At 36.9% G+C, this 57,671-nt stretch carries 52 protein-coding genes and 2 other annotated features; of the genes, 10 read left to right on the top strand and 42 right to left on the bottom strand.

Annotated features, from left to right (window positions below; all coding sequences use genetic code 11):
- Positions 1–217: 217 nt before the first annotated feature.
- Positions 218–1,015 carry a phosphotransferase gene (locus PVA17_RS05430; RefSeq protein ID WP_132356979.1) on the bottom strand — a complete coding sequence of 266 codons (798 nt, stop codon included), beginning with the start codon at positions 1,013–1,015 and terminating at the stop codon, positions 218–220.
- A 70-nt stretch (positions 1,016–1,085) separates the two neighbouring features.
- Positions 1,086–2,117 (bottom strand): LysM peptidoglycan-binding domain-containing protein, encoded by a 1,032-nt coding sequence (locus PVA17_RS05425; protein ID WP_132356980.1) that lies wholly within the window; start codon positions 2,115–2,117, stop codon positions 1,086–1,088.
- A gap of 140 nt (positions 2,118–2,257) precedes the next feature.
- Between PVA17_RS05425 and PVA17_RS05420 the strand changes: the two genes are divergently transcribed.
- Positions 2,258–2,791: a transcription repressor NadR gene (locus PVA17_RS05420; RefSeq protein ID WP_274067108.1), complete on the top strand. Its 534-nt coding sequence runs from the start codon at positions 2,258–2,260 to the stop codon at positions 2,789–2,791.
- A gap of 130 nt (positions 2,792–2,921) precedes the next feature.
- Here the strand turns inward: PVA17_RS05420 and PVA17_RS05415 are convergent, their stop codons facing one another.
- The 23 genes from PVA17_RS05415 to PVA17_RS05300 form a co-directional block, all read right to left on the bottom strand.
- The gene (locus PVA17_RS05415) at positions 2,922–3,311 is read right to left on the bottom strand and encodes a thiol-disulfide oxidoreductase DCC family protein (RefSeq protein ID WP_274067107.1); all 390 of its coding nucleotides are present in this window, start codon (positions 3,309–3,311) and stop codon (positions 2,922–2,924) included.
- A gap of 24 nt (positions 3,312–3,335) precedes the next feature.
- Positions 3,336–4,211 carry a prephenate dehydratase gene (gene pheA, locus PVA17_RS05410; RefSeq protein WP_132356983.1) on the bottom strand — a complete coding sequence of 292 codons (876 nt, stop codon included), beginning with the start codon at positions 4,209–4,211 and terminating at the stop codon, positions 3,336–3,338.
- A 461-nt stretch (positions 4,212–4,672) separates the two neighbouring features.
- Positions 4,673–5,128, bottom strand: coding sequence for an ACT domain-containing protein (locus PVA17_RS05405; RefSeq protein WP_053484814.1), 456 nt, complete (start codon positions 5,126–5,128; stop codon positions 4,673–4,675).
- Between the two features lie 26 nt (positions 5,129–5,154).
- A complete protein-coding gene (obgE, locus tag PVA17_RS05400; protein ID WP_132356984.1) occupies positions 5,155–6,444 on the bottom strand; it encodes a GTPase ObgE in 1,290 nt (429 codons plus the stop codon).
- 5 nt (positions 6,445–6,449) lie between these two features.
- Positions 6,450–6,977 carry a Spo0B domain-containing protein gene (locus PVA17_RS05395; RefSeq protein ID WP_132356985.1) on the bottom strand — a complete coding sequence of 176 codons (528 nt, stop codon included), beginning with the start codon at positions 6,975–6,977 and terminating at the stop codon, positions 6,450–6,452.
- A gap of 290 nt (positions 6,978–7,267) precedes the next feature.
- Entirely contained in the window at positions 7,268–7,567 is a 300-nt protein-coding gene (rpmA, locus tag PVA17_RS05390; protein WP_132356986.1) for a 50S ribosomal protein L27, read from the bottom strand.
- Positions 7,564–7,920, bottom strand: coding sequence for a ribosomal-processing cysteine protease Prp (locus PVA17_RS05385; RefSeq protein WP_132356987.1), 357 nt, complete (start codon positions 7,918–7,920; stop codon positions 7,564–7,566). The genes rpmA and PVA17_RS05385 overlap by 4 nt, the downstream gene beginning before the upstream one ends.
- A 16-nt stretch (positions 7,921–7,936) precedes the next feature.
- Positions 7,937–8,245, bottom strand: a complete 309-nt coding sequence (gene rplU, locus PVA17_RS05380) for a 50S ribosomal protein L21 (protein ID WP_036124117.1) — start codon at positions 8,243–8,245, stop codon at positions 7,937–7,939.
- A 14-nt stretch (positions 8,246–8,259) separates the two neighbouring features.
- Positions 8,260–8,335: a sequence feature (ribosomal protein L21 leader region), on the bottom strand.
- Positions 8,336–8,380: 45 nt separating this feature from the next.
- A complete protein-coding gene (locus PVA17_RS05375; protein ID WP_132356988.1) occupies positions 8,381–8,992 on the bottom strand; it encodes a zinc metalloprotease in 612 nt (203 codons plus the stop codon).
- Positions 8,982–9,536, bottom strand: a complete 555-nt coding sequence (locus PVA17_RS05370; protein WP_274067106.1) for a M23 family metallopeptidase — start codon at positions 9,534–9,536, stop codon at positions 8,982–8,984. The genes PVA17_RS05375 and PVA17_RS05370 overlap by 11 nt, the downstream gene beginning before the upstream one ends.
- Before the next feature lie 93 nt (positions 9,537–9,629).
- A complete protein-coding gene (gene minD, locus PVA17_RS05365; protein ID WP_132356990.1) occupies positions 9,630–10,427 on the bottom strand; it encodes a septum site-determining protein MinD in 798 nt (265 codons plus the stop codon).
- 1 nt (position 10,428) lies between these two features.
- A complete protein-coding gene (gene minC, locus PVA17_RS05360; RefSeq protein ID WP_132356991.1) occupies positions 10,429–11,097 on the bottom strand; it encodes a septum site-determining protein MinC in 669 nt (222 codons plus the stop codon).
- Between the two features lie 27 nt (positions 11,098–11,124).
- Positions 11,125–11,649, bottom strand: coding sequence for a rod shape-determining protein MreD (mreD, locus tag PVA17_RS05355; protein WP_132356992.1), 525 nt, complete (start codon positions 11,647–11,649; stop codon positions 11,125–11,127).
- Positions 11,649–12,575, bottom strand: a complete 927-nt coding sequence (gene mreC, locus PVA17_RS05350; protein ID WP_274067105.1) for a rod shape-determining protein MreC — start codon at positions 12,573–12,575, stop codon at positions 11,649–11,651. The genes mreD and mreC overlap by 1 nt, the downstream gene beginning before the upstream one ends.
- A gap of 13 nt (positions 12,576–12,588) precedes the next feature.
- On the bottom strand, positions 12,589–13,608 hold the full coding sequence (locus tag PVA17_RS05345; protein ID WP_132356994.1) for a rod shape-determining protein: 1,020 nt from the start codon (positions 13,606–13,608) through the stop codon (positions 12,589–12,591).
- Positions 13,609–14,210: 602 nt separating this feature from the next.
- Positions 14,211–14,882, bottom strand: coding sequence for a RadC family protein (radC, locus tag PVA17_RS05340; protein ID WP_132357282.1), 672 nt, complete (start codon positions 14,880–14,882; stop codon positions 14,211–14,213).
- Positions 14,883–14,916: 34 nt separating this feature from the next.
- Positions 14,917–15,510: a Maf family protein gene (locus tag PVA17_RS05335; RefSeq protein WP_132356995.1), complete on the bottom strand. Its 594-nt coding sequence runs from the start codon at positions 15,508–15,510 to the stop codon at positions 14,917–14,919.
- 99 nt (positions 15,511–15,609) lie between these two features.
- Positions 15,610–16,257 (bottom strand): hypothetical protein, encoded by a 648-nt coding sequence (locus PVA17_RS05330; protein ID WP_132356996.1) that lies wholly within the window; start codon positions 16,255–16,257, stop codon positions 15,610–15,612.
- A 450-nt stretch (positions 16,258–16,707) separates the two neighbouring features.
- Positions 16,708–17,961, bottom strand: a complete 1,254-nt coding sequence (locus PVA17_RS05325; protein ID WP_274067104.1) for a bifunctional folylpolyglutamate synthase/dihydrofolate synthase — start codon at positions 17,959–17,961, stop codon at positions 16,708–16,710.
- Positions 17,958–19,253, bottom strand: coding sequence for a bifunctional folylpolyglutamate synthase/dihydrofolate synthase (locus tag PVA17_RS05320; RefSeq protein WP_483308003.1), 1,296 nt, complete (start codon positions 19,251–19,253; stop codon positions 17,958–17,960). Before PVA17_RS05320 ends, PVA17_RS05325 begins: the two co-directional genes overlap by 4 nt.
- Before the next feature lie 195 nt (positions 19,254–19,448).
- Positions 19,449–22,094: a valine--tRNA ligase gene (locus PVA17_RS05315; protein ID WP_274067102.1), complete on the bottom strand. Its 2,646-nt coding sequence runs from the start codon at positions 22,092–22,094 to the stop codon at positions 19,449–19,451.
- Positions 22,095–22,220: 126 nt separating this feature from the next.
- Positions 22,221–22,498 (bottom strand) — a binding site (T-box leader).
- Between the two features lie 268 nt (positions 22,499–22,766).
- Positions 22,767–23,618 carry a valyl-tRNA synthetase gene (locus PVA17_RS05305; RefSeq protein ID WP_274067101.1) on the bottom strand — a complete coding sequence of 284 codons (852 nt, stop codon included), beginning with the start codon at positions 23,616–23,618 and terminating at the stop codon, positions 22,767–22,769.
- 485 nt (positions 23,619–24,103) lie between these two features.
- Entirely contained in the window at positions 24,104–24,550 is a 447-nt protein-coding gene (locus PVA17_RS05300; protein WP_132357001.1) for an SRPBCC family protein, read from the bottom strand.
- A 209-nt stretch (positions 24,551–24,759) separates the two neighbouring features.
- Here PVA17_RS05300 and PVA17_RS05295 point away from each other — a divergent pair, with 209 nt between their 5' ends.
- Positions 24,760–24,987: a hypothetical protein gene (locus tag PVA17_RS05295; RefSeq protein ID WP_274067100.1), complete on the top strand. Its 228-nt coding sequence runs from the start codon at positions 24,760–24,762 to the stop codon at positions 24,985–24,987.
- Positions 24,988–25,041: 54 nt separating this feature from the next.
- On the opposite strand, the gene hemL is transcribed toward PVA17_RS05295, so the two are convergent.
- The 7 genes from hemL to PVA17_RS05260 form a co-directional block, all read right to left on the bottom strand.
- Positions 25,042–26,334, bottom strand: coding sequence for a glutamate-1-semialdehyde 2,1-aminomutase (gene hemL, locus PVA17_RS05290; protein ID WP_132357002.1), 1,293 nt, complete (start codon positions 26,332–26,334; stop codon positions 25,042–25,044).
- On the bottom strand, positions 26,335–27,315 hold the full coding sequence (hemB, locus tag PVA17_RS05285) for a porphobilinogen synthase (protein ID WP_274067099.1): 981 nt from the start codon (positions 27,313–27,315) through the stop codon (positions 26,335–26,337).
- Positions 27,312–28,073, bottom strand: a complete 762-nt coding sequence (locus PVA17_RS05280) for a uroporphyrinogen-III synthase (protein WP_274067098.1) — start codon at positions 28,071–28,073, stop codon at positions 27,312–27,314. Before PVA17_RS05280 ends, hemB begins: the two co-directional genes overlap by 4 nt.
- Positions 28,063–28,995 (bottom strand): hydroxymethylbilane synthase, encoded by a 933-nt coding sequence (hemC, locus tag PVA17_RS05275; protein ID WP_132357005.1) that lies wholly within the window; start codon positions 28,993–28,995, stop codon positions 28,063–28,065. The genes PVA17_RS05280 and hemC overlap by 11 nt, the downstream gene beginning before the upstream one ends.
- An 18-nt stretch (positions 28,996–29,013) precedes the next feature.
- Positions 29,014–29,841 carry a cytochrome c biogenesis protein CcsA gene (gene ccsA, locus PVA17_RS05270; RefSeq protein ID WP_132357006.1) on the bottom strand — a complete coding sequence of 276 codons (828 nt, stop codon included), beginning with the start codon at positions 29,839–29,841 and terminating at the stop codon, positions 29,014–29,016.
- 193 nt (positions 29,842–30,034) lie between these two features.
- Positions 30,035–31,399: a glutamyl-tRNA reductase gene (hemA, locus tag PVA17_RS05265; protein ID WP_132357007.1), complete on the bottom strand. Its 1,365-nt coding sequence runs from the start codon at positions 31,397–31,399 to the stop codon at positions 30,035–30,037.
- Positions 31,400–32,021: 622 nt separating this feature from the next.
- Positions 32,022–32,555, bottom strand: coding sequence for a hypothetical protein (locus PVA17_RS05260; protein WP_274067097.1), 534 nt, complete (start codon positions 32,553–32,555; stop codon positions 32,022–32,024).
- 187 nt (positions 32,556–32,742) lie between these two features.
- On the opposite strand from PVA17_RS05260, the gene PVA17_RS05255 reads away from it, so the two are divergent.
- Positions 32,743–33,612 (top strand): GNAT family N-acetyltransferase, encoded by an 870-nt coding sequence (locus tag PVA17_RS05255; RefSeq protein ID WP_274067096.1) that lies wholly within the window; start codon positions 32,743–32,745, stop codon positions 33,610–33,612.
- Between the two features lie 151 nt (positions 33,613–33,763).
- Here PVA17_RS05255 and PVA17_RS05250 read toward each other — a convergent pair whose 3' ends face one another.
- From PVA17_RS05250 to PVA17_RS05205, 10 genes are all read right to left on the bottom strand, one after another.
- Entirely contained in the window at positions 33,764–34,546 is a 783-nt protein-coding gene (locus tag PVA17_RS05250) for an MBL fold metallo-hydrolase (RefSeq protein ID WP_132357009.1), read from the bottom strand.
- Positions 34,547–34,847: 301 nt separating this feature from the next.
- Entirely contained in the window at positions 34,848–37,751 is a 2,904-nt protein-coding gene (locus tag PVA17_RS05245; RefSeq protein WP_132357010.1) for a vWA domain-containing protein, read from the bottom strand.
- Between the two features lie 19 nt (positions 37,752–37,770).
- Positions 37,771–39,225 (bottom strand): S-layer homology domain-containing protein, encoded by a 1,455-nt coding sequence (locus PVA17_RS05240; protein ID WP_274067095.1) that lies wholly within the window; start codon positions 39,223–39,225, stop codon positions 37,771–37,773.
- Positions 39,226–39,579: 354 nt separating this feature from the next.
- Positions 39,580–41,241, bottom strand: a complete 1,662-nt coding sequence (locus PVA17_RS05235) for a hypothetical protein (protein WP_274067094.1) — start codon at positions 41,239–41,241, stop codon at positions 39,580–39,582.
- Between the two features lie 162 nt (positions 41,242–41,403).
- Positions 41,404–41,577 carry a YjfB family protein gene (locus tag PVA17_RS05230; RefSeq protein ID WP_081011007.1) on the bottom strand — a complete coding sequence of 58 codons (174 nt, stop codon included), beginning with the start codon at positions 41,575–41,577 and terminating at the stop codon, positions 41,404–41,406.
- Between the two features lie 118 nt (positions 41,578–41,695).
- Positions 41,696–42,277 (bottom strand): ribosome biogenesis GTP-binding protein YihA/YsxC, encoded by a 582-nt coding sequence (yihA, locus tag PVA17_RS05225; protein ID WP_132357011.1) that lies wholly within the window; start codon positions 42,275–42,277, stop codon positions 41,696–41,698.
- A 4-nt stretch (positions 42,278–42,281) separates the two neighbouring features.
- The gene (gene lon, locus PVA17_RS05220) at positions 42,282–44,606 is read right to left on the bottom strand and encodes an endopeptidase La (RefSeq protein ID WP_274067093.1); all 2,325 of its coding nucleotides are present in this window, start codon (positions 44,604–44,606) and stop codon (positions 42,282–42,284) included.
- Between the two features lie 229 nt (positions 44,607–44,835).
- Positions 44,836–46,107, bottom strand: coding sequence for an ATP-dependent protease ATP-binding subunit ClpX (gene clpX / locus PVA17_RS05215; protein WP_142509037.1), 1,272 nt, complete (start codon positions 46,105–46,107; stop codon positions 44,836–44,838).
- 792 nt (positions 46,108–46,899) lie between these two features.
- Positions 46,900–48,189, bottom strand: a complete 1,290-nt coding sequence (gene tig, locus PVA17_RS05210) for a trigger factor (RefSeq protein WP_132357014.1) — start codon at positions 48,187–48,189, stop codon at positions 46,900–46,902.
- Positions 48,190–48,301: 112 nt separating this feature from the next.
- Positions 48,302–49,291 carry a CDC27 family protein gene (locus PVA17_RS05205; protein ID WP_132357015.1) on the bottom strand — a complete coding sequence of 330 codons (990 nt, stop codon included), beginning with the start codon at positions 49,289–49,291 and terminating at the stop codon, positions 48,302–48,304.
- A 315-nt stretch (positions 49,292–49,606) separates the two neighbouring features.
- On the opposite strand from PVA17_RS05205, the gene PVA17_RS05200 reads away from it, so the two are divergent.
- From PVA17_RS05200 to PVA17_RS05170, 7 genes are all read left to right on the top strand, one after another.
- Positions 49,607–50,074: a hypothetical protein gene (locus PVA17_RS05200; RefSeq protein ID WP_132357016.1), complete on the top strand. Its 468-nt coding sequence runs from the start codon at positions 49,607–49,609 to the stop codon at positions 50,072–50,074.
- A gap of 309 nt (positions 50,075–50,383) precedes the next feature.
- Positions 50,384–51,226 (top strand): DUF2785 domain-containing protein, encoded by an 843-nt coding sequence (locus PVA17_RS05195; RefSeq protein ID WP_132357017.1) that lies wholly within the window; start codon positions 50,384–50,386, stop codon positions 51,224–51,226.
- An 834-nt stretch (positions 51,227–52,060) separates the two neighbouring features.
- Entirely contained in the window at positions 52,061–52,984 is a 924-nt protein-coding gene (gene qoxA / locus PVA17_RS05190; RefSeq protein WP_132357018.1) for a cytochrome aa3 quinol oxidase subunit II, read from the top strand.
- Positions 52,985–53,011: 27 nt separating this feature from the next.
- On the top strand, positions 53,012–54,955 hold the full coding sequence (qoxB, locus tag PVA17_RS05185) for a cytochrome aa3 quinol oxidase subunit I (RefSeq protein WP_132357019.1): 1,944 nt from the start codon (positions 53,012–53,014) through the stop codon (positions 54,953–54,955).
- A 1-nt stretch (position 54,956) separates the two neighbouring features.
- The gene (gene qoxC, locus PVA17_RS05180) at positions 54,957–55,556 is read left to right on the top strand and encodes a cytochrome aa3 quinol oxidase subunit III (protein ID WP_132357020.1); all 600 of its coding nucleotides are present in this window, start codon (positions 54,957–54,959) and stop codon (positions 55,554–55,556) included.
- A complete protein-coding gene (gene qoxD / locus PVA17_RS05175; protein ID WP_132357021.1) occupies positions 55,556–55,840 on the top strand; it encodes a cytochrome aa3 quinol oxidase subunit IV in 285 nt (94 codons plus the stop codon). Before qoxC ends, qoxD begins: the two co-directional genes overlap by 1 nt.
- A 542-nt stretch (positions 55,841–56,382) precedes the next feature.
- Positions 56,383–57,243 (top strand): DUF6612 family protein, encoded by an 861-nt coding sequence (locus tag PVA17_RS05170; RefSeq protein WP_132357022.1) that lies wholly within the window; start codon positions 56,383–56,385, stop codon positions 57,241–57,243.
- Positions 57,244–57,671: the final 428 nt, after the last annotated feature.

Here is a 57,671-nt window from a genome sequence, read left to right as displayed (position 1 = left end):
GCTTGTTTACATCTGACAAGCGCTGGAGAGCCCGAAGCAAAAGTAAGCGATCCACCACTTTTGCCCGAGGGATCGAAGCGACCTCGAGGATGTAGCGCTTTAGCCTAGACGAAAACTATGCTCTAGGTTATCCACGATTAAAAACCTATAATTTCCTTAATATTTAGAAACAACACATGTAGTCGTTCACATAACAAAAATGACCGCCAAAAGACGGTCATTTCTTTATCATTTTATCAATATCGTACCACAGTTTTGGCCAATATGTGAGCGCCCGTTTTGTAAATGGCACTAAATAATCTAAAAATAACAGTTGTTGGTTCAATGGTAAATCCACTGCAAAAAGCCATTCACGTAATAGCTCATTTGGATATTTTAAACGATGTAGCTTTTTTTTATCTAATCGTTTCAACTCTGGTAGCTCAGCAAATATTTTACCAAGGTCATAATCTACGGCAGGCAATACACGATGTAACCATAAAATGTATTCATCATCTGCTTCCCCTAGGTGAGCCAAATCAAAATCAATTAAACGTAATTCCCCATCTGAGCACCATAAAAAATTATGATGGACGACATCTCCATGTAAAAGCGTTATTTCTTTTTCAGGTACATCTTCCTGAGCGATTAGCTGTAACGATTTCTCACTATAATGTAAAATTTGATTGATTTCTTCTTTTGTTAAAAATGCACGAAATTCATTCCGTCTGCTTTTAAAACGCATATGACGCATTTGCCATTTTAAAAGCTGTGAATAGGTGTGCAAACCTGGCACCCGCTGCCAAGCAATTTTTTTATGTGTATCATGTAATGTATTTAAGAGCTTTAGTGATTCCTTCCGATCCTTTAGATGTGCAAAATTAGCACTATGACTTCCTTCTTGCCAATCTTGCACGATTAAATACTCATCTTCACTTTTCATTAAAGGTAAGATTAGCGATGGCTCCAAATGTCCAAGTCGTCGATGTATAGCCCTTACCTTTTCCGCTATCTCTATCTGCTTTGCTCGTTTCACAAAATAATTTTTGGATTGATATTTATACTTCCAAATATTAGGTTTTACTTCTTCAATGATATACGCTTTTTCACCATCGATAAGGCGTCATCCCGCCTGGAGAAAAATGCGGTGACATCCATGGTCCTACCGAAGAATGTGGCATATGGCAATGTGATGGACATGGCATTGGGCATGGTGGTGGACATGGCGGTGGACAGTAACATTGGTCCATTTGCCACGTCGGCATCATGGCTGGTTGTGCGTGACAACCACATGGCTGTTCCATTTCCGGCATTTGCTGATATTCAGGGCTCATAGGGAAGAATGGAGATGTACTAGATTCTAAGAAATCTCCCGCCCCAGCAACTTTTTCGCATCCCGTTTCACATGATGGTTGCTCTGGCATTGTATACGCCTCAACTTGCGGTTCCATAGGCATTGGCATTGGCATCGGCATCGGCCAATACATATGATGATGCACTGGCTGATGGCAGCTTGCACAATGTGGTACTGCAGGCATTTGTGGCATGATAAAAATCGGTTGCGGCATTGGTGCTGGTGGTGGCGCCTCCGGTTGGGCTACGGGCTGTGGTTGTATTTGAATTGGAGAAACATTTTGCTCTACACTTGGCATGACAACGTTTTGATTCCAGCTAAGCTCAACAGGCGCTGGCTGAGGCATCGGCATTGGCATTGGATAAGGAATTGGAATCATCTGTGGTTCTGGCATTGGTGGCGGTGGTACAATAATTGGTGGTGGCGTTGGTCTTTGCACCTCTTTTTCTTTAACGTGCCTTGTAGGTGACTCCTTGTGCATATGCTCTTTGTGCATGTGCTCCTTATGCCCCTCCCTATGGGATTCTCTCTGGCCTTCTCTATGTCCACCCTCTCTATGTCCTTCCCTATGTCCTTCCCTATGCATTCCCCAATCTGTTTCTCGATGATGTTCTCTATGTGGTTCTTTGTGTATTTTTTCAGGTAGGATAATTTCCATGCCCGGTACAATATAATCTGGATTAGCAAGATGGGCATTCAGCCGCTTTAAATCTTCAAACGAAACTCCGTACTCTTTCGCAATCTTCCACAACGTGTCTCCCTTTTGGACAATATGAATACGCAATTTTTTCCTCCCTTCCTCTCTTCGTATCATATGTTCAATGTTTCATTTGGATACAAAAATTTCACGCAGTTGGAAATGCTTCATGGTACACTAGTTTTAAGGAAAACTGCTTCCTTTATTACAAGCAGAGGTGATCTCTTATGAAAAAAATGTTAGGCGAAGAACGCCGACTGCAACTCCTAGCACAACTAAAAAAAAGTGCAGCACCTATAACAGGGACGGACCTAGCTAAATTCGCTAATGTTTCTAGACAAGTCATTGTCAATGATATGACATTATTAAAGGCTAGAAATGAACCTATTATTGCAACTAGCCAAGGATATCTTTATATGCATCAGGAACAATTACAGCAAACTGTTGATCGTACAATTCCTTGCTTCCACACTGCCGAGGATGCAGAAGATGAACTTATTACAATAGTTGATTGCGGTGGTACAGTAAAAAACGTTATTGTTGAACACCCAATTTATGGGGAAATTACCGCATCCATTATGGTTTCTAACCGTCATGAGGTAAAACAATTTATTCAGCGTGTCAATGAAACACAGGCAAGTTATTTATCCGAACTTACAGGTGGTACACATCTTCATGTAATTTCTGCTCCTTCTGTTGACATTTTAGATTTAATTGAACTTACTTTACAAAAAAAGGGTTACTTAGTTGTAGATCAATAATTTAACAAGCTTTCCTTAGCTGCTAGCTTTCACAAAGACTAGCAGCTTATTGAATTAAATGATTTACTTGAGCTCTCCTTTACAGATTTCAACAAAAAGAGCTATCCACTTTACTTGGATAGCTTAAAAGTTAGAGAAATCTTTTTCGTTGTGAAGATGTCGGCATTAAACATGCTGCTTTTCGTCCAAAAAGACGATATCTATTTTTGGCAAATAATCGATACATTTTATTGCGTATAGATGGAGGAATTATGATGAAAATACAATAAACAGGCCAAAAACTATCTAATCTCCTACAGATTTTAAGTGCTGCTGTAGATTCAAAATATACCTTTCCCTGTTCGATTAATAGGACACTATCAATATTTTCTGGCACTTTATATTGGGCAAGTAATGCCTGCCCAGCTTCACTTTGGATGGACGCAAATTGAAAATACTCTGCTCGATCATATTTGATAATAAATTGCACACTACTATCACAAAAATTGCACACTCCGTCAAATAAAATAATGCCCCCCACAATGATCCCTCCTAGCCACTGTAATTACTCGTCCGATGTTAGATAAGTAAAGTATGTACCAAGTGACTTCACCTTGCAACCAAGTGCAGCTAGTTCTTCCATAGCACCACGCATCATAGGCTCCTTTTCATCTGCTAATACATCAATCATAAAGAAATAATCACCTAAGCCTGTTTTTAATGGGCGTGATTCGATTTTACTTAAATTTAATTGTCGCCATGCAAATACTGATAATACTTGATGTAATGCCCCTGAACGGTCCGTTGGCAATGTAATCATGAAAGTTGTCTTCGCCTGTCCATCAGATAATTCTTGCGGCAATCGTCTATTTTGTTTTGATAACACGAAGAAGCGTGTATGGTTAAAATGGAAATCATGAATATCAGGTTGCACGATTTCTAAGCCATATTTAACTGCTGCCGCTGCATTTCCAACTGCCGCCATGCACTCGTTTGGATTTTCAGATACAAATTTCGCAGCTGCTGCTGTAGATGTCGTTTGATGTAACGGAACATGACTGAAACGATAAAATAGGTATTTATGACATTGGGCTAGAGCATGTGGATGTGAATAAACACCTGTAATCGATTCCCAATTGTCCTTTTGCGCTTTATTGACCATTAAATGCTGCTGTATTTTTAATAGAAGCTCACCTGTAACATATAGGGTCGCCTCATGGAATAAATAATCAAGCGTTAGCGATACAGATCCTTCTAAAGCATTTTCTAGTGGTACAACCGCTAAATCTACTTTCCCCTCAGCTACTGCTTCAATACATTCTGGAATTGTAGAACAAGGGACAAGCCACTCATTCGGAAAAGTTGCCTTTGTTGCTAAGTATGTAAATGAAGCTTCTGGTCCTAAATAGCCAATTCGTTTTTCCCATTGTTGTTCTGTCATTACATTTACCTCCTTCACTACAACTTGTAGCTTTTTGATTTTATATTAAAGTGGCTCATCACCATGACGTGGCGTTCGATGAGCCGCTTTGCTCGCTCCAGAATGTCATCTGTCACGCTGATCCCCAAGGAGTCGCATAGTCGGAACGAACAACGTTCTAACAAATAGTACCTCAACTTTTTGATAATGAGCTTCTTGAATTTAACTAATGATTCGGAATTTTACATCTATAAAAACCTTTTATATTTTTCTATCAAATATTAGATGGAGACAGAATATGAGGCATTTCTATATGCTAAGCAATTGCCTTTCTTCTTAAATTGTATGATAGATTTTTGTGATAGTGTTTTATCTTTTGTAATAGAATAAGGAGCTGTCCCATGAAGCGATTCACTACACCACACGGGACTGCTCCTTTTGAGTTTACTTACATTCTGTCAAAAATTCAAGCTTGCTTTTAGTTACAATGCACCAGAACTAATTACTTCCGCTGACTCTACAAAATCTAAACGCTTGAGCTGCTGTATTAGATCATCAAGTTCACATGTCATACTAGTTACATCTAATGACAATGTAACATTTGCGCGTCCTTGGATCGGTATAGTTTGATGAATAGTCAGTACATTACAATGTGTAATTGTCACCGTTTCTAAAAGCTTTGCAAGTGTTCCTTTACGGTCCTGAAGCTGTAAAAAGACTGTTAAAATGCGTTCCTGCACAATTGAGTGAAAAGGAAATACAGCATCACGATATTTGTAAAACGCACTACGCGATAAATCCACCTGCTTTACCGCATCCCAAATGGAGGATACCGAACCACTTGAAAGTAAGTGTTTCGCCTCCAAAGTTTTTTGCATAGCATCCGTTAAAACATCTTCACGAACTAAATAATATCGCTGATTCGCAACATTCTTCATACGCGCTTCCCCCTAAAACTCTTGTCTTAATCGACAAATTCAAATTCAAACTCTTGCAGACGAACTATATCGCCATCTTGTGCTCCGCGTTCGCGTAAGGCTTCATCCACACCCATTGCACGCAATTGACGAGCAAAACGTCGAATACCATCTTCACGGCTAAAGTCAGTCATTTTAAATAGGCGTTCAATTGCGTAACCACTGATGATAAATGTACCATCATCATCACGAGTAATTTCGAAATCTTCACCTTTTGCTTCGTGTTTATACATTACCGTTGCTTCGGATTGCTCTTCTAAATCATCATATAGAGGGAATTCAGGCGTTACTTCAAGTAAATCTGCAATAGCAAATAGTAACTCTTTTAAACCTTGACGTGATACTGCTGAAATTGGGAAAATTTGAACGTCTTCTCCCACTTTTTTGCGGAATTCCTCTAAGTTTTCTTCTGCTTCAGGCATATCCATTTTGTTGGCAACGATAATTTGAGGACGCTCTGTTAAACGAAGATTATATTGCTTTAGCTCTTCGTTTATCGTTAAATAATCCTCGTATGGATCTCGGCCTTCCATTCCTGACATATCAATAACATGGACAATAACACGTGTACGTTCAATATGTCGTAAAAACTGATGACCTAGTCCTACCCCTTGGTGTGCTCCTTCAATAAGACCAGGTAAATCTGCCATCGCAAAGCTTCGATGATCATCTGTTTCAATCATCCCTAAATTAGGGACAATGGTTGTAAAATGATAGGCACCAATTTTCGGCTTCGCAGCAGAAACAACAGATAAAAGCGTTGATTTCCCAACACTTGGGAAACCTACTAGGCCTACATCTGCTAAAACTTTTAACTCTAATATAACATTTAATTCTTGTCCTGGCTCACCTTTTTCAGAAAGTTCTGGCGCTGGGTTTGCCGGTGTTGCGAAGCGTGAATTTCCACGTCCGCCTCGGCCAGCTTTTGCGATAATCGCTTGTTGACCATGTTCAACTAAATCGGCAATAACCGCACCTGTTTCTTCGTTCATTACGACTGTGCCTGGCGGTACTTTAACGATTAAATCGTCTGCACGTTTACCATGCATTCCTTTACTCATACCATGCTCACCACGGTCTGCCTTAAAATGGCGTTTATAGCGGAAATCCATCAAAGTTCGTAAGCCCTCTTCAACTTCAAATACTACGTTACCACCATGTCCGCCGTCACCACCAGCTGGACCACCATTCGGTACATATTTTTCTCGGCGGAAGGCAACCATTCCGTCCCCGCCGTCGCCACCTTTTACATAAATCTTAACGTGATCGACAAACATTTAGTTCACTCCCTATTTGCTTTCAAGACATATTGCCAGCACGAATTCGTCTGTTCAATTGTTTGAATGTCTAATTGTTTCAAACCTTTTTCGGTAAATGCATCAGCACTCCATAGCCCATTTAGCGTGAATGTCACGGCAAATGTATGTTCGTCAACACGTACATCGAGCGCTAAACTCTGCTCTGTAAATGGATCTAATGTATCATAAACATGCATAACTGTTTTGTTTAAGTAATCTACAACTTCCGAATCAATAGTATTTGTAACAGGCTTTTTTATGTCCCCGCTTAACTTCATTGGTAATGAAGGATAGCGCCAGCCTCCTGTTTGCAGCCATTCTATTGTTCGTGGTAATTGTAGACGATTAAGGATAGAAAGTACTTGTAATTGCTCAGAATACTCTTGAATAAGTTTTTTCGATTCATCAATTCTACCTAAATCTAAATTCATGCGAATAAGCTGAAGCTGATTCACATAATCATGATTTGCAAAACGTAATACTTCACTAATGGTTAGTGATTGATTGTTCATCCCATTCACTCCAATAAAGTTATCTTTACTAGTATAACAAGTTTTGCTGTATTTTTCCCTTAATTCTTCATTCAATTATTCCGAGGTATAATTACATCCGGAATCGGCTTTGTGCTTTGTTCTGAAGATGTGTGTTGTGCGAAAGCGTATTGCTAACGTAGCATCGATAGTAATTACTCAGTCGTGTGTTGCTGTCGCTACAGAAATAATTGCTGAAAGAAGTTGTATTTTAGCCAAAAAAAGGACTGCAATAAATGCAGTCCTCCGCTTTATGTTATCTTTTTAAAAGATTAAGCTTCTTGTGATGCTGGGTATACAGATACTTGTTTGCGATCGCGACCTAAGCGTTCAAATTTAACAACGCCGTCAACTTTAGCAAATAGTGTATCGTCACCACCACGACCTACGTTTGTACCTGGGTAAATTTTTGTACCGCGTTGACGGTAAAGAATTGAACCACCAGTTACGAATTGGCCATCAGCACGTTTAGCACCAAGGCGTTTTGACTCAGAGTCACGTCCGTTTTTAGTAGAACCTACACCTTTTTTCGATGCGAAAAATTGTAAGTCTAAAGTTAATAATAATTTCATTCCGTTCCACCTCCTACTTGGTTGTAGTTGATTTGGATGTATTGTCCGTAATTTTGCACCATAGAATACACTTGGGCAGTCATTACTTGGACAATTAACTGTAGTTTTGCATCAATCTCAGGCTCTAATTCTGACGGTAAGTTTACCTTAAGATAACCTCCACCTTCAGCAGCTTGTTCGATTTCTGGCTGTAATTGTAATAGTGCATAAATAGCATTTACTGTACCAATGGCAATTGTAGATGCTCCAGCACATACTAAATCCTTACCAGATTCATCGTATTCTGCATGTCCTGAAAATTCAAATGCTGACACATGTCTATTTTCATCGTGATGAATCGTAACTTGTATCATTCGCTACACCTCACAATTAAGCGTTGATAGCTTCAACAACTAATTTTGTGTAAGGTTGACGGTGACCTTGTTTACGACGGTAGTTCTTTTTAGCTTTCAATTTGAAAACAACGATTTTTTTCGCACGGCCTTCTTTAACAACTTTAGCTGTTACAGTAGCGCCTTCTACGAATGGAGCTCCAACTTTAACGTTTTCGCCACCAACGAATAAAACTTTATCGAAAGTTACAACCTCGTCAGCTTCTACACCTAATTTTTCAACATAGATTTCTTGACCAGCTTCTACTTTGATTTGTTTACCACCAGTTTCAATAATTGCGTACATTTTACTGCACCTCCTCTTAGACTCAGACTCGCCTGTTTATAAAGGTGATCTTACGATACTTAAACCTTTCCAGTGCGGTTGCAGTAGCACAGGTGCTACAAACAATAACATTAAAATATTACCACAAGATTTTTTTTAAGTCAATCTATTCATTACATATTTCTCAAATGCTAAACGATATTTTCGATAATTCCATTCCTTAAACACTTGAAGCCATATAAATAAACATAAAATTGCTAAAAAAATAGATTGTGGAAGGTAACATAAAGATACCATGAATAGTATAAAGGCAATTAGAAGAGAAAACCAGTAGTAATATTCAAACGCACGAACACTTGGATTGAATAAAAATAAGCACGCTAAAAATACTCTACCACCGTCTAACGGAATAATCGGTAAAACATTTACTGCTAATAGCACAAGTTGCACATTAATAAGTTTAGTAGCAAGCAGTTCTGGCATAAAAAAAGCGAGGCCAATCCCTAATATTGTAGCGATTGGTCCCCCTAAGGCAATCCAAAGGAGTGACGTTGCAGGCACAACCGCTGGATTTTCAAATTCTATTTCCCCTCCGTAAGGTGCAATAACGCATGATTTTACTTTTACGCCACAAAGCATTGCCATGAACAAATGACCAGCCTCATGCCATAATAACGAAGATAAAACAATGGCGTAATAAGCAATTTGGCCAGTAAAAATCATTAAAAATACGAGAGGGATGCATAGAAGATGTAGTTTAATTTTCATTGGACGCCGCTGTTTCAAGCCACTGTACAATCTGCTCTAAGCTATATTGTGTCTTATCTTTTTCAATCGAAATATAGAGTTGTCCCGCCTCTTTCATGCCGATTAAATCGTTTGCCTGCACCGTTGTATATGGAAGTTGTGCTAAACTATCCAGCATACCATAGGATACTGTTGTACCATCATCATAGCTTATTGTCATTGTCTTACCGGTATATTTTGTATGGCCAGTAAAAACGACAAGTCCATTCTTCCCAGCATAAACCGGTAGGCCCATGTCATATTGCAATAAAAAACCTTCCTTAAAAATTTGCGCATTGGCAAATGATAATAGTTCAGTTTGCCCAACATCACTCGAAACTAAAATTGTTGTATCCTCTTTATTTAGCCAGCTTTGTCCGAGCTCACTTAAGTAGGTTAAATCTGCTGATGTTGTAACAAGTTTCCTCACAGGTGTTTCCAATACACCTTGATCCTCTAAACGTATTACAAGCATTATTGCGGCCACAAGCAGGATTGTGACCAACCATTTCCATTTTTTAAACAAGCCCTCATCCTTTTTTCACACTATATGAGATTGCATGTCCATTCATGCACAAGAAAAAAACCTTCTCGTACAAATGCACGAAAAGGCTGATGATTATTTAGAAAATAACGCTTTTAGTTTTGAAAATACACCTCTATTTTCATCTTCAATGGCCATAAGTGGCACAGATTCGCCAAGAATTCGACGGGCAATATTACGATAGCCTAGAGATGCTTTATTAGTAGGATCCATTACTACTGGTTCACCTTTATTGGAAGAGGAAATAACCCCTTCATTATCTACGATGATCCCTAATAAATCGATTGACAAATGTGTTGTAATTTCATTAACATCCAACGTATCACCGCTTTTCATCATATGCTGGCGAATGCGGTTAATAATTAGTTTAGGTGCAGTAATTTCTTCCTGTTCGAGCAAGCCAATAATTCGATCTGCATCACGAACGGCAGAGATTTCTGGTGTTGTTACAACTATTGCATGATCTGCACCAGCAACAGCATTGCGATAGCCTTGTTCAATGCCCGCTGGACAGTCTATTAAAACATAGTCATAGTCTCTTTTTAATTCTTCTACTAAGCTCTTCATCTGCTCAGGTTTAACAGCATTTTTATCTGTTGTTTGAGCAGCAGGTAATAAAAATAGTTTCTCATCTACACGTTTATCTTTAATTAACGCTTGATGAATCTTACAGCGCCCTTCAACAACGTCTACTAAATCATAAATGATCCGATTCTCAAGACCTAAAATGACGTCCAAATTACGAAGTCCAATATCGGTATCTACTAAACATACTTTCTTACCTTGTAGAGCCAATGCAGTCCCCAGGTTAGCCGTTGTCGTTGTTTTTCCGACACCGCCTTTACCTGAAGTTATGACGATCGCTTCTCCCACACTAGCTACCTCCCTTAGACACATTTAATAATGGTCGAATATTTTTTAACGCGTGAATTTGATCGTACGTAATGCGTCCATCCAAGCCAATAAATGCACAAGTCATCTCTTCATGTTTAATTGCTTTTACATGCTCGTCCGACATTGCCTGAACCTGATCAGCAATCATAATATGTGTGGCTTCAAAAAGAGATGCTGCAATGATTGCCTCCTTATTACCATGAACACCAGCATGCGCAATGCCCTTGAGTTTACCTAGGACATACACATTGCCACCCGCTTCTACACGTCCGTTCGGATTGACATTCCCTACGATAATAATATCTCCTGACGAACGCAGAACTTGACCCGATCTGACCACACCAATATATGTATCTTGTTGACTTTCAATCCTTTTCTGGTTGCTCTCATGGACAGTCAGTACTTCACTTTGCACCTTTGAAACAATTAGTTGCTCAGTTTCCTGAACAATTTTAATAAGCTCTTTGATTTGTTCAGCAGAACAGTATCGATAGCCCAAATATAATTGTACATCTACTTTACTATCGATACCGCTTTCTGACACTTTCTTTTTAAGCTCTTCTACTAAATCGACATACGCACATTGATCGTCTAAACGAAGAACAAATCCATCCTTTGTTCCCTTCATATTAACTAACTGTTTTTTCATGAATGCCTCACCTCACGTTGCTCTTTATTAAGAAACTTCACGTGCTCTCTGCAAGACACGCGCATTAATTAGATACTTGAAGGCCCAACCAAGAATCATTAAAAACAATGCATTTGCAATGATCGTTGGCAGCAGTCGTGAACGTAAGAATTCCGATAATGGGATCGTTGTAAAGTCGATAAGATAGAAGAATTGATAGAGTATAAATTCTAAAATTGCTACTAAAACAACTGAAATCGTCGTTGTCACAACTAAGTGCTGATGAATAACTTTCACAATAGACCCTGCTATAAAACAAATAAGCGGAAACAGTACTGAATATAATCCAATAATATCAATGTAAAACACATCATACAAGACACCAAAAAAAAGTCCATACATTACCGCTCGCTGACGGCTGTAATAGATGGATATAAATATTAAATATAAGATTAAAAATCTCGGAACTAAATAAAAGATTTGCCCTTTCACTTCAATCGGTGAAAACATAGCAAACTCCGGTTCTACCAAAAATAGTAAAACTGCCACAGAGGGGATGAGAAACCGAACCATTATTCCGCCTCCTCTTTACCCTTTTGTGGATGTGTTAAATCCTTGTTCGATGTATTATCAACAGATTTATTACTATCAAATCCATCTATTACGGTAGCGGACCGTTTAGCAATAACAACATAGTCTAAAATTGAAAAATCAGCAGCTGGTTTAACATAGGCCATTTTTGTTAAGCCAAAATCATCTGTACTTACTTCAGTTATTTCTCCGATTGGCACATTTTTAGGGAAAATACCGCCGAGTCCTGATGAAACAACTTGCTGACCCTTTTTAATTGTTAAACTTGAATCGATTCGCTTCATGATGAGTTCATTACGCTCTTTATCATAGCCCTCAATTAAACCGTATGCTTGATGATCTCCTTGAACCATCGCAGAAACACGATAGTTTGATTTATCAGTATATAAAAGCTCTACCTCAGACGTGAAGGGTGTCACTGAAACAACTTTACCAACTAACCCTTTTGCTGTCATAACTGCCATATTTTTTTCTACACCATGTGAAGATCCTTTATCTAAAATAATCTTCTGTTCCCACTGGTCAGGATTTCTAGCAATAACTGTGGCATGAATCGGATCATAAGCTTTTAAACTTTCCGATTTGTCCGTAAGCTCTTGAAACTTTTTAATATCAGATTTCAAGTCCGATGCCTCAGCTTGTACGGCTGCAAATTCATCTAAGCGTGCTTTTAAACGTTTATTTTCTTCATACGTGTTTAAGAGGGAATCAATACTATTAAAAACACCAGTAATATAATTCGCCGGCTTCGCAACAATAGATTGTGCGACGCCGACAGTGTCTTTAATAATTTGCTCTGGTAAAGTTGCATTCGTCCGTTCACGTAATGAGAAGCTAATCAATGCCACAAGAAAAACCATGCCTACGAGTAGCAAAATTAATTTCTTATTGAAAAAAAAATGTGGCATTGCCTAAACCCCCTTACCCTTTAACTTGTTGTTGACGAATTAAATCAATATGCTCTAGAGCCTTACCTGTACCAATAGCAACACAGTCTAGTGGATCTTCTGCGATAAATACTGGCATATTAGTTTCTTGGCTAATGACTTTGTCTAAATTCGTTAATAACGCACCACCACCTGTTAGTACAATTCCGCGTTCCATTACGTCTGCAGATAATTCAGGAGGTGTTTGTTCAAGGGTTTTTCGAACACCATCAATAATAGATGCTACCGCTTCACGTAAAGATTCAGAAATCTCCTGCGAAGAAATTTCGATCGTTTTCGGTAACCCTGTTAAAAGGTCGCGTCCTCTAATTTCCATTCTTTCTTCTGGACCCTCAGCCAATGCTGTACCAATTTCCATTTTTACTGCTTCTGCAGTACGTTCACCAATTGTTAAGTTATATGATTTACGAATATAAGAAATGATAGATTGGTCCATTGCATCCCCGCCAACACGCACGGATTCACTTGTTACAATACCACCTAATGAAATAACCGCTACCTCTGTTGTACCACCACCGATATCAACGACCATTGACCCTGTTGGATCCCATACTGGTAAGTTCGAACCGATTGCCGCTGCAAATGGCTCTTCAATTGTAAATGCTTCTTTAGCGCCTGCTTGGCGAGCAGCATCAATAACCGCACGTTGTTCAACCGATGTAATACCATAAGGCACACAAATCATAACATTCGGTTTTTTCCAATTGCCACCAGAATTTTTACAAGCTTCTTTTAAATAGTATTCTATCATTGCTGTAGTAATATCAAAATCAGCAATAACGCCATCTTTCATAGGACGGATTGCTACGATTGACCCAGGTGTACGACCAATCATATTTTTCGCATCATTACCAACTGCAACAATATCTCCCGTTTTTGTATTTTTTGCTACAACTGAAGGTTCGCGTAAAACGATTCCCTTCCCTTTAATAAACACTAATGTATTCGCTGTGCCAAGGTCAATCCCGACATCTTTACTTCCTAATCCAAACAATTTGTGTACTCCCTTTCTATTTAAGCCATACTTTCGTTGACATCAACTACACTCAGGCGTATTTACCCCCCGAGTCTCTATCTTCATTCACCCCGGTGTTGGACACCTACTGAAAAAAAACTACACACTCATTTATCTCACACCTGTTGGAGTGAGAGTCTTTTTCTGAATAAAAATAAAATCATACCGTTCATTATAACGGAAAAACGCAAGAATTTGTAGTGCCACATACCTCTTCTCGCGGAAAAGATACTATTTTAATTCCCACCCAAACAAAAATAGTATGTATAGATTAGCATATAATTTTTATTCTTGTAAGACAACGTGTAATAGGCTACCAATTTTTGTGAATATTATAGACATTTCTACGAATACAGTAACGTTTTCTATCAAAAAAGGTTCGCTATTAATTTTACTTTACCGCAAAATAATACAAAATATTTATTTTTAAAATAATAAAAGCCATTTGATTATTTTATCTAAGGAAATAAAAAAACCCTGCAAAATATATTGCAGAGCTCCATTATGCCCCGGCATAATTGCGTGACATCTCCGGAGGCTTTAACTTCTTTCAGCGGATGTTTGACACCCGCTAAAAGAAGTTAAAAATATCCTTTTTCTTTCAAACTAATGAACTGATGATCACCGATAATAAGATGATCAATTAAATCAATGCCTATAATATAACCAGCCTCTAAAATTCTTCTCGTCACTTCAATATCCTCATCACTAGGTGTTGGAACCCCGCTAGGATGATTATGAGCACAAATAATAGCAGCCGCTGATCTTTTTACAGCTTCGCGATAAATCTCCCTAGGATGGACGATTGAAGCATTTAGACTGCCTATAAAAATCGTCTGTCTATGAATAATTTGATTTTTCACATTCAGAAAAAGAACTACGAAATGCTCCTGATTCAGTGAGGTCATATCAGGCATTAAATAGGCAGCTGCATCTTCCGGTGAACGAATCGTATATTTTTCATCGTTATATTTCTGTGCGAGACGTCTACCGAGTTCAATTGCTGCTAATAATTGAATGGCTTTGACCTCACCAATCCCTTTAATAGCAACCATTTCTTCTATTGTTGCATGTTTCAAATGATGTAAACGTTCAAAAACGCTTAGAACACGATTTGCAAGTACAAGAACAGATTCTTCTTTCGTGCCTGTTCTTAGTAAAATCGCCAGCAGCTCCTGATTCGATAAACTCATCGCTCCTTGTCTCCGAAGTCTTTCACGTGGTCGATCCTCTATATTAACGTCTCGTATCATCGTCCTTGGTAAAACATCATTTGGCAAAAAAGCTTCACTCCTTCGCAAATTGGATAATATTAAGTGCTATCAAATACGTAAACAACGCTGCAAGTGGTAAGCCGACTACATTGTTATAATCTCCTTCGATTCGTTTAACTAGAAGGGTTCCAGCAGTTTGAATGCCATAACCACCTGCTTTATCGAAAGGATCTCCCGAATCTACATACGCTTCAATGAGCTCTTGCGATAAGTAATGAAAAACAACATTTGTCTCTTCGACGAATGTAGTTTCATTACCGTTAGGCTCAATAATGGCAACAGCTGTCATGACCGCATGACGCTTACCTGATAAGCGCAATAAGTGAGAAATTGCCTCCTCACGATTTTTAGGTTTATGGAGTAACTCATCATCATAAACAACAATCGTATCTGCTCCAATAATCGTGGCTTTTGGGGCTTTTTTCGCCACATCACGTGTTTTTAATAGAGCTACACCTTTCACATAATCTTGCATTGTAGTTGCCTGGACGCTTGTCTCTTCTACTTCACTAGTTATTATGTCAAATGGCAGTGATAGCATTGCAAGCAATTCCTTTCGTCGTGGTGAAGCTGAAGCTAGCACTAGCTTGTGATTTGTTTTAAACATTATCTGACCATTCCTCCTTATTAGTTATCATAACGGAGAATGTTGGATTTGAAAATTTTCTAAATATCAAGATAATGCTAATTTCATCATCTTTTGTACTTAAAATTTCACTTGAAGACAAGCATTTTTCGATTTGTAATGGGCAAGAACTTGTAAGCGAACGATGCTAATATCTGTTGAAATAGACGAGGCTGCCGCTCCAATAGATTGCCAATCAGCAGGCAACGTAGAATCCTTCGATTTATCCTTAAAATTTAATTTTGTTGCATTTTTGTCAGCTAGCACAGATGGAAGTTCTGCAATCGTTGCCTCCTTACAACTGTCACCGCTTAAAGTAAATGCTTTTTTAAATGTTGGGGGATCTTTTAAAAAGACAAGCTGACTTTCATCTGTAACCATACTTGTCCAAACATAAAATTTTCCGTCAACCTCGACAATGGCACTTTCTTTTAATGAAGGATGTTCAGCTACAAACGAGCTTGCACTTTCATAATTTGAATAGACCCCTGCTTGACTTGCAAAAAACATCGGTCCGTTCGTTGCTCCTCCTGCTGTCGGAATTGTTTCTTTTGATGAATTAGCATTATTACTTTTAGTGGCTACCTCAGTGTTATCATTTTTTAAAGAAAATTTAGTACTTGCTTGAAGAATACCTAAAAAAAGGGCTACACCAAAAAGTCCAACTATTCCTCCAATAATCATCGCTCGAAATACTTGTTTTTTCATCACATGACTGACAATTTTCATTCAATCATCACCTCTTTCTTTAACATATCAAAGTCAATTTAGACAAGACGGTATTGTTACAATTTGATATATAAGTATATGTATAAAAGAATGTGTAAATGCGAATTTACTATATTTTGATTTAATAGTTATTTTCGATGTTTCACTTGAAATTTAAATATTTTTGCTATGAAAGTTTTACTATAAAAAAGAGGTAGATTCTTTACTCTACTATTTGTAAGATTAACTTTTACAAAAAAAGGGAATAGAGCATCAATGGTTGCGTTCCGACTGGGCGCTTTTAATCATTTTCACCAAGAAGAAATTTTCGATTAAACGAGAATAAATGGAAAGACCGGAGTACCCAAAAATTAAAGAATTATTTTTCACACTAAATTTAAAAAATCAGGACTCATTTTTAATGAGTACCTGATTTTTTACTGCAAATATATTGTTCACTCAAACTAGATGTTAAATATTTTTTAATCTACTTCGTACTTCAGTTAATAAATACAACGAACCCGAGACAATCGTTCTCGATTTGTTTTCTGACTGTCGTTTTAAAAATTGTCCATAATCCTCTAAAATTGCTTTATGAGAAGCATTCGACAGCTTAAGCATATTGTGAGCAGCCATCGCACGGGGATTATTGAAATCAACAAAATAAAAACAATCACTTACCTGCTCGAATTGCTGCAAAATCTCTTTTACAGCCTTATCCGCAAGAATACCAATTACAAAAGTAATCTGCTCATTTGGAAACTCTTGCTTAATCGTTGCGATTAATTCTTTAGCACTCGCTGGATTATGCGCACCGTCTAAAAAAATATAAGGCATAATTTCTTCAAAACGTCCTAAAATAGTTGCGTTTTTCACAGCTTTTTGAACAGCCTCTGCACTAACTTGTAACTCTAAAGCGGTCGCCACTTCAAGAAAGGCTGTAATAGCTAGTGCCATATTATTTGCCTGATGGGCCCCCTTCATTGTGCGCGTAAGCTTCGTTACATGGAAGCCATTGCCTTTATGCATATAGCTCTCCCCACCTTGCTCTTGTTCCACATAAAATTGATGATTTAGTTCAAGAACGGCTGCATACTTTTTTTGAGCTTCCTGATAAATTAATTTCTTCGCTTCTAACGGTAGATCCCCGATAATAACTGGACGATACGGCTTAATAATTCCTGCTTTATGACGGGCAATACTTTCAATCGTAGTTCCTAAAAAATTCGTATGCTCTAATGCGATACTCGGTATGATTGACACAATTGGTGTAACCACATTCGTACTATCAAGTAAGCCGCCCATTCCTGCTTCAATAAGGGCAATATCCACATCACTAGCGACAAAGTGTAAAAATGTTGCAACCGTTAAAAGTTCGAAATCTGTTAGTTTCCCACTTAGTCCGGCAGTCTGCATTTGTTGAAATACATCATTCATTTCCGCTTCTGTAATAGCTTGACCCGCTACTTGAATTTGGTCATGTACGTCCACAATACAAGGAGACATAAATTTACCAACACGTAAGCCATGTTCTTTGGCGATAGATTCTAGCAATGTAAGTGTAGAGCCTTTACCGTTAGTCCCTGCTAAATGCACGACTTGCAATTTGTTTTCTGGATTACCTACTCGTGCTAATGCCTCTTCAATCGCAGTTAGACCAGGTTTAATAACATTATCACTCTGAACATTCCACTTTTCCTTGTAGCTATTCAATTTTGGAATCATCGTTGTTCCCCCTGAAGCCATTGTCGTATTTCAGCTATAAAATACAATGAGCCTGTAATGACGATAACATCCTCATTCTTATTTCTTTGGTGTAGCATCGTTTGCACTATGTCACGCCATTGCGCATTATACATTTTGTTCGTATTTGTAGATAATGCAGCTAATTGATCAGCAGGCATAGCATTTGGTAGCTCAATTTGTGTAAATGCAATGGATGTAGCAATACTATCCATTAAAGCAATACTTTTCGCATGATCTTTATCCGATAGTGCTGCATATATAAATCGATAGTTTTGGCGTGGATAGACCGTTTTAAGCGTTTGAATTAGTGCGGTAGTTCCTTCAGAATTATGTGCTCCGTCTAATATAATATTGCCCGGTAATTGTTCAAATCGGCCAGCCCACTGAGCTTTTGCCAGAGCTTGACGAATTGATTCATCTGAAATGTCAATGGCTCCATTCTCTCTTAACGTCAGGATTGCTGTAATCGCAAGGCTTGCATTATTTATTTGATGCTGCCCAGCCATTTTCAATGGGACAGCTACCATCTCCACATTTTCTTTTCGATAATTAAAGTGCTGTATAGTAGTACCTTGTTCAATGTTTTCAACCGTAAAGTTCTTCCCTAAAACAAGACATGGGGCATGACGCTCATTTGCTACCTCTTCGATAACCGTAAGTGCCTCCGCATTTTTAACACCCACTACAACAGGTATATTTTCTTTAATAATGCCCGCCTTCTCAAACGCTACCTTTGCTAATGTATCGCCTAAAAACGCAGTATGTTCTAGTGAAATCGTTGTAATAATTGACATTAAGGGCGTTATGACATTCGTAGCGTCTAAACGTCCACCCAGTCCTGTTTCAATCAGCGCAATATCTACTTCTTGATCCGCAAAATGTTGGAACATAATAAGTGTTACAACTTCAAAAAAGCTCGGAAAGTCACCATCATAATGTGTCTCAATAATCTCAGCAATGTTGTTCATATAGTGTAGAAATTGTTCATCAGAAATTTGAATTCCATTAATAGTCATACGTTCATTAACACGCTCTAAATGGGGTGAAGTAAAGGCGCCAACTTTATAGCCAGCATGTTGTAACATTTCTCTCAGCGCATTCACGGTTGATCCCTTGCCGTTTGAGCCAGCTAAATGGATAGCTCGTAGCCTATCCTGTGGGTTATTAAGAAGTGCTAATACCTCTCGCATTAATACGAGCGGTGCACGTTTATAATCAACTGCCTTTAACGTAAAAATAAAATCTGTACATTCTTGCATCGTTTTAAACAAAAGAAACACTCCCTCTTACTACAATATCTCTATTTTAGTATAAGTAACGCACAATACACATATATTTCGAAAAAACTCTTGTACTTTGAATAAAATACTTTTGCAGTTGTTGTGCACAAATAGTGCTCCCACATGATCAATCTTTTGTTGCATATAAAAAACAGCGGATGACTTTCGCCATCCGCTGTCTCAATCTTACATATTTTTCAGTTCTTCTAAACGTTTTAATACAACCGCATGTTTACTTTCATAATCGGCTAATTTTTCACGTTCTGCATTAACTAATGCTTCTGGTGCTTTGGACACGAATTTTTCATTCGATAACTTACCAGTTACAAGTTTGACTTCTTTTGCCCACTTCTCTAATTCTTTTTCAAGACGAGCAATCTCTTCTTCTAGATTAATAAGTCCAACAAGCGGTAGGAATAGTTCAGCTCCAGTAACTACTGCTGTCATCGATTGACCAGGAGCTTCTAAATTTTCTCCAATTGTTAGCGTTTCTGGATTACAGAATTTTTCTAAATAGGCTTTATTGGCTTCAAGTACTGTAGCCGTTGCAACATCCTTCGCTGAAATGTATAGCGGCACTTTTTTGCTCATAGGTGTATTTACTTCCGCACGAATATTACGTACTGAACGTATAATATCCATTAGGAGCTTCATATTGTCTGCTTCCTCAGCAAAATGAAGATCCATACGTACAGTTGGCCATGCTGCCACTGTGATTGATTCACCTTCATGAGGTAAGTGCTGCCAGATTTCTTCTGTAATGAATGGCATGAATGGATGTAATAGACGCATCGTTTGATCTAAAACGTAAGCTAAAATAGAACGAGTTGTTTTCTTAGCTGCTTCGTCTTCACCGTATAATGGTAACTTCGCCATTTCAATATACCAAGAACAGAAATCATCCCAAATAAAGTTATAAAGCTCGCGGCCAACTTCGCCAAATTCGTAGCGTTCCGCAAGAGATGTTACACGTTCAATTGTTTCATTTAAACGAGTTAGAATCCATTTATCGGCAACTGATTTTTCACCAGTTAAGTCGATTTCATCAAATGTCATACCTTCCATGTTCATTAAAGCAAAACGAGAGGCATTCCAAATTTTGTTAGAGAAGTTCCAAATGGCTTCTACTTTTTCAGTTGTATAGCGTAAATCCTGACCAGGTGAAGATCCAGTAGCTAAGAAGTAACGCAATGAATCGGCACCATATTGATCAATAACGTCCATAGGGTCTACACCATTGCCAAGTGATTTACTCATCTTACGTCCTTCACCATCACGTACTAAACCGTGAATTAAAACATCTTTGAATGGACGTTGACCTGTAAATTCAAGACCTTGGAAAATCATACGAGAAACCCAGAAGAAAATAATATCATAACCAGTTACAAGTGTGCTTGTTGGATAGTAACGTTTGTATTCTTCATTTGTCTCATCTGGCCAACCCATTGTAGAAAATGGCCATAGTGCTGACGAGAACCATGTATCTAAAACGTCTTCATCTTGTGTCCAATTTTCTGCATCTGCTGGTGCTTCTTTTCCTACGTAAATTTCACCTGTTTCATTGTGATACCAAGCTGGGATTTGGTGACCCCACCATAACTGACGAGAGATACACCAGTCACGAATGTTTTCCATCCAGCGAGAATATGTGTTTTCAAAACGAGATGGTACGAAGTTCACTTTTCCTTCTTCATCTTTTTGAAGAGCAAGTGAAGCATCTGCTAGTGGTTGCATTTTTACGAACCATTGTGCTGAAAGATACGGCTCTACAACAGCACCAGAACGTTCAGAGTGACCTACTGAATGTGTATGCTCTTCAATACGAATAAGCACGCCCGATTCTTGTAAATCAGCTACGATTTGCTTACGGCATTCAAAGCGATCCATACCGTTATACTTGCCAGCAAGCTCGTTCATTGTACCATCTTCATTCATAACAAGAATGCGTTCAAGGTTGTGACGATTACCAACCTCAAAGTCATTAGGATCATGTGCTGGTGTCATTTTTACAACACCAGTCCCAAATTCCATATCTACGTAGTCATCTGCTACGATAGGAATTTCACGGCCAACGATTGGTAAAATAACTGTTTTACCGATTAAGTGTTGATAGCGCTCATCTTTCGGGTGAACGGCTACCCCAGAGTCACCTAGCATTGTTTCAGGACGTGTAGTTGCAACTTCCACAAATCCTGACCCATCAGCTAATGGATATTTCATATGATAGAATGCACCTTGAACATCTTGATAAATAACTTCAATATCTGATAAGGCTGTTTTTGCAGCAGGGTCCCAGTTAATAATGCGTTCACCGCGATAAATTAAGCCTTTTTCATATAATTGAACGAAAACAGTTTTAACTGCATCGGAAAGACCTTGGTCTAGTGTGAAACGCTCACGAGAATAATCTAATGCAAGACCAAGCTTCGCCCATTGATCGCGAATATGCCCAGCATACTCTTCTTTCCATTCCCATGTTTTTTCTAGGAATTTTTCACGCCCTAAATCATAACGTGACATATTATCTTCACGTAGTTTGGCCTCTACTTTTGCCTGTGTTGCAATACCTGCATGGTCCATTCCTGGTAACCACAGTGCATCGTAACCTTGCATGCGCTTCATACGAATTAAAATATCTTGTAATGTTGTATCCCAAGCATGACCAAGATGTAATTTACCTGTTACATTCGGCGGTGGAATAACGATAGAATAAGGCTCCTTATTACTTGTAGGCTGCGCCTCAAAAAATTTCCCTTGTAACCACCATTCATAACGACCCGCTTCAATGGACTGTGGATCATATTTTGTAGGCATTGAAATGTTTTCTGTCATTTTGACTCCTCCTGTTGACTTAATAATTTTACCGGTGTGATATCGTACCAATTGTTCTGTTTTTATGTCTCAGCTAGAGGCACATATACCAGAAGATTGATGAAAATAAAAAAAACTCCTAACGTCTAAAAGGACGAAGGAGTTTAAATTCGCGGTACCACCTTTAATTCCAGCAGAGGTGAGTTAAGCTGCCACACATTTCATCAGAAAAAATGTACTACTCGCTTAAACCTTTTACTACTGGCTCTCAATTCGGTAACGGTGTTTAACCGGCTTTAACTACTGTTAGTTCACTAAAGCTGCTCAAGGGCTACATTCAATTAGGTACAAATAGAAACTTTTCAGCTACCGTTTCCTCTCTTAAAATGTACTAATAATTTACTCTTCCCTGTCATAGCATCTATATTCGACTTTTTCACATTGTACCGCAAAATCGTGCATTTTTTCAAGTGATTTAGTCATTTTTAGGAAGCACTACTAGAAAAGGAAGTGAAAATTCAAATGCGACGACGTAAGTATAATCCTTGGCTTTTACCACCATGGTTACGACAATTTCGTTTTTATTGCAAAACGATAATTGTACCAATTTGTGTTTTTCAGTTTATACGTGTCATCATCATTCCAACATCTGGAGATTTCATCATCTTATTGCTCCTGCTACTTCTATGCTATTTACTTTTGAATGAAGTCATTTGAAACACGAACCTTTAGCGGTGTATAATCTTCCGTTAAATCCCAAATCATCGATGGAACTTCATGCCAGGAGCTGGATTCACGGACTACAATATGACTTGAGGATTCCCTCAATATTGTTTTTTGCTCAGCTGGTGCAGTCTTTTCTTTTTTGTCTGAAGCTACTATTGCTTCAGACTTTTCCTTGTTAAATGTTACCGATTTTCCCTCTTGTTCTGATGTTGTTATAACTGTAGAGTTTTCTACTTGTGCCGTAGCCACTTCAGCTGCAGGTTTTTCTTCTTGTGTCGAAGCCATTACAGCTATAGTTTTTTCTTCTTGTGCCGAAGCAACAACAGCCGCAGGTTTTTCTTCTTGAATCGAAGCTACTACAGCTGCTGTTTCTTTTATAGGGGATCCCTTCTCTAATTGAGCTAAGGCATTGACAGTAACAGGCTGTTTTTCTAAAGCGAATGCTGGCTCAGGCTCATTAAAAATACTAGTAACCGTCCATTCGAGCTGACACATCTGATTCATCAATTTAGGTCGAACATCTTTTACCATTAAATCTTCAATAGATGCTTCCTTTGGTAAATCTACATTTAAAGGAACTGCATACTCAAAATAACCAGTATCCCCTTGAATATCGAGTGCATCAATTTGTACTAATTCTTCATCATCAAGGAAAGCTTTCATGTCTTGAAAATCAAAACGAACATGCGCTGTAATATGATAGATACCCATTAAACGTAGAGAATCTTCTAACTGCATCGTCTGCCACCGTGGCATAATTTGTACGTCTGCTATTTCTGTTGGACTGCCATAACCAGGAAAACAAAAAGTTTCACTCATATTCCAAGTTTTCTGTTCGATAATAATCCCTCCCCTTGCATCATATGAAGTTTCGAAGGATAGTATGCTATAGGATGATTAAGTAATTTCGTCTTGGACTAAAAATATAGCTGTTACTTTTTGTTTTCACGAAGATATACAATGCATTCGGATTTTGTATTGTTCCCAAGGGGAGCGCCCGGCCGTAATGGGAATCAGCCCCAATAATGAGCCTAAAAAAGGCATACTAGAACGTCTAGCATGCCTTTTTACTGTTTATTTCAATTATGTTATGCCTCGGCTATTCGTCTGGAATTTGCTTTTACAAGGCCGATTCCATGACAGTGCTTTGGGCTAACAAAAGTGTTTTGCGCGAAAGCGAAGCGTCAGCGGCAACAGCACTGAGGTTGGTCACTCAGGCGTTTTCACAGGATGTGAAGTTTTTAGCCTGAGTTCCCTATTTCAGCGAGCGTTTGAACATTCGCTGAAAGAAGTTAACAGTATTATTATACATTCACCAATTTAATTTTATTTGCTACACGGTCTGTTAACATTTGTGTTGCTTTAGGTACAATCGGCTTAAAGATTGGATTTAAAACCGGACCGGCTAATCCCCCTGCAGTTACTTCTAAGAAGCCTGTCATTTTTGTATTTTCTGCATCAATACTTTCTGCTAGGAAATAACCGTTTCCTGAAAAGTTATCAGAAAGTCCTTTTAATTCGAATGTTACTTTTGTAGGAGCTACCCATTCTAAAATAGTAATCTCTACTTGTACTGTTTTTTTCAGAACACCAACATTGCCTTTAAACGTCCAATTTGAATGTTTTTCATCAATCATTTCATGTGCATTATAACCTGGGACAAGCTTTGCCCATTTTTCCATATCACTGACGAAATCCCATACATTTTCAATTCCTACGGGTACTTCGACCATATGTGTGCCAGTGGCCATATCAATTCACTACTTTCTTTTACGAATAGCTATATTATATACGATTTCGCCCACAATTTGGCTATGCTGAAAGTTATAATTTTAATAAAAATTTTTTCAAACGGTAACGATCATACATTCATTGTCATTTAACGGGTAAAAATGGATCATCACCAAAAGCTGTGGATGATTTTTGTTAAAACATCTACTATGCAAATAAGTTGATTGGAGTGAGGGCTAGGCGACTCCTTGGGGATCAGCAGAAGCGACAGCTACAAATGTTTTCTGTAGCGAAAGCGAAGCGGCAGCTACAAATGTTTTCTGTAGCGAAAGCGAAGCGGCAGCTACAAATGTTTTCTGTAGCGAAAGCGAAGCGGCAGCTACAAAGCGCCCAGCCGGAACGGAAATCAACACTCGTTTTGATGATGACCCCGATAAAGACATATCGTATTACTTAAACAAAAAATAACATGCCAGAAAATATTTCTAGCATGCTATTTTGTAACTGTCTATTATCTTGCTAATTGTGCAAATACTTTATGGAAGGCATCAACTGTTTTTGCGATATGCTCCTCTGTATGTGCGGTAGAAATAAATAAACCTTCAAATTGAGATGGCGGTAAGAAGATACCTTCCTCTGCCATTAGACGGAAGTATTCAGCGAATAATTGCAAATCAGACGTTTTTGCTGATGCAAAATCTATAACATCTTCGTTCGTAAAGAAGAAACCTATCATTGAACCAGCTCGATTTACAGTATGCGGAATATTGTATTTCGTTGCTGCTTCACGGAAACCAGACTCTAATTGATCTCCTAGCTTTTTGAAGTATTCATAAGAGCTATTATCAAGGCGAGATAATGTTTCATAGCCTGCCGTCATTGCTAATGGATTCCCTGACAATGTTCCAGCTTGATAAATTGGACCAGCTGGTGCTACCTGCTCCATAATTTCCTTTTTCCCTGCAAATGCACCGACAGGAAGTCCACCGCCAATTACTTTCCCTAATGTTGTCATATCTGGTGTTACATCAAAATAACCTTGCGCACAGCCATAGTCAACACGGAAGCCTGTCATAACCTCATCAAAAATCAACAATGATCCATGTTCCTTTGTTAATTCACGTAAGCCTTGTAGGAAGCCTGGTAGTGGAGGTACAACACCCATATTCCCTGCGACTGGCTCAACAATCACTGCCGCAAGCTCTGAACCAAACTTTTCGAAAACTAGTTTTGCTCCTTCTAAATCATTGTACGCTACTGTTAACGTATTACGTGCAATATCCGCTGGGACACCTGGGCTATCAGGTAAGCCTAATGTAGCTACCCCTGAGCCTGCCTTAATTAGTAAGGAATCTCCATGACCATGATAAGAACCCTCAAATTTCAAAATTTTATCGCGTCCTGTAACACCACGAGCCACACGTAAAGCAGACATCGTAGCCTCTGTACCAGAAGACACGAAGCGAATCATTTCCATACCAGGAAGTCGATCTAACACTAATTTGGCTAATCGATTTTCTGTATAGCTAGGTGCTCCAAACGAAGAGCCTTTCGCTGCTGTTTCTGCAATTGCTTGTACAACTTCAGGATGTGAATGACCTAAAATAAGAGGTCCCCATGATAATACATAATCAATATATTCATTGCCGTCAATGTCTTTAATAATAGCACCGTGACCAGATTCCATGAAGATTGGATCCATATTTACGGATTTGAATGCACGTACTGGGCTACTAACACCACCAGGCATTAAGTTAATTGCTTCAGCATAAGCTTGTTTTGATTTTTCGTAAGAACGCGTCATTTATTTCTCCTCCAACCAACGTACAACATCTTTAGCATGATACGTAATGATTAAATCTGAGCCTGCACGTTTCATGCTAAGTAACGTTTCAAGCACTACTTTTTTCTCCTCAATCCAACCATTAATAGCCGCTGCTTTGATCATTGCATATTCACCAGAAACGTTATAGGCAACAATCGGTAATGTATAGTTATTTTTTACATCACGAATAATATCTAAATAACTTAGAGCTGGCTTAACAATTAAGAAATCTGCACCTTCTGCAATATCCGACTCTGCTTCACGAAATGCCTCTATACGATTCGATGGATCCATTTGGTATGATTTACGATCACCAAATTGAGGCGCACCATCAGCAGCTTCTCGGAACGGACCATAGTAGCTAGAAGCATATTTTACGGCATATGACATAATCGGAACATTTTCAAAGCCTGCTTCATCTAGACCTGCACGAATGGCGGCCACAAATCCATCCATCATATTAGAAGGGGCGATGATATCCGCACCGGCTTTTGCTTGTGATACTGCTGTACGTGCTAAAACATCTAATGAAGGATCATTTAAAATTTGATCGCCTTCAATTACGCCACAATGTCCGTGATCTGTAAATTCACATAAGCATGTATCTGCAATGATTAAAAGCTCTGGGTAGCGAGCTTTAATAAGTCGTGTTGCTTCTTGCACAATACCATGATCATGGAATGCACCAGTTCCAACTGCATCTTTTTCTGCAGGTAAGCCAAATAAAATAACCGCAGGGATACCTAAAGCAACAACTTCATCAATTTCAGCTTCAAGTTTATCTAATGAAAATTGAAAAACTCCAGGCATAGAAGATACTTCATTTTTAATGTTTTCGCCTTCAATAACAAAGATTGGATAAATTAAATCTTCTTTGTGTAAGTATGTTTCTTTTACCATTGATCGTATGGCAGCATTTGCACGCAAACGACGATGTCTTTGAAATTGTAATTTTGTCATTTTCTTTCTCCTACTTTCGTTATTTCCTCGATGACTGCTTGCATTGTATATACGCTCGGCATAACATCCACAATAGCACCGTGATTCAAAATAGCTGCTTCAGTAATATGACCGATTACAGCTACACGTACTGCCTCCCAACCAATTACCGAAGCTACATCCTTGGCGTAGACGTCAACAGCGGAAGGACTAGCAAAAATCACTGTGACATCGCTATTCGCGCGGATACATTCAATCAATAATTGCTTTTGGTCGTGTCGCTCAATCGTTTGATAAACTGTCCATTCCTTCAATTTAAAGGGCAACCCTTCCTTCAATGTCTTTTTCGCTTTTTCTCCACGAATAAATAGACATGTAGGATTGCTACCTGCTACACTAGGAAATTCTTGAACAAATACATCTGCACTAAATATAGTAGGCATAAAACTCACATGGAATCCTAGCTGTTCTAGGGCTGTAGTAGTTTTAGTACCAATTGAAGCAATTTTCCCTGGAAAATGCGCTGCATTTACGCTAAATCGGCGCATCTTACTAGCAAAAGCTTCTACAGCATTTTGACTCGTAAAAATGAGCCATTCAAATTGACGCGCTAACTCTAGTTGCATATCATCATTTCTATTGATCAGCTCGCAAGTTTCAATCAATGGGGCAATTACTGCTTGGCCACCTAAAGCTGTAATATCATCTATTATTGTTGTCGTTTTAGATGTACCTGTCAAAATAATAGTTTTACCTTCTAAAGGTAAATTATTTTGCATCTTGCTCTGCCTTTACTCGTTGAATTAAATCAAAAGCACCTTGCTTCGTTAAAATATCAGCAAGCTCTTTTCCAACTGCTTCCGCATCAGTGCCCACAACCGTTTCCTTATAAACAACTGAAGCATCTGGGGCAGCAACAAGTCCAGTTAATGTAATTTCTTCCCCATTAGACTTTGCGTATCCTGCGATAGGTACTTGACAGCCTCCATCCATAGCAGCTAGGAAAGCACGTTCTGCATGCGCTTCTTGCCATGTAATGCTATCTGTTAACTTACCTAATTCTGTTAATAGCTCCGTATCGTCTCCACGACATTCAATACCTAGAGAGCCCTGTGCTACTGCTGGTAGACAATCTTCAACAGGTAAAAACTCAGTAACTACATCATCGCTCCAGCCAAGGCGTTTTAGTCCAGCTGCTGCTAAAATAATAGCATCGTATTCATCCGTTTCAAGTTTAGCTAAACGTGTATCCACATTTCCACGAATCCATTTAATTTCTATATCCGGACGGACTGTTAAAAGTTGAGCACTACGACGAAGAGAGCTTGTCCCAACAACAGCTCCTGCTGGAAGATCGGCAAATTTCACATGTCCTTTTGAAATAAATGCATCACGCGCATCTTCACGTGGTGGAATACAGCCAATTACTAATCCTTCAGGCAGTACTGCAGGCATATCCTTCATAGAATGAACAGCAAAGTCAATTTCTTTGTCATAAAGTGCTTGTTCAATTTCTTTTACGAAAAGCCCTTTACCACCTACTTTAGATAGCTGCACATCTAAAATTTGATCACCTTTCGTCACAATTTCCTTCACTTCAAATTCAAATGGTACACCAGCAGCTTTTAACTCATTGATAAACCAATTTGTTTGAGTTAAAGCTAGCTTACTTCTCCTAGAACCTACAATAATTTTTCTCAACAGTCTCCAACCTCTCTTCTAATACCATAAATGGAATCGTGATAAACTACTTCCTAAAAAGAAGTTAACAACAACTAATAGGTAAGCGTATATATGTACCCACGCATAAGTTGTCCCTGTCAGCTTACTTTTACGATTCGCATACAATATAAAGCAATACAAAATTAAAATAATAAAGGACCCAATAATCTTCGCATCAAAAATTGAAAAACTTTCTAGCGTTAGTAGTGCCCATTCAAACCCTAAAACTAAACTTACAAAAAGCACTGGAATAGCAATGAAAAATGATACATTCATCCAGTTACTTGTCTGCTGTAGTGATGGTAACCTTGTCCATAAATGTGACCATTTTTTCTTTTTTAGCAAACGATATAATACTAAATACAATATCGCAAAAACAAATGTTAACGAAAACATTGCATACGATAATATTGCAAATGATATATGAATAAAAAGCAATTCCGAAATTAAAGTATCACTAACTACTCCTGTTGATCGTTTCGGCATAAAAGTAAAGATACTAGCGAATAAAAATCCTAGTATATTAATAATAAACACCGGTAGATCAACCCGTGCAATACAGTGCAAAATAATTGATAATGTCACGAGCAACCAGGAATAAAAGAGAATCCCTTCTGACAACGATAAAATCGGAAAACGCTTCGATTCCACAAAAGTTAATAATATAATGGCACTTTGAATTACCCATACGAATGAAACAAGCCAAAAAGCAATTCGCCTTGCTTTTATTTGCTTATAAAAGTAATCAGTAAAGTAACATACTAGACTGATCCCATACAAGACGATCATTACTTCATAGAGCCTTGTCATTGTCAAATCAGCCAATAGACATCCCTTCTTTATGTTGAGAGTGCTAAAGTAATGTACTTTAGCCTAGAAAAAAACGTTTTCGTATCCTTAGTTTACCATACAGATACGAAAACGCCTCATTTAATATCAGTAGAAAATCTCGTTCACGCGAAAAATTCGAAGGAACAACTAATAATTCTAAAGTTACACCCCGAACACATAGTTATCTTTAGAAAGAATACTTTGGTTCAGTGGAAGTTTGTGACGACTGTACGCGTTTTTTGCGTTCAAGCTCTTGTTCTGTCATCACAGTAACTTCAGCTTCCACAGCATCCTCAATACCGAAAATTTGTTGGAATAAACGTAACTGTTCATTTGCTTTTGGTGAATTTGCCATTTCCTTAGCTTGTAGAATTGGTTCTTTTAACAATTGATTAATAATAGATTTTGTATGCTTACTTAAAATTTTACGTTCTCGATCCGTTAAATCCGGCATTTTATTTTCGATACTAATCATTGTCTCTTCTTGAATATGATTCGCTTTTTTGCGTAAAGCCGAGATGACAGGGACAACGCCAAGAGTCGCAACCCAATCTTTAAATTGTACAACCTCTTTGCCAATCATTACAGATATATCAGCCGCAGCACGTTCACGTTCAGCTAAGTTTGCTTCGACGATGCCTTGTAAATCATCTATATCATATAAGAATACATTTGGTAAATCTCCAACACGTGGATCAATATCACGCGGAACTGCAATATCTACCATAAATAATGGTTTACCTTTACGCAAACGTTCAACAAATTGCATCAATTCATAGTCAATAACATAATCTGTTGCACCTGTAGACGTAATTAAAATATCCGCTTCTAATAACGAACATTGTAATTCCTTCATAGATTTTGCTTCACCGTCAAATTTAGCTGCTAGGCTTTCTGCTTTTTCGAACGTACGGTTAATAACGGTTACTTTTCCTACACCGCTACCGTAAAGGTTCTCAATAGCAAGTTCCCCCATTTTCCCTGCACCTAAAATTGCTACATGTTTCCGTTGTAAAGATCCGAATATTTTTTTCGCTAATTCCACTGCTGCATAAGAGACAGATACCGCGTTTTCACCGATAGCCGTTTCATTATGTGCACGCTTCGCAAATGTCACCGCTTGTTTAAATAGCTGATTGTATACCGTACCTGTTGTTCCAATCTCTTGTCCATTTAAGAAGCTTTTTCGTACTTGTCCTAAAATTTGAGTTTCGCCAAGTACCATCGAATCAATTCCAGCAGTCACTTTAAATAAATGTTCGATTGCCTCATCTTCTTCACGAATTGTTAAATACGAAGAAAATGTCTCCACAGGTATGTCGAACCAATTTGCTAAAAATTGTTTCACATAATGACGTCCGGTATGCAATTGATCAACTACTGCATATATTTCTGTGCGGTTACATGTCGAAACAATAACATTTTCTAATATACTTTTTTGCTTCTGCAGCGCTTCCATTGCCTGTGGTAGTTCACTCTCTATGAATGATAACTTTTCACGAATTTCAACTGGCGCCGTTTTATAATTCAAGCCTACTACGATGGTATGCATGAATAACACCTCTCACGTTCTAATTAACAAATCTCATTATAGCACAGTTCGACAAGAGTTCATCAATAATTTGTGAACATGTCATGAAGAACTGAAATTCGTTACCTACATTAGAATTATTATAAACTAAGTGTAACAAATTATACTTCCTGTTTCAAATTTAATGTTTTCCAGAACATTTCTTTAATAGCTCATTATCAAAACGTGTGGTTGATTTCCGTTGCGACTGGGCGCTTTATTGCTGTCGCTTCGCTTTTGCACAGAAAAAACATTTATTGCTGCCGCTTCGCTTTCGCACGAGCAAAGCTTCCTGGGTGCGTCCGATGAGCTGCAGGGTCTCGGGCCAACACGAGGTTGGTCACGAAGGCGTTATCACAGGATGTGATGGTTTTAGACTTCGTTCCTCTATCGCTGATCCCCAAGGAGTCGCCCAGTCTCCACTTCAATCAACTTACTTCACATGATATACGTTTTAAAATCCTAATAGAGTCGAACTACATTTGGACAGTTTAAATAAAATTTATTTTAAGATATAAAAAAATAACCTCTGTTTATCTTTAACAAGGCTATTTTTACTTTTCTATACTCTTGTTCTCGAGTCACATTAAAATTTTTGATCCATTTAATAATCAATAGAATTGGCTATGTCTACTAAAGTCTCAGGAGTTACTTTATTTGAAACTCGCTTATCTATACTTAGCATATACTGCAAATTGTCTCTCTCAAAAACGAGGACATTAAAACCTGAAATAGTCATATACGTGGCTACATTCCCATTTTTTAATTCAAAAGTATTCACTACATATTTCTCTCTTAGAGGCAATTTATACTTAAATGGACGAATATCAATTTTATAGTGATTTTCGGATAATTGGTCATTGATAAATTTCACTTCAAATGCGTCATTACCTTCATACTTTAAATCGGAGAATCGTCCAAAATGATGTGTAAAGCTTATAGGAGGTACTCTAAGTGGTAGCTTTAATTTTTTGTTAAAGTGTTGTTCAAAATCATCGATTGCTTCTTCCAGCGATTTATATCCTATTTCGGGATATATTTCTTCATAAGGACTCGGTTTATCATTGGCAGATACATGTAATGTAATTAAAAAAAATGTACAAAACGAAACTAAGAAAAAAGAAAAAGTTCTATTCATTTGTCTCCACCTTAAAATATCTTTAGGTGTAACATTCCCAAATTCATTAAATTTAACACAATACATATGTTTTAAAGGCTTTTGATCAATTATGAGTGAAATCTATGTTTATTATTTCATAAGAATTATAGTGAAGAAATTCCATTTATTGTATTATTGAGAAAAAGAGGAGTTAGGAGAGTGGACAATGTTTATTGAGTTAGCAAAGGTTAGTGATATTGAAGATATCGGGGGTTTCATTTCAAAGTTAAATAAAGAAAGAACTTCTCATAGTGGCTATGTTGGTTTTAACGTTAATGAAATTATTAATGATATAAATGAAAACTTTATTGTAGCGGATGATCATCTGTCATTTGTGATTATGCGTAACGAGCAAAATGAAATGATTGCAGCTTTTGGTTTAGATATAGATGAACATTCAGCAGAAGTCTGGGGGCCATATTCGGCAACAATTAATGTAACTGAATTAAAAAAATTATGGGATGTTCTCGTTCAAACATTTTTTAATATAAATACATTTTACTTTTTCATAAATAAATTAAATTTGATTCAACAAAAGTTTTTAGAAAGCTTAGGTGCAAAAAATACGGGCGAACACCTAATTTTAAAAATTTCAAAAAGCGATTTACCAATTTTACATGATAAGTTTTTAGTACCTTTTACATTAAATGATAGAGAACAATTTGCACAATTACATAATGAGGCTTTTCCAAATACATATTATGACGCACAAACCATTGTTTCTCGTAGAAGTAAGCATAACCAATTGTTAGTTTTAAAAAATGAAAATTCGGAGATACAAGGTTATGCTTATTTTGAAATAGATACAGTTTTTGAAGAAGCTAGTCTTGAATATATTGCGATTTCTCCAAAATTTCAAAATCAAGGTCTAGGGACAAAACTATTAAAAGAAGTTCTTCAGGAGATTTTTAACTATGAGAATATAAATGAGATCAGATTGTGTGTAATCAATAACAACTACAGAGCGAATCATGTATACTTTAAAGCAGGTTTCAACAAAGAGAATATACTAATTAGTTACACATTAAAGCATTGAAATGAATTGAACCAGATTTGGACAAGTATAAAAAATAGGCTTTGTTAAGTAATTTTTTAACAAGGCTTTTTTTACTTTCTTTATACTATTGTTCTCTTAAAACGAATATCGTTATAGGTAGCTATAATCCCATTTTTCGTTGAAGATAAAATTAAAACTGTACACTAAACCCTTTAAATTTATGAATCCCTGTTCCGAACTTTACTAGATCCTTTTCTTTAAGTTCCTTAACTGCGTTTATGAGTTCTTGTAGAATACTTGGTTCAAGACCTAATGTATTATGTGAACCATAAACTTTCGTGACATATGGGATCTTTGATATCTTTTCCCAGGAATCAATTAAATCAAGAGGGTTAGTCGAAGGATAATAAGCATAAATAGGTGTTTCATCATATAGTAAATCACCAGTAAACAAATATCCGTTTGTTTTGTCAAAAACACATATATGACCTGGAGAATGCCCAGGTGTATGATGAATAATTAATTGTCTATTTCCTATCTCAATCACATCACCATCCTGTAATAAGCCAGTTGGTGTTCCTTGATATGGTTTATACGTTTCTGGATTAAAGGTTTTTGGAGTTGGAATTGTTATATCTCTACTAATATCTGTTCTTATTTGTTCTATCGTCAATCCTGTAATACCATTCGTTAACCAATCTGAGTCAGCTTCATGAACATAAACATTTTCGAATTCTCCATGGCTTCCAATATGATCGACATGCACATGAGTTGTTAAAACATCAATCGGCAAATCAGTCAATTGATCCGTTATACGTTTAATATTATCAATTCCAAGACCAGTATCAATAAGAACTGCTTTTTCATTGCCGACTAATAGAAATGAATGCACCTTTTCCCAATGTCCATATTCACTAATTGCGAATGTTTTATTATCGATTTCCTGAACCGTAAACCACGAGTCCTTAACCAAATTAATCCCCCCAAAAATACGAGTATGAATTTCAATACTAGAAATGATCACCTTTGTTACTTATTCAATATAGTGTTCTCATATTCCTTGCTAAGTAACGAGACCAATCAAAATAATTCTGTAAATATTTGTGACAGCTTTAAAGTGATCCATCCATTTCTTCCAAACAGATTATAGGGTAGCAACAAATGTTTTCTGTAGCGAAAGCAAAGCGCCTAGTCGGAATGGAAATCAACCGCATAAAGATGTCATAAAAAAACTGAACTAATTGTTAAAATTAGTTCAGCTTACCTTTTATCTATTAACTTGTGATTGTCACAGTTTTAGTAGCTATAATTTTACCGTCTTTATCATATGCTACGAATTCAATCTCATTATTAACTTTGAAGTCCTGCATTGTTTGCACTGTTTTTGTTAGCATGTAGACATTATCACTACGCTTTGTCAATTCAAATTGCACATCTCCACTTAAAGAAGGGAAACGTACATTAATCTTTGCAACATTTGAGCAATTACCATCAATTTTTGCATTCATCGTAATATTGCCTTTGCGTAGAGTGACTGTCGCTTCTTCAAATAAATCTTCAGGATTCACGCAACTTGAAGGCGAAGTTTTACATAAAATTGCATCAATAATTTTTTGGAAAACTTGATGTAATTGTAAGTTATCATTAGCGTGGTAATAAGTACCACCAGTTTCAGTAGCCAGTTGCATTAAAATGGCATCATTAACTTGTGATTTTTTACCGATACTTACAGTGTAAACTTTAACCCCTTTATTTTTCGCATCGTTCAGCACTTTTGTCATTTTAGATTTACTTGTTTTACCGTCTGAAACAACAATTATAGCTTTTGAAGTTTTCGAGTCATTTGAGAATTTAGACAGAGCGAGATCTATACCTGCAAAAATATCTGTAGCACCCTTCTCTTTTGATGCTTTATATAGATCTTTTTTCAAGACATTGTCTGTAGTGCCCTCTCCAAGAACAGTAGCTTTTGTATTTGTTTCAATAACAATATTATTTTTAGCCTTAATTTGATTGATTACTTCCATCATCTTCTTACCACGATAATTTGTTTGGTCAGAAGCTTTCATGGAAGCAGAGTAATCGACTACGTAAGCAACTTCTGTTGCTAAAGAACAAGAATTTTTACTAAAGTAAGGATTTGTGAAAATTTCCTTTACTATTGTTTTATCTTTAAAATCCTTCAATATTGTTGCATAACGAGGATCTATTTTATTAACTAATGTTGCTTCAGCTTTTGATTTTCCATAAATAACCGAATCAAAGTACGCTACAGCTGTCCCTGGGCTTCCTGTGTGATTTAAATAATCCGAAGTATTTGTCACAAATGAAGCTGTCTTCTCAACACCATCAAATTTAATTTTCACTGTTCCTTGATAGTCAGTAATAATTTCTCCACCCGGTCTTACTAATGTAACCATAACCTTAGTATAACGATCTTTACCCGATGGTCTTGATGCCGCATCTGCACTTTCCTTTAATGCTTCCACTCGTTTTTTATAGGCTTCTACTTGACCGAGTAATTTACCACCTTGGTATTTTAATAATACTGTTCGATCATAGTTACTTAAGTTTGTAAGAATTGCGTAAATTTTCATAACACTATCATAATGCTCGAGCGTCAGCTGTTTTTCGTCTGGCATATAGCCCATAAGTTGAATAATAGAACCGACTGGATTAATATTCTCAACCTGTGAGGCAATCGCATCATCGATTCCTTGAATACGGTAAATAGGACGTCCATCATCTGAAATCATATACATGATTTCAACTTTATCACTAATGGAATCCTTCAAGCGTTTTTGAATAATTGTTTCGAATAGCCAAACTGAAATATTATAATTCTCAAACTGTAAGATGGCATTTTCATAGCCTAATGCAGGGTAATTTTTATCACTGCCACCATATTGTAAATATTTATTTTCCACATTTCCTAAACTATTCGTTACATTCGTTTGCTGTCCAATACTAAATAGCTTTTCTTCTGGATTAATCCAATGAACGTTAATAATGTTTTCAGTAAAGAACGTTGGTAATTTTTCATACGGTACATATGGAGGTGTGACATTTCCATTATTATCATCCGTATTTGCTGGATCATACACTTGGTAATCAATGCGCATTTCTGGCTGAGGTGAGTAACGTACATGTGCATTCAATTTCTCACCTACAAGACATTTCATACCAGGATCTGTGTTGTTAATAAGCTCAAATGTAATTGTATCACGTACAGATTTTGTTAATTTTGGTGCTATAACAATTGCAGAGACAGTAGAGCCATCTGATTGTACATTTCGAACAGCTTCACCAGATGTGTCAACGATTTTTGCTCCATATGACGAAGTTACACGGAATGTATAAGATTTATCATCAGGTATTGGATCACCATTACAAGCTTTTAAAGATACAGTAATGAGCGTTGAATCTTGATCATTTGCAATTAAATCTGGTTTTTCTACATCAATACTTTGAAGAGCATTATTCACATACTCTGGTCCAGTAAAATCATTAGAATTATCTTTTGGCTCTTCAAATTCTGCGTTGTTTGAGCCCATGAAGCCTGGAGGTAATGTGATTTTATCATTATCACGACCTGCTGCTGCGCGTTTTAATCCTAGTACAGCAAAGTTGCCGTTTTGTACACTGCGATATAAAAATTCAGCAATATCTCCACGAGTCAGCTTTGTAGAAGGTTCGAAATCGGCAAATGTCTTTTTACCAGTGCTTCCTGTTGAAATATCATTTGTGTATAAATATTGAACCGCCTGAGGCTCATCTAAATCTAAACCTTTAAAGGCAGCATATATACGCGCAAATTGTCCTCGTGTAACAGCTTTCGAACGATTTGCTGTTGTGTAAGTACCATTGAACGGTAAGTAAAACTCGCTGTAAAAGTTATATGCGACACTTTCGTTATATGTTAATGCATAGTTCTTATCGAGCTTCGCAAACATTACTACAAGCTCTCGATCAGTTATTTGCTCATTAGGTAAAAAGTTATTAGCGCTATTTAATGAGAGTAGATCATTATCGACTGCCCATGAAATAGCTTTGTATTTACCGTTATTTGTTGGGACATCATTAATTGTCGTAGCGGCTTGGGTCACAGCTGGAGCTGCTGTCACCAAAATTAGCACGAAACAAAGCAGAGATAGAAATGCTTTTTTAGCATAGGTCATTTATTTTTCAGCCCTTTCGTTAATTAAAGAACAATATGTCATCTCGATAGTTTTGTTTTAAATCGCTTTCCAAATAATTCAAGAAACGTTCTAATACTACGGATGCTTGTGCTCGTGTTAATGGTTGATCTGGATTAAATCGACCTGTTATAGGGTCACCAGTCATTAATCCTAACTCATTCGCAATGTATATACCGTCTTTTGAATAATTCGGAATTTGCGCATCATCTTTAAATTTCGTCATATAGCCTGGATCCGGCGCCTTATTTTCTAGCCCTAATGCACGTACAAAAATCGTAGCGGCTTGAGCTCGAGTAATTTGATTATCAGGTTTGAAGTACTCTGGCGTTACACCCTTAATAATTCCTTTTTTATACGCAGACTCAATATAGGCATAATCTTTCACCGTACGTTTAACATCTTTAAAAATACTAGTAGCTGATGTCGATTTTTTCGTTTTCGGTTCTTCCATAACACGTAAGTCAACTGCCTTACCAATTGCCGTTGTAAAGTCAATTCGCTTCATAGGGGTATTTGGTGAGAAGAAGTTACTGGCATCAGAGTAAATACCTAAAGAGTATAATTTTTCAATAGCTCCTTTTGCATAATGCTTTGATAAATCACGGAACTTAGGAATGATTAAACGCTCTATTGTCGGCATATATTCTTTATCTAAATCAAGAGTACCTTTTTGCCCAGAATATAAATCAAACGTATATTCAGAAATAACATCTTTTTCACTTACTACCGCATATCCACCATCAAAGCTACCTAAACTGCCTAGGTTTTCTTCATAGTTTAGTACACGTGATTTGCTTGTCGATAAACGGTTTTTCACATGGCTAGTCTTACCGTCGCTATATTTATAAACAGCTTCTGTAATTTGTGTTTCTGTCGCTCCCCAGAAGTTTTCATAGCCGGCATGACGACTATCAGTGTCAATTGTTACTGTATTTTGAACTGCATTTTTTCCAGTTCCAGTTTGAAAGGCATATGTTTTTCTTGAAATCACATTACCTGAGTAATAATCAGAGGCTGCACGATTGTCCGCTACAGTCCCTTGTGAAAATTGGTAATCTACCAATGTATATGTTATTTTCCCAACAACAATTTTCTCAGTATACTTTTTCACTACACCATTCGATGTTTTTTGACCAATCGTAGCATAATCTACGACATCAGATTCATAGGTCATATTTCGTGTCAATGTAGCACCATTACTTGCTGTTAGCTTTAGACTATGTGTTTCGGTTAACTTTCCTTTAGATTCTTTTTGTGTAATTTTAATGTCTTTACTAGTACCTTTAAATATAATGGGTGTTCCTGTAATGAAAACAGCTTCCTCATATGTATATTCATTTTTTACAGCACCTGTTGTTTCTAATGAAACAGCTGATGCATTTTCTGGGATAGTAATTCCAATAATAAATACAGCAAGAACCACTAACATTATTTTAGATAAATGTTTTCGCATTCTTTTTTGTCCCTCACTTTCATTCCATACATATCCGCATCTGGAGCTGTCAATAAATTTCTTCCACTTTACAAAATAATCAGGTGTGTCGATTTATCATTCTTATCTGCTTTTTCAACACACCTGAAAAATTCAAGGTCAATTGTGCCTCAGCATAATTGCGTCCGGAATTGGCTTTGTACTTAGGCCTGCAGATGTTAGTGTAGCGACAGCGGCAATTGTTTTTTATACAAAAGCGCAGCGTCAGCAACAAAAGTCTTTTGCGCGATAGCATAGCGGTAGCGGCAAATGTTTTTTGTGCGAAAGCGCAGTGCTAACGTAAACTCGCAAAAGACTCACAGACTTCTAAATTAATTAATCAACTAATATTAAATGCGCTTTGACAAAACGATCTGATAATACTACTAAACGATCAGAAGGTTTTAAATCAGATGCTTGAATAACTTTACCAGCTTTAATAATTGTAGCTTGATCAATATTCATATCAACCATTTCACCAGCTTCATACCAGCGACCATTTTGCCATTGACTAACGCTCTTCACATTAATTACTGCTGGGTATTTCGATTTAACTGATTGTAGTTTACCAGTTAACATTAATGGTGCAACAGGCTTCGCTTTATTAAGCATATGAAGGGCCTGTACATGACCATCCTTTACATAGAAGTAGCCATATTCGCCTTCAAATAAATGAAGCTCAATATCAGGAATGACACTATATATTTTGTTACCATTATCTACCATGGCTTTTGTTGAATTACTAACAGATAGTACAGTTCGCTCCGTTTTCTTGAAGACATTTGACTCAATCTTCATCGCATCATCAATTTCGATTAAATAGCCATCTGCTTGTGATAAACGTCCATAATATAATTCATGACCTGATAAGTTTGGTGACATAAAGCTATCACTTGTTACTTGAACAACTTGGGCATAATGATCACGTGCAGCACCGTCCGAAATTACAAAGGCTGTACCATACGCTAGTAAGCCAGTAGGTTCAATTAAACGACCATTTCTAATTAAAATCGTTCCATCATGGAAGTATAATGTACCGGCAGATTTAAGTTTAAATAATTGATATTTAGTATCTACAGAAAGCATAGGCTCATAGTACGTTCGCTCATTGTTTTTCAACACAACAATCTTTTCAATCACTTCTTTGCCAAATTGTTTAACTGTTGCATAATATGCTTGACTGCCAATGTAATTTTTCAACTGACCTTTTTCAATATTTGTATTGCCAACATATATCGGAACCTTCGATGAAAAATTCATTGTTGATAAAGCCGTTGTTGTGTCAGAGCCAAACTGCCAATTTATAAAAGCATGTTGGTTTTTGACAGTTAATTTATTTGTATTGGCATTAACAGCCTGTATCTCACCTTTATATAGGTTTTCAACTAATGTACCTGTCTCACTAATTTCTATTTTTGTGACAATGGAAGTGTTTCGATTTTTAAGGCTAAGCTTAACACGATCTCCCACATACAAAGCGCTAATATCGACAGCTGAGGAGTTTTTATGATAATCGGTATCTTTATTTATATAGTAAGTTGTTTCCTCCCCTATATCTGGTTTCAGCATAATGAATAGTCCATTTGGATCAATACTTGTCACTACTCCAGCAAGTGTTTTTGTATTTTGTGTAACTGTTGGAGATTCTGTTTCACTTGTAGAATTAGAAGTACCTCGCAGCTCAACAACACTACGAAGAGAAATTTCCGCTTCTACTTGCATTCCCATCTTAAAGCCTTCGATTGTTGTCACTGTATTATTAATATACAGGCGGGCATTATCATTTATATTGTATGTAACTTGACGACCGCTTTCGTTTTGCAAAGTAATTTTACTAAGCTTTTTTTCTATTACTCCGTTAGAATTTGCATATTCTGAAAATGTTACATCAACAAAGGTTCCAGTCACCATTTGGGCAGCATGAGCTGTATTATTTGATGAATATCCGAGAACCGTTAGTAACACAATCATTAGTATGTATGGAATCTTCTTCAACAAATCCCGACCTCCTAAAAAATTGTTATTAATATATAGTATATCGTATTATTGGTAGTTTTTCCTATTCAAAAAGTTACATTTTAGTGCTTTTACTTACTTTTTAAATCTACCATTAGACATAAAGATAGAGGTAGCTTCCAATTTCAAGCTACCTTTGCTTCATCATACTTGAATGTCAATTGTATGTCCGGCTGTCGGATGTGGAGCATCTAACATTTCAACTAATTGCTCTGTATTTTGCTGTTGCATCTCCATTGCCTGTTTCGTTACAGCTAGAGATACATTTTGCATTAAAGTTGCTTGATTCATTGCCATTGATAAAGCTGCAATATCCATTTAGTCCACCTCCTATCTAATTTATCGGTCAGTTGTTCATTTCATCAAGCGATTCCCCCAATTTTTAATAAAAAAACATCTACTGTCCTAAATAATAGACTCAATAGATGTTTTTTTATTACATTTTATTTTCGATCGTACGCCATGCTTCTTCAAAGCCAATTCCTTTTTCTGAAGAAAAGACAATAAGAGGATCATTTTTTTCCATATCTAGCGTTTCTTTCACGATTTTTTTATGCTTATCCCATTTACCTTTTGGAATTTTATCTGCTTTTGTTGCAATAACAATACAAGGAATATTGTAATGCTTTAAAAAATCATACATCATGCGGTCATCAGCTGTAGGGGGATGACGTAAATCAACAATTTGTACGACTGCCTTTAATTCATTGCGTCCAGTGATGTAACGCTCAATCATTTTTCCCCATGCTTCACGCTCAGTTTTTGAAACCTTTGCATAACCATAGCCCGGAACATCTACAAAAAATAATTGTTCTTCAATTTTGTAAAAATTAAGCGTTTGTGTTTTTCCGGGCTTAGAAGAAATACGTGCTAAAGCCTTACGACCGATCATTCGGTTAATAAAGGAGGATTTCCCCACATTTGAACGACCGGCTAGTGCAAATTCTGGCAGTCCATCTTCTGGATATTGGTCTGGTCTTACAGCACTTATGACCATTTCTACGTTATGGACTTTCATTTTCTTAAAAACCTCCGTCCAGTGCATGGGCTAACACTTCATCAGCCGATGACACTAGTTTAAATGTTAGTTGTTCGCGTACACTTTCGGGAATATCCTCAATATCTCGCTCATTATCTTTCGGGCAAATAATTGTCGTTAAACCCGCTCGATGCGCACTGAGTGTTTTTTCCTTTAAGCCACCTATTGGCAGTACACGTCCGCGTAATGTGATTTCACCTGTCATACCGACTTCACGGCGTATAGGACGGTGTAAAATTGCAGAAACAATCGCAGTTGCCATAGTAATACCTGCGGAAGGTCCATCTTTCGGCACAGCTCCTTCTGGAACATGAATATGAATATCATGTGTTTCAAAATACTCTGCATCCACTTTTAGATCTTCCATTTTTGTACGGACATACGATAAAGCTGTTTGAGCAGATTCCTTCATGACATCGCCGAGCTTCCCAGTTAACTGCAATTTTCCTTTACCAGGTGTTAATGATACCTCAATTTGTAATGTATCACCACCCACAGTTGTATAAGCAAGCCCAGTAGCTACACCGATTTGATTTTCCTCTTCCGCTTGTCCATATCGGAAACGATGTTTACCGAGTAAATCCTCTAACGTTTTCGAGCTCACTGTTACTCGTTTTTTCTCACCAGAAACGATGATCTTAGCGATTTTACGACAGAGGGTTGCGACTTGACGCTCTAGTCCGCGAACACCTGCTTCACGAGTATAATAACGGATAATATCCACTACTGCTTCGTCTTTCATAATAACTTGTGTTTTTTTCAAGCCATGCTCTTTTAACTGTTTCGGTATTAAGTGATTTTTCGTAATTTGCTCTTTTTCAATTTCTGTATAACCAGCAATTGAGATTACTTCCATACGATCTAGTAACGGCCCAGGAATTGTACTTAAATCATTGGCAGTTGCTATAAATAATACATTTGATAAATCATAAGGTTCTTCGATGTAATGATCACTAAATGTATTATTTTGAGCCGGATCTAAAACTTCAAGCATTGCTGCTGCCGGATCTCCCCTGAAGTCATTAGACATTTTATCAATTTCATCTAGCAGGAATACAGGATTAATAGTTCCTGCCTTTTTCATCCCTTGGATAATACGACCTGGCATTGCCCCAACATACGTACGACGATGACCACGAATTTCCGATTCGTCTCGTACCCCACCTAATGAAATACGGATAAATTTGCGATCCAAGCTTTCTGCAATAGATCGGGCTAATGATGTTTTACCTACTCCTGGAGGGCCAGCCAAACATAATATTGGTCCACGTAACGATTTTTTCAGCTGACGTACAGCTAAATATTCTAATATACGTTCTTTTACTTTTTCTAACCCGTCATGATCACGATTTAAAATATTCTCCGCATGTTCGATATTCATGCGATCTTCAGTCGCATTCGTCCATGGCAATGAAATAATCCAATCAATATAGTTTCGGATGACGCCACTCTCTGCACTAGCCGATGGTAGCTTCTCGTAGCGATCTAACTCTTTAAGCACTACTTCTTTCGTTGATTCTGGCATTCCTGTTTCGTCAATACGTTTACGTAATTCAGCTACTTCGCCAGTCTTTCCTTCGCGATCTCCTAGCTCAGTTTGAATAGCTTTCATTTGTTCACGTAAATAATATTCCTTTTGTGTACGCTCCATGGATTGCTTAACTTTTGTATTAATTTTCTTTTCAAGATCAAGTACTTCTTGCTCGTCATGTAAACGAATAATTAAATGATCTAAACGCTTCTTTACATTGAGCATCTCTAATACTTCTTGTTTATCTGCAATCTTAAAGGGTAAATGCGATGCAATAATGTCTGCTAAACGACCTGGCTCTTCAATGTCTGCCACAGTACTGATGGTTTCAGATGTAATTTTATTGGAGCCTTTCGCGTATCTCTCGAAATACGTTAACAACGTACGCATTAAAGCCTGTGTTTCAACATCTATACCGTTTGTTTCTTCCTTAACATCGATGTCAACAATCGTATATTTTTCTAACGCCCGATAGTTAGACCATGTTGCTCGCGCCACACCTTCCACTAAAATACGCAGAGTTCCATTTGGTAATTTTAGCATCTGTTTGACATATGCCATCGTACCAACTGTATACAAATCTTGCTCATCAGGCTGTTCATCATGTACTTCTTTTTGTGTTACCAATAATATCAATTGGTCCTCTAGCATCGCTTGTTCTAGCGCCGCTACAGAACGATTTCTACCCACATCAATATGTAACACCATCGACGGGTATACTAAAAGTCCACGTAAAGGCAATAATGGTACACTTGTTGTTTTTTGTATTGTCACCATGCGGGTATTCACCTCCGTCATAATTTTCTTATTCACTCCCACGCTACTAGTATGCGTCTAAAAAGCTAATTCACACTAGTTAATCAATTGAGCCAAAAATTTCATCTAATTACAGTGGCTTTATGTATGAATGAATAAAAAGCTGACTGTCGATATGTGCGAATATTGCACAATCGAAGTCAGCTAAATTACTCTTTATCTCATAACAATAGACATTAGTGTCTGTTCGTTATGCTGAAGTTTTTGTGTCGCTACCTTCATCGAGTTCAGTGCCATCTTCAAGAAGCAATTTCGGTTTTTCTTTATCCGTAATTGTTTTTGCCGTAATGATACATTTTTTCACATCTTCACGTGAAGGTAGTTCGTACATTACATCAAGCATTGTTGACTCAATAATTGAACGAAGACCACGTGCACCCGTTTTCCGTTCTATTGCTTCTTTTGCAATTTCAGAAAGAGCACCTTCATCAAACTCAAGCTCAACACCATCTAGTTCAAGCATTTTTTGATATTGCTTAGCTAGTGCATTTTTAGGCTCCGTTAAAATTTGTACAAGCGCAGCCTCGTTTAATTGTTCTAGACTTGCAAGTACCGGTAATCGACCGATAAATTCTGGAATTAGACCAAATTTTAATAAATCCTCTGGAATCAGCTTCGCCATAATCGAGCCTTCATCCATATCAATTTTGTTTGGATCTGAACCGAAGCCAATTACTTTTTCACCTTGACGACGTTTAATAATGGATTCTATTCCATCAAATGCTCCACCCACAATAAATAAGATGTTTGTAGTATCGATTTGTAAAAACTCTTGGTGTGGATGCTTACGACCACCTTGTGGTGGGACACTAGCAACTGTACCTTCTAAAATTTTTAGAAGAGCTTGTTGCACACCTTCACCAGAAACATCACGTGTAATGGATGGATTTTCGGATTTACGTGCAACTTTATCGATTTCATCAATATAGATGATTCCTTTTTCAGCACGCTCGATATCGTAATCTGCGGATTGAATTAATTTTAATAAAATATTTTCAACGTCCTCACCAACATAGCCAGCTTCTGTTAGAGAAGTAGCATCTGCAATTGCAAAAGGAACGTTTAATATACGCGCCAATGTTTGGGCCAATAAAGTTTTACCGCTACCAGTTGGGCCGATTAACACAATGTTCGATTTTGCTAATTCTACATCATCAATTTTACTATTTGTATTAATGCGTTTGTAGTGATTGTAAACCGCAACCGCTAAAGCTTTTTTAGCACGTTCTTGCCCTATTACATACTCATCTAAAATCGTTAAGATCTCTTTCGGTTTTGGAATATCTTGAAATTCAATTTCTTCTTCAACGCCCAGTTCCTCTACAACGATTTCTGAACAAAGTTCGATACATTCATCACAAATATAAACACCAGGACCTGCAACTAGTTTACGTACCTGTTCTTGTGGTTTTCCACAGAATGAGCATTTTAAATTGCCTTTTTCATCATTAAATTTGAACAATATGTTTCACCCCTATTCAAGCAACAATCTTACAAGATTATTGAATCTTTATCAAATAAATTGTCTGCATCTATTTACACCACGGCGTCTATGTTTCAAGATTTCAAAAAGTTTTCGACATTTATTGTACAAAAAACATTATTATTTATTGCAAATAACGCCCATTCATTAGCTTGATGAATTCCTGCTCTTAACATTAGCGTGTGGTTGAATTCTGTGTATAACTGACTGATTCTTCAGAAACCTCTAGTGATCAAAGACCTTTCTTTCCGTCAAGTTTTCTGGCTCTCGACTAATATTTGGCCTGTGGCTTCACTAAAATACCGTTGATACAAGTTAAAAATACTCAAGTAACTTTTTTCTATTAATTATGCCTCGGCATAATTGTAGCTGTCGCTACAGAAAATAATGGCTGAAAGAAGTTGAAAATCTATTATATTCGCCAGAGGCTTAACTTCATTCAGACGAGGATGTATTTCGTTGTTCCTCATTTGGAAGGATTGAGACATCAATTTGATCTCTACTGAATAAAGTCAAATTTTAGCATCGTGTGAAAAGTCAAACAATACTATGTATTAGAGAAGTGTAAAGGCTTTTGCCTATCCCCTTTTCAAAAAAGTATTTCCTGTTTGGAGGATGCTTTTTGCGGTGAAAGTAGTCGTAATATTAAAACTATCATTAACTGAACTAAAAGGGGAATCTAGCTTATTCTAAATAAAAAATATGTGATAAAACAAGGCACGGTTTAATGCCGTACCTTGTTTTCATTTTTTATCCAGTTACAAAAAAATCCTATTCAGTAATTTTAGCGTTTTCTACTAAAAATTCAACTGTTTTTTGAATTTTAATGTCGTTTTCAAGAACTGCTGTGCCGCCTAAAGCGCCAGTAATTTGCTCTTTTGTCATGTTAAATTGAGCAGCCATTTTTTCTAATTCAGCTGCGATATCAGCTTCAGATGCTTCAATTTTTTCAGCTTCAGCAATTGCTTCAAGTGTTAAAGATACACGTACACGGCTTTGTGCTTCTTCTTTCATTTGTCCACGTAAATCTTCTTCTGATTGACCTGAGAATTGGTAGTAAAGGTCTAAGTTCATGCCTTGCATTTGTAAACGTTGACCAAATTCTTGTAACATACGATCAGTTTCAGAGTTGATCATACCAGCAGGTACTTCAAATTCTGCATTTTCAGCAGCTTTTTCAACTAATTGATCACGAAGTGTTGCATCAGATTCAGCTTGTTTTTGTTCAGCAGTTTGCTCTTTGATTTTAGCGCGTAAAGCATCGACACCTTCAACTTCTGGGTCTAATTCTTTAGCGAATTCGTCGTTTAGTTCTGGAAGAACTTTCGTTTTCACTTCTTTTACAGTTACTTTGAAAGTAGCTTCTTTACCAGCTAATTCTGCTGCATGGTATTCTTCTGGGAAAGTAACAACTACGTCTTTAGATTCACCAGCTTTTACACCTACAAGTTGCTCTTCAAAGCCAGGGATGAATGAGCCTGAACCGATTTCTAGTGGGTAATCTTCACCTTTACCACCTTCAAATGCTTCTTCGCCTACGAAACCTTCAAAGTCGATAGTAGCTGTATCGCCTTCTACGATAGCTTCGTCTTCTTTAATTTCAAGTTCTGCTTTACGAGCTAATTGGTCTTGAATTTGTGTTTCTACTTCTTCATCAGTAACTTCTACTGGAAGTTTCGTAACTTCTAAACCTTTGTATTCACCAAGTTTCGGCTCTGGTTTCACTGTTACTTGAGCAGTAAATGTGAAATCTTTACCGTGTACGAAGTTTTCTGTACCAGCAATTTCTGGGTAATCAACTGGCATAATTCCAGCTTCATCGATCGCTTTTGAATAAGAATCAGGAACGATGATTTCTAATGCATCTTGGTATAAAGATTCGATACCAAAACGTTGTTCAAACATTTTACGAGGCATTTTCCCTTTACGGAAACCTGGTACGTTAATTTGTTTCACAACTTTTTTGAACGCTTGGTCCATTGCTGCATCTACTTCTGCAGCTGGTACTTCGATTGTTAGAGTACCGATATTACCTTCTTGTTTTTCCCATTTTGCTGACATGTATAAATACCTCCAAATAAATAATCAAGTTTAAATGTTAGACAATTCATTCGTAACTACGATTTTGACAACCATTTTAGTATAACATAGATGCGTATAGTTTCAACTTATTTCATACCTCATGTAGTTCAGTAAGTTTTTCCAACATTTGCAAAAAGTCAATAATGTCATAATCCATTTCCTGTACTTTTCCGAGCATCGATTGTACAAAGTCAATATAACTATAAGCAATATCATCGGCTTCGAATGGTTGCCATTCAAACGGATACGTTACAATGGCATGCTTCGCCATTAAATATTGTACCATTTCCAACGTCGATGGGTCTTGCTCTAATTTATTTTCAATTATTTTTTTTACTTCCCTATACTGAGGCAACTGATTTGGTAGAACTAAATTTTTAGGATTAACAGTTATTGTTTCATCAAATTTTGAGACAGTAATGTCAATCGACACTTCTTGTTCCACTAATAAAATTAATGCTAAGCTCTGAACAAATGGATGGATTGTTGGACATTCAATAATAGCTTTCAATGCTATTTTTAATTGTCGTACATTCGTATCCATTAAGCGATGCAGAAGAATAGATTGTTCGTTTGGCGTTAATGCGCTAAATTTCGAAAGTTCATATTCTTGCTCTTCTAACAATCGTTTAGCATCCTCTTTTTTTTGGAGATTTTTAGCAACCTCTTGATTCAAGCTTCTTATACGTTCAAATTTCTCAAGTTGATCTTCCGGAAGTACTTTTTCTTCAATTAATGTCGTAATTAATGATTCTACTTGATGGTATTCCTTTAACTGCATACATACTGTAACATACAGTTCCATTACTTCTACATACAATGTCGTCCCCATAGCAAACAATTGCTCACAAACATTTTTAACTTTATCGTATTCTTTTAATTCATATAAAGCATACGCGTAGGTACTTAATGCACTTTCGTCTCCAGCTTCATATGAAAATGCATTTTCAAAGCTTGCCACAGCCTCTTCATATTGATAATTTTCCGCATACATATGTCCTTCACGTATTAATGTTTGAACAGCACCAGGAAAAACAACAATATTGTCATGTTTGATCACATGCCGTTTTCGCTTTGTCATTTTTCTCACCTCTTTAGCTCTATTTTACTTATTAGTTTCTTATTAAATAATCAATCATAACATGGAGTTGATTTTCGTATTCACTGAACACTTAACCAGTAGGCTACTCTTATTTGACCTCAAAGGTTTGCCACACATCAGGGCCAACACAAATATACCAATAAATATATCCACCGCTCATTTTTTAATAAAAAATATCCACTTTAGCATTTCATATTTTGTAATAAATTGTATTATAATTAATAATACCTTTTTTTATTACTATTTACAGGCACCAACTTTGTAATTTAAAGTTCTTCACAAGGAGTGGAATACATGCAATTAATAGATACAGTTAGTGAATTTGGTAGTAGCATCTCTCCTATGTATGAGGCACTATCAATTAAAGTTGTTTCGTTATCTACAGCGGACGGTCCCCATCTGAAGGATTCTCCGATTGAATTTGAAATACTCACAAGAACTAAGATTGATATATATACTCAAGAAGCGATTACACATATTATAAGTATCAAAGGTCACATTCCTGGCTCCATTTCACTTGGACACCAACATGAGTCACTTTTTATTATTCCCCAAAATGTACACATTGAATGCAACTATAAACTGCTAAGTATCGACAAAAAAGATATGAAACGAATCTTAATGCACGCTCAACCGAACCTTCATTATAGTGAATGGCTAATCGATGCCATTATAAATGCAAATATTCTTGTAGAATTAAAAACTAATCAAAATACATTTACCGAATGGCCGCTCGGTATAAAGTCAGCCGTTATTTCATAACTAGGATGAGACATACTTTAATAGGTATGTCTTTTGTTTTGAGCTCGTTTTTAAGTCTACTCTTTTTATTGCTTGTCTATCATATCAACTTTCTTTTGATTCTGGAATTCCCATTGTGAATATACTCCCTAGAAAACTTCACAACTCACAAATTATCATTAAAACGCTATAATAAAAATGCATAGCTCTAAAAGCATTTACTATGTCTGTACATTGTTATAAAAGTAATTACAAAGACTACAGATTATCAAGGAATACATTTAAAAAATGCTCAAAGAGAGAATTAACTTAACTTCGGGGGAATTACATATGGATATCAAAAATACTTTACAATCATTTTCCACTATGACACATTCAGCACAACAAGAATTTATGTTACAAAAAGGCGATTGGTTGTTACAAGAAATGTTAACGCACATTGGTTCACCAGATGCCGAATTACGTGACAAATTAATTTATCGTACTTTTATTCATATACTTAGCGATAATTTACTGCGCACCGAACAGTTACAATATTTATTTGATACTGTTACAAGCGACGAATTTTTATATTTAAAGCTAGGTGAAGAATTGACAGATAGTGTCTTTACACGTTCGTTTTCTGCTTTACTTGCAGCAGGTATTCTTGCAAAAGATGCTGAACTACTGGTATTAAATGATGATCGTCTACAAGCTTTCTTTCAAAAGATTGGCCGCTATTTATTATTGGAAAAAGATACACGAGGTCATGTTCATGATAAGGGCTGGGCGCATAGCATTGCACATGGTGCAGATTTAGCAGCCATGACGATTAAACATCCTAAATTCAACTTACAGTATGCACCTCACATCTTGCATGCATTAAAACTTGTTACATGGAAAGATACTGTCTTCGTCGATGATGAGGAAGAACGCTTAATTAATATAATTGAAGCGTTACTAGCTCGTAACTATTCCGAGGAAGCATTAATAGAATTTGTCGATCAGGTATTTGATAAATTTGAAATGCATTTAGTGACTCAGGGCTATAACGAAGCCTTTTTTAGTGGACGTACATGCACATTAAATTTAATGAAAACATTGTACTTCGCCTTAAAGATGAATAATATAGCCCCAAAACTTCAAAATACTATCTATGGACAAGTAGCAAAATGGCTAAAGCTAGGAGCTTAAATTTATCTTCATTACCTTGGCATAATTGTGTCAAATAAGGATAAATCACTTTCTTTCTGCTTAGAACATTTATTTTCGTCTTTGTAACCAAAAATAGCAAACCAAGGATATCCTTAGTTTGCTATTTTTACTTTTCGAATAAAACATTAGAATAACATTATATGGAAGCATGTAATTATATTAACATAATTAATATTATCCCCCTTTCCATTCATCCCTGACATTTAAAATTTCTCCTTATATATCCATAATTCATCATCCCGCGTACTCATCTTTTTAAAAAACGCAACAAAAAAGCACCCAAAACCTCAACATAACGGCAATTTTATTACAAAATGAAGTCTAAAATGTGAAATGATATTTTCACAAAAAAAACTATTTACATGGTTAAATACAAGAAACTCAGTGTTTTCAACGTTTCAACAGTGTTTATTTAATTAAATGCAAAAATACTAATATTGAAATAACGATTTTTGTTCAAAAAATGTTCATAATCATCCCTGGTTTACTATTAAAAATATAAAAAAATAATTTTTTTTCTTTGAAACGAGCGTATAATCCTATTTGCAAACAATGACATTTTGTGTCGATTGATTATGACACTTTGTCTAAAAAGTCGATTACACAAATTTATGATTTTGCGAACGCTTGCACTAGACCAATCAAATACTAAATTCAATGTTTCATAATGAACCATGCCATTGTAAGTATTTCTTATTATTTGATTGGTACAACAACTAAAAGAGGTGACCTTATTACCCACTATTTATAAATTCGAATTTATACGCAAACACATGAAATTTATGAATAGCCGTTTTAAGAAAGGAGTCAAACATGAAGAAAAAGTTAAGCTTAATGTTCATTGCATTTGGTGCGCTTGCAGTTCTTGCTGGTTGTGAACCATTAACAATCTTTGATCCAAAAGGGCCAAATGCCAAAACATTATCAGACACAATTATTTTATCCATTATTACAATGGCCTTTATATTACTAGTCGTGTATGTGCTTTTAGCATTTATGCTAACAAAATACCGTGCTTCAAAAGCATCTGCCGATTATGAGCCTCCTCACGAAGAGGGTAGTCATCTACTAGAAATTACATGGACAGTTATCCCTATTATCATAGTGGCATTCTTAGCAATTGTTACTGTAAGAACAACAAGTACTGTAGAGTCTCAACCAGATGGTTATGACAATAAAGAGCCACTTGTTATTTACGCTTCATCATCTAACTGGAAATGGCATTTTAGCTATCCAGAGCAAGGTATTGAAACTGTAAACTATGTAAATATTCCTGTTGACCGTCCAATTGAGTTCAAACTTTATTCATTCGGACCAATCACAAGTTTCTGGATTCCTCAATTAGCTGGGCAAAAATATGCGATGAGTGACATGTTAACAACTATTCACCTTGCCGCAGATGAGGTTGGTTCATTCATGGGCCGTAACTCAAACTTTAGCGGTCGCGGATTTGCTGAAATGGAATTTGAGGCACAATCTATGACGCAAGAAGACTTCGACAAATGGGCTTCTGATGTAAAAGCAAAAGAAAAACCATTAACAAAAGAAAAATTTGATGAACTATTAAAAGCAGAACACGTTGGTCGTTCAAGCTATTCATCTACACACTTAGAATTTAGACCAGCTCCAATGGAACATAGTGAACATATGAAAATGGGAGACATGGATCATAGTAAAATGAACCATGGCGATCACTCTGATTCACAAGAAAATTCTGAAGCAAAACATTCACATTAATTTTTAAACCCGAAAGGAGCGCATCCAATGAGTATGGAAGAAGTATTCCATCCTATGCAAGAACCGATGATTTTAGCGGCAGCTATTAGTATCGTAGTTGGAGCAGTTGTTATCGTGGCTGGCCTTACGTATTTCAAAAAGTGGGGCTATTTCTACAAAAACTGGCTATCAACTGTTGACCATAAAAAAATCGGTATTATGTATATCGCTACAGCACTTTTGATGCTATTCCGTGGCGGTATCGATGCATTGTTAATGCGTGCACAAACGGCAGTTCCTGATAATGGACTTCTAGATGCACAACACTATAATGAGATTTTCACAACACACGGTTTATTAATGATTTTATTCATGGCTATGCCATTCGTAATTGGTTTAATGAACATTGTTATCCCACTGCAAATTGGTGCACGTGACGTTGCCTTCCCACGTCTAAATGCAGTTAGCTTCTGGTTATTTGCTGCTGGTTGTGGTTTATTAAACCTATCATTTATCATTGGTGGTTCACCTGACGCTGGTTGGACAGCTTACTTCCCATTAGCTGGGACAGAATTTAGTCCATCTGTTGGGAACAACTACTATTCTTTAGCTTTACAATTATCAGGGATTGGTACGTTAATGACTGGTGTTAACTTCATCGCAACAATCATTAAAATGCGTGCACCTGGTATGACATTAATGAAAATGCCAATGTTCACTTGGTCAATTTTAATTACAAACGTTATTATCGTATTTGCATTCCCAGTATTAACTGTAGCACTTGCATTAATGATGTTAGACCGTCAATTCGGTACACAATTCTTTGCAATGCAAAATGGCGGTATGGATATGCTTTGGGCCAACCTATTCTGGGTTTGGGGACATCCTGAGGTTTATATCGTTATCCTACCTGCTTTCGGTATTTTCTCTGAAATCATTGCGACATTTGCACGTAAAAACTTATACGGCTATAAATCAATGGTTATGAGTATGGTCGTTATTTCGTTACTATCATTCTTAGTATGGGCCCACCACTTCTATACAATGGGTCACGGTGTAATGGTAAACAGTGTATTCTCTATTACAACAATGGCAATCGCTGTTCCGACAGGGGTTAAAATATTTAACTGGTTGCTCACAATGAGACACGGTAAAATTCAATTTACAACTCCTATGCTTTATGCTCTTGGCTTTATTCCTATCTTCACAATTGGTGGGGTTACAGGGGTAATGCTTGCAATGGCAAGTGCTGACTATCAATATCATAATACGATGTTCTTAGTTGCCCACTTCCACTATGTATTAATTCCAGGTACAGTATTCGGTGTACTTGCAGGTTACCACTACTGGTGGCCAAAAATGTTCGGTTTCCGTTTAAATGAAAAACTAGGTAAAGCAGCTTTCTGGTTTATCGCAATTTGCTTTAACGTAACATTCTTCCCTCTATTCATTTTAGGTTTAGATGGTTACGCTCGTCGTATGTACACTTACTCTGAGTCAACTGGTTACGGTCCATTGAACATGCTATCGTTCATCGGTGGTATCGGTCTTGCTGTCGGCTTTGCGTTAATCGTATATAACATTTACTACAGCTGGAAACATATGCCTCGTAATGAAAAAGCAGATGTTTGGGATGGTCGTACATTAGAATGGGCTACTCATTCTCCAGTACCGGAATATAACTTTGCAGTAGTTCCAACTGTTACACGTTTAGATGAATTCTGGTTCGCGAAAAAAGAAGGTCGCGATATTACAGCAGGTAAAATTGAAAAAATTCACATGCCTAACAACACTGGCACACCATTCTGGATGAGCGGATTCTTCTTCCTTGCAGCATTCTTCGCTGTATTTAATCTATGGATTCCAGCCATCATTAGTATGATTGGTGTATTCGGCTTTATGATTCATCGTTCATTTGAAAAAGATCATGGTCGATACATTTCAGTTGAAGAAGTTATGGCAACTGAGAAAAGCTTGAGAGGTGATAAATAATATGAAAATCGATTCTTCACTTCCATTAGAATATAGTACAGAAGAAAATCGCCTGAAAATTTTCGGTTTCTGGGTTTTCCTTGGCGCCGAAATCGTATTATTCGCCACACTATTTACAGTGTATTTCACACTTCAAACACGTACAGGTAGTGGCCCAAATGGCGCTGAGATTTTCGAATTAACACCAGTATTATGGGAAACTTTCTTATTATTAACTAGTAGTTTCACAATTGGTCTTGGTGTTCACGCAATGCGTATTGGCAATAAAAAAGCGATGATGGCATTTTTCATCATCACACTTCTATTAGGTCTTGGCTTCTTAGGTATTGAGATTGATGAATTTGTCACATATGTTGAAGAAGGTGCGACTATTCAAACAAGCGCATTCTTATCAGCATTAATGACTTTACTTGGTACGCACGGTCTTCACGTAACATTCGGTTTCTTCTGGGGCGTTGCAATTTTAATCCAAGTAGCTAGCCGTGGTTTAAACCCACAAACAGCTAACAAAGCGTTTATCTTCTCACTGTACTGGCACTTCCTAGACGTTGTTTGGATTTTCATCTTCAGCTTCGTCTACTTGAAAGGACTGATTAGCTGATGAAGGAATTATTCCCAAAACAACATGTGATGGGCTTCGGCTTCTCACTGTTACTAACTGTTGTAGCTTTAGCTGTTATTAAATTCGATATGTCTTTTAACATGGCATTCGCCGTTTTACTAGTAACTGCTCTTGCGCAAGCAACTGTACAATTAGTATTATTCATGCACATCGGTGAATCTGAAGATAAGAAAACGTTATATACAACGATTTTATATTCAGTATTCGTAGGTGTTGTCACAATCATTGGTACATTATTCGCAATGATCTGGGGCTATAATTGATAAACAAAGCCGAGAAAATGATATCATTTTTTCGGCTTTTTCTTTTTGTAAATATTTTTTCCACCATAGAAAGTAGACTCAACTTAAAACCGAACACCCCTCCCCTACTCTTCCCTATGCAAACATAGCAATCACTGACCTTATTCATTATTCCTTTGCATAATTACGTCTGGCATCGGTAAAAATAAAAGCTTCGTTACTAACCTCCTATTCCTGTCGCTTCTTTAGCACTACGCTTTCGTACAGAAAACATTCGTTGCCCAAGTGGCTCATCGGACGTCTCGCCCCTAGGGAGCTTTGCTCTGTACGAAAGCGAAGCGCCAGCTAGAGCGGAAATCATCCCCGTGTTTTAGTATTTAAAAACACCGTTGCAATATTTCACAATAACTAGCACCGAATTTATTATTATTTATGAATTAATTTTCTTGCTACTCATAGTGAGTAAGAAGACTTATTTATCAAGACGTGCATTAGGTATTTACTATTATAGTAATGTATACTAATAGATGATGTTTTTTACCAATGAATAGGAGATGAACGTAATGAACAAATTTTTTAAAGTTTTAAGTGTTGGAGCACTAGCACTGACACTAGCTGCCTGTAACAGTAGCGCTACCCCTAAGAAAGACACGACTAATAAAAGTACACTCACTTTAGAGCAAGTGTATGAAAAAGCGATAGAACGCCAAGCTGACATTAAAAGTACGAGTGCAAAAATGGAGACAACTCAAGATTCCAAAATCGGCTCAGGCGACCAATCTATGGAGTTTTCCATCAAATCGAAAATGGATATGGATGTAGTTACCGATCCTATTGCTATGCATTTATCAGGTTCAATGACAATGCCAGATATGGCTAGTGCAGATCAAAAAAGTACGGAAATGCCGATTGATATGTACATGAAGAAAGATCAAGGCTTTTTCATGAAGGATGAAACAACTAAAACTTGGTATAAGTTACCAAACGAACAGTTTGATGCAATTATGGAACAAACTGCATCATCAGCAGATGCTAAGACACAATTAAATCAGCTTAAAAACTTTATCAAAGATTTCAAATTCGAACAAACAGATAATGCATATATCTTATCTTTAGACGCTAAAGGCGATAAATTTAAAGAACTTATCGATTCAGAAATTAGCAAATCCATGAAAGATATGGGTCTTGAAGAAAACCCACTTGATAACTTAACAATCGATAAAATACACTATGTTCTAGAAATTGATAAAAAGACTTTCGATACAAATAAATTGGATATGAATTTCGATTTAAAAATGAAAGTTGAAGATCAAGAACTATCAATGAAAACAAAATCAGTTGTGACATACACTGAATTCAACCACCTAAAAACAATCGACATCCCACAAGAAATTATCGATAAAGCACAATCTATTGCACAATAATCAATATAAAAGGAATCTGCTTACTTTCATGTACGCAGATTCCTTTTACTTTAAGGTATCACTTTAATGAAATCGACTTTTATAGTCCAACGATACTACAATACAATTTGCTTCATTCACAAAACGTTGGCATAGTAAATCATCACCCTCTGAAGCACCTAGTACATACTCCATCCATCCATAAAAACGCTGGTATTTCCTTCACCTTTTCCTTTGGCTCCTAAATTCTAAAACGTAGTGATCGTTTTCAACCTGCTATTGGAGCAGGTTGAGCTGTTGCTATGATCCTCCTAATAGCTTGATACGTCTTTTTTGATCAATACGGTTTCCATTCATTTCATCCTTTGATCATTAAAATTTCCTTTATGATTTTAAGAAGTTAATTTCCACCATCAAGCATCCGTTGTAATTAAGAAACCTATGATATT

Origin of the sequence: Lysinibacillus sp. CNPSo 3705 (assembly GCF_028674935.1) — a bacterium.
In the GTDB taxonomy this organism is placed as follows: domain Bacteria; phylum Bacillota; class Bacilli; order Bacillales_A; family Planococcaceae; genus Lysinibacillus.
Note: the sequence above shows the minus strand (reverse complement) of the source record. Positions and strands in the feature narration are given on the sequence as shown.

Coding starts and splice junctions, on each gene's coding strand:
- PVA17_RS05420 (WP_274067108.1), top strand. CDS start 2,258: ATGAAAAAAATGTTAGGCGAAGAACGCCGACTGCAACTCCTAGCACAA.
- pheA (WP_132356983.1), bottom strand. CDS start 4,211: ATGACAGAACAACAATGGGAAAAACGAATTGGCTATTTAGGACCAGAA.
- PVA17_RS05405 (WP_053484814.1), bottom strand. CDS start 5,128: ATGAAGAATGTTGCGAATCAGCGATATTATTTAGTTCGTGAAGATGTT.
- obgE (WP_132356984.1), bottom strand. CDS start 6,444: ATGTTTGTCGATCACGTTAAGATTTATGTAAAAGGTGGCGACGGCGGG.
- PVA17_RS05395 (WP_132356985.1), bottom strand. CDS start 6,977: ATGAACAATCAATCACTAACCATTAGTGAAGTATTACGTTTTGCAAAT.
- rpmA (WP_132356986.1), bottom strand. CDS start 7,567: ATGAAATTATTATTAACTTTAGACTTACAATTTTTCGCATCGAAAAAA.
- PVA17_RS05385 (WP_132356987.1), bottom strand. CDS start 7,920: ATGATACAAGTTACGATTCATCACGATGAAAATAGACATGTGTCAGCA.
- rplU (WP_036124117.1), bottom strand. CDS start 8,245: ATGTACGCAATTATTGAAACTGGTGGTAAACAAATCAAAGTAGAAGCT.
- PVA17_RS05375 (WP_132356988.1), bottom strand. CDS start 8,992: ATGAAAATTAAACTACATCTTCTATGCATCCCTCTCGTATTTTTAATG.
- minC (WP_132356991.1), bottom strand. CDS start 11,097: ATGAAAAAACAGTTAGTTAATATGAAGGGAACAAAGGATGGATTTGTT.
- mreD (WP_132356992.1), bottom strand. CDS start 11,649: ATGGTTCGGTTTCTCATCCCCTCTGTGGCAGTTTTACTATTTTTGGTA.
- mreC (WP_274067105.1), bottom strand. CDS start 12,575: ATGCCACATTTTTTTTTCAATAAGAAATTAATTTTGCTACTCGTAGGC.
- radC (WP_132357282.1), bottom strand. CDS start 14,882: ATGATACGAGACGTTAATATAGAGGATCGACCACGTGAAAGACTTCGG.
- PVA17_RS05335 (WP_132356995.1), bottom strand. CDS start 15,510: ATGTTTAAAACAAATCACAAGCTAGTGCTAGCTTCAGCTTCACCACGA.
- PVA17_RS05330 (WP_132356996.1), bottom strand. CDS start 16,257: ATGAAAATTGTCAGTCATGTGATGAAAAAACAAGTATTTCGAGCGATG.
- PVA17_RS05325 (WP_274067104.1), bottom strand. CDS start 17,961: ATGATTCCAAAATTGAATAGCTACAAGGAAAAGTGGAATGTTCAGAGT.
- PVA17_RS05315 (WP_274067102.1), bottom strand. CDS start 22,094: ATGACAGAAAACATTTCAATGCCTACAAAATATGATCCACAGTCCATT.
- PVA17_RS05305 (WP_274067101.1), bottom strand. CDS start 23,618: ATGAGTGAAACTTTTTGTTTTCCTGGTTATGGCAGTCCAACAGAAATA.
- PVA17_RS05300 (WP_132357001.1), bottom strand. CDS start 24,550: ATGGCCACTGGCACACATATGGTCGAAGTACCCGTAGGAATTGAAAAT.
- hemL (WP_132357002.1), bottom strand. CDS start 26,334: ATGACGCGTTCTTACGAAAAATCAAAACAAGCTTATGCTGAAGCAATT.
- hemB (WP_274067099.1), bottom strand. CDS start 27,315: ATGACAAAATTACAATTTCAAAGACATCGTCGTTTGCGTGCAAATGCT.
- PVA17_RS05280 (WP_274067098.1), bottom strand. CDS start 28,073: ATGCAAAATAATTTACCTTTAGAAGGTAAAACTATTATTTTGACAGGT.
- hemA (WP_132357007.1), bottom strand. CDS start 31,399: ATGCATACCATCGTAGTAGGCTTGAATTATAAAACGGCGCCAGTTGAA.
- PVA17_RS05260 (WP_274067097.1), bottom strand. CDS start 32,555: ATGAATAGAACTTTTTCTTTTTTCTTAGTTTCGTTTTGTACATTTTTT.
- PVA17_RS05255 (WP_274067096.1), top strand. CDS start 32,743: ATGTTTATTGAGTTAGCAAAGGTTAGTGATATTGAAGATATCGGGGGT.
- PVA17_RS05245 (WP_132357010.1), bottom strand. CDS start 37,751: ATGACCTATGCTAAAAAAGCATTTCTATCTCTGCTTTGTTTCGTGCTA.
- PVA17_RS05240 (WP_274067095.1), bottom strand. CDS start 39,225: ATGCGAAAACATTTATCTAAAATAATGTTAGTGGTTCTTGCTGTATTT.
- PVA17_RS05230 (WP_081011007.1), bottom strand. CDS start 41,577: ATGGATATTGCAGCTTTATCAATGGCAATGAATCAAGCAACTTTAATG.
- yihA (WP_132357011.1), bottom strand. CDS start 42,277: ATGAAAGTCCATAACGTAGAAATGGTCATAAGTGCTGTAAGACCAGAC.
- lon (WP_274067093.1), bottom strand. CDS start 44,606: ATGGTGACAATACAAAAAACAACAAGTGTACCATTATTGCCTTTACGT.
- tig (WP_132357014.1), bottom strand. CDS start 48,189: ATGTCAGCAAAATGGGAAAAACAAGAAGGTAATATCGGTACTCTAACA.
- PVA17_RS05205 (WP_132357015.1), bottom strand. CDS start 49,291: ATGACAAAGCGAAAACGGCATGTGATCAAACATGACAATATTGTTGTT.
- PVA17_RS05200 (WP_132357016.1), top strand. CDS start 49,607: ATGCAATTAATAGATACAGTTAGTGAATTTGGTAGTAGCATCTCTCCT.
- PVA17_RS05195 (WP_132357017.1), top strand. CDS start 50,384: ATGGATATCAAAAATACTTTACAATCATTTTCCACTATGACACATTCA.
- qoxA (WP_132357018.1), top strand. CDS start 52,061: ATGAAGAAAAAGTTAAGCTTAATGTTCATTGCATTTGGTGCGCTTGCA.
- qoxB (WP_132357019.1), top strand. CDS start 53,012: ATGAGTATGGAAGAAGTATTCCATCCTATGCAAGAACCGATGATTTTA.
- qoxC (WP_132357020.1), top strand. CDS start 54,957: ATGAAAATCGATTCTTCACTTCCATTAGAATATAGTACAGAAGAAAAT.
- qoxD (WP_132357021.1), top strand. CDS start 55,556: ATGAAGGAATTATTCCCAAAACAACATGTGATGGGCTTCGGCTTCTCA.
- PVA17_RS05170 (WP_132357022.1), top strand. CDS start 56,383: ATGAACAAATTTTTTAAAGTTTTAAGTGTTGGAGCACTAGCACTGACA.